The sequence below is a fragment of the Trichocoleus sp. FACHB-6 genome, from assembly GCF_014695815.1.
Classification (GTDB): domain Bacteria; phylum Cyanobacteriota; class Cyanobacteriia; order Cyanobacteriales; family FACHB-T130; genus Funiculus; species Funiculus sociatus.
This window is the reverse complement of record NZ_JACJOY010000026.1, coordinates 1-57671: the sequence shown is the minus strand read 5'-3', so window position 1 is coordinate 57671 and position 57671 is coordinate 1. Positions and strand designations below refer to the sequence as shown.

Here is a 57671-nt window from a genome sequence, read left to right as displayed (position 1 = left end):
TACGTTGAGTCATTAGTTATTGATCGTTAGTCGTTAGCCATTGGTTAAGGCTAAGGACACAAGCGGGATGCCTGTGTTATGAACTAAGGACTAATGACAACTGACAACAAGCTCTTGAGAGCTAAGAATCAGCCGTATCCTCAGTCGTCGCTGAATCTGAAACTGTTGTTCCCGCTTCGGTTTGGGGAAGTGTCCGTTTGAGAGCTTTGGCAAGACGGGATTTTTTCCGAGAGCCGTTGTTGGTATGCAACACTCCCCGCTTTACCGCTTTGTCAATTTTGCTGTAAGCCGCTGACATCCGGTTCTCAACCTCTTGCAGTAATTCCGGAGACGGATTAGCTGCGTAGGTTTGAACGGCACTCATGTAATTCTTCATCAGCGTCTTCACAGCTGATTTGTAGGTCTTATTACGCACACGGTTGCGTTCGGCTATTTGGACTCGCTTGAGAGCTGACTTAGTATTGGCCACAGTCTTGAGGGAAATTTTAGTACAGGTAAGAAAGATAACTAGATAGATTAATATAGCATCTCTCTAAATAGTATAGCGATCCCTGGAAAAATCCAGTTAAGCTATAGAAACGAGTAAAGGCGAATCGCTGGATCGTCTGAACTGATGAGAATGCTGTTTGACCTAAACTCGTGCGGGTAATTCCTAGATGGTGATTCCGACTCCATGCTGCGAATCATTACTCAGGTAGCTGAGGCAAAAACTGAACTGCGGCGTATTTGCGATCGCACACACGACGATCAGATTGTCCACAAAGAGGCAACTGTTCGGGAAGTCTTACAGGCTGTGAAACGGCAAGGCGACAAAGCCCTGCTGCACTACACGGCTGAATTTGACGGGCAAATTTTTACGGCTGAACAACTGCGCGTCAGTGGCTCAGAACTGGATGCTGCCTATCAGCAGGTGTCCAAGGAGTTACTAGACGCGATTGGGCTGGCACGTCAACAGATAGAAGCGTTCCACCGACAGCGCATCCCGAAATCTTGGGTGCAATTCGGGGAGGATGAAATAGTCCTAGGGAAGCGCTACACGCCGGTAGACAAAGCCGGACTTTACGTTCCTGGTGGTAGGGCAAGCTATCCCAGTACGGTGTTGATGAACGCCATTCCAGCCAAGGTAGCTGGTGTCCCTCGAATTGTGATGGTGACACCACCAGGGCAAGGGAAAACCATTAACGCGGCGGTGCTGGTGGCTGCTCAGGAAGCAGGCGTACAGGAAATTTATCGGGTAGGGGGCGCACAAGCGATCGCGGCGTTGGCTTATGGAACTGAAACTATCCCAAAGGTAGATGTCATTACAGGGCCCGGTAATATATACGTCACCTTGGCGAAAAAACTCGTGTATGGCGCAGTGGGGATTGACTCCCTGGCTGGCCCTTCGGAGGTGCTGGTGATTGCTGATGCGGCCGCCAACCCGGTATACGTAGCGGCTGATATGTTGGCACAGGCAGAACACGACCCGATGGCCGCGGCAATTCTGCTGACAACGGATGCAGGGCTCGCGAAGAAAGTACAGTTAGAGGTAGAGCGACAGTTGGAGAATCACCCGCGACGGCTACTGACAGAGAAAGCGATCGCGCACTACGGCTTAATTGTTGTAGTTGACTCCTTGAATGTTGCCGCAGAACTCTCCAATGAGTTCGCCCCAGAACACCTAGAGCTTGAGGTGCAAGAACCTTGGGAAATACTCGAAAAAATTCGCCACGCTGGTGCTATATTCCTGGGTAACTCAACGCCGGAAGCCGTAGGAGATTATTTGGCAGGGCCTAATCACACCTTGCCCACCTCTGGCGCCGCCCGATACGCCTCAGCGCTGGGAGTAGAAACCTTTATGAAACACTCCAGCCTGATACAATACTCTCCTACAGCGCTCCAGAAGGTTAGCAACGCTATTCAGATTCTCGCTCAAGCTGAGGGTCTGCCTTCCCACGCTGACTCGGTGCGACTGCGAACAGAGAAGCCGACTGATGAGTAAGGAGATTTTTGGGTGCTAAAAACTATTCTGGTGGCTTTGGATGGTTCAGAACTTTCGGAGCGAGTGATTGAGTCTTTGAAAGAACTGCAAATACAGCCAGCAACCAAAATCATCCTCTCTCATGTCATTCCTTCGTCTGAGTCTGAGGTAGAAATTGCCGTTGACCGTCCGCAGACGTCTTCTGAGGATTTACCCTATCGGCAGATTGAAAAGCAGCTGCAATCTTATCAGGTTGACCTAAACTGCGACAGCGAGCTAGAAATTGTCACTGGCGATCCCCCTGAAGAAATTATTCGCCTTGCTAATATCTATCAGGTTGATTTGATTGTGATTGGCAGTCGTGGTTTAACTGGGTTACAGCGAATTTTAGAAGGTTCGGTTAGTAGCCAAGTTGTTACAGATGCTCCATGTTCTGTGCTGGTGGTAAAGCCGGGATAACAGTTAAAAGAAGCCCTGGCGACTTTAGTCGCGGCTACACAGACAAAACCTGCGTAGGCAGGTTTTACAACAATTGTTGATTACTCTTAGCGTGGTAGGGGCGGGTTTGAAACCCGTCCCAACGTTTTTTAATCGTGAATTGTATTCGCAGGGTATATTAGACGCAGATTAGGAAAAAGATTCAGGATCAGGCTCTAGATTTTGAAACTCCGAATGGTTCTTGATGTCAGTCTTACTTTCTAGTTTTTCGTCAGTTGAATTTGAGTTATTCCGTTCTATTTCCGCTGGGAAGAATTGCTCTAAGCCAGGGATTATATACTGAAAGCAGTCCATAAATTGGCCTCTTTAACTTAGTTTGGAGTGCTGGATTTAACATTAAATTCATGCTAAGAGGAACCTTTTCTAATTCCTAGTCCCTAATAACTTCTAGTAAAGTAGAAGAATTCTTCTAGTTGAGATTGGCGGAGTAATAGGTTAAGTTCGTAATCAAGAAGCTGAGAACCTGTCGAGGTTGCGATCGCGTGATGAAATTATGGGATGGGTGGGATGATTTTCTAAAACTGATAGCCTCTGACCACAACCTGACTGTGGAGCAAAAAGCGGTTTTCTTGGTCAGATTTGCTCGGCAGAACATCGATACGAAAAATCAGGATATTGCAGATGAAGTTATAGGAGGTGAACCTGAGAAAGCTCTTCTTGCCTATAACAAGCGCATGAAGGAGATATTCGGTAAGCTTTCAGAGAGTTTTCCTGAAGTTAGCTCTGAGGACAAAGGCAAGGTTAAGAGAGTGCAAGCTTGCCTGGAAAAAGTGTATTTAGAACAACAGCAACACAAAGATTCTGAGACTGGTAGCGCGATCGCGTCTCATGACTGGACACAAATTTGCCGCGATATGCTGGAGTCTCAGAAACTAAACATCAGACGACAAGCTACCGAGGTAGTTTCTAAAGCATTTTATGTAGAGCTGGGATTAGTCGAGCGCAAACACCAACCCAGACGTAGCAGCGACTTCTCTGTTTCACCAGAGCAAGGGTCGGGTTTTTTCCAGCTACATGAGGAAGAAATTACCCAAACTTATGAGCATAACGAGTTTCTAGAGCAGGTCATTAAGCAGGGACAAAGCAAAAAGAGCCAAGGGAGGCGCATCGCCATCATTGGCGAACCGGGAGCCGGGAAAACTACTCTGCTAGAAGCGATCGCATTCTCTCCAAAAACACCAGGTTTCCCAATTTGGGTGTCTCTGGGTAGTTTAAGAGATAAAAGCTTAGAAGAATACCTGCGTGAGAAGTGGCTAAAAGACGCGCTTAAAACTTCAGATGTCTCGGAACAGCAGAAAGAACTAGAAAATCTGTTTAAAAGTGGTGAAGTGTTGCTGCTGTTGGATGGAGTGGACGAAATGCCAGCATCTTCACCCGTCGAAGCTTTAGCCAAACTCAGGGAAGAACTCACAGGCTGGGTTGCTGATGCGCGAACTGTGCTGACTTGTCGGCAAAATGTCTGGGATGCAAGTGTTAATGCTTTACCGGGTTTTGATACTTATCGCACCTTGGACTTTAGCTATGGGGAAAGCAATAAACCAAATCAGGTGAGACAGTTTATCTGCGAGTGGTTTTCCAAAGCTGAAAAACCAGAACTAGGGGAACCGTTACGGGAAAAGCTAGACGAAGACAGACATCAGCGCATCCGAGATTTAGTCAAAAACCCCCTCCGGTTATCGTTACTGTGCCAAAGTTGGTATTTCCGCCAAGGCGATTTACCAAAAACTAAAGCCGCGCTTTACGAGCAATTTACACGAGCTTTCTATGATTGGAAACAAGAACTATTCCCCACAGTTCCGACAGAGCGGCAGGAGTTAAACACGGCGCTGGGACTGCTGGCACGGGAAGCAATTGATAAAGAAAAATCCCGGTTTGCAATACGAGAGAGTTTTGCGATCGATGTCATGGGGGAAGACTTGTTTAAGTTAGCAACTGAAAAGTTGCATTGGCTGAATTTTGTCTACAAAGATGCAGAAACCGATGAAAAGGTATATGCCTTTTTCCATCCCACATTTCAGGAATATTTTGCCGCTTGTGCGATTGATGATTGGGATTATTTCCTAAACCACAACAACGATAACCCTAACCCATTCTTACAATATAAGAATAAAGATTGTGTTTACCGCGTTTTTGAGCCTCAGTGGAAAGAAGTAATTTTACTGTGGATTGGAATAGAAAGAGATGAAGAATTTAGAAAGCATAAGGATAATTTTATTAAAGCCTTAGTACGCTTTTGGGATGGTTGCAAGAACTTATATGGGTATCGAACGTGTTTTCTTGCGGCAACAGGTATAGCAGAATTCAGAGATAGCAAGTTGGCTGATTTAATTATTCTGCTAATTTTTTATTGGGGTTTTGAAAAGTGGGAAGAATCGAATTTTGATCCGATAGCCGAAGCTGCTAGGGAGATAATTCCAGAAATAGATCATCCTAGGGCAATCAATCAACTGATTTACTATAGAGACAATAGCCAGAATAGAGATATTAGCGAGGAAGCTACTTACATTTTGGAAAAAATGGGAATACGCAATCAACGATTACACACGATTTCTGAGTTGCCTCCACTAACTGAAGAGGAAAAAGATGAGCTTAAAAAGTTGGAAAGTATAATAGAACAAGCCTTGAATGAGAAATCGAGAATAATTAAAGAAAGGCTCGCTGGAATACAGGCAGAACCTGAAGCCATGATAAATCGTCTAATCCAGCTCATGGAGAAAAATATAAATAATGAATTTATTGCCGAGGTTTTAAAAAAAGTATTAGGATATGAACATTTGCGCTTAATTGTAAAGAAAATCAAGGAATACGTAGATATTAATATTGAGGAAAACGAGTATTTCGACTATTTATATGATGTTATTTGGCACTGTACCCAAAATATGACTTACCCAGAGTTTTATCAGGCTTGGCATGGTGAACCTTGCTCAGTTCAAGCCATAGAAAACTAACTCACTAATATTTCGGAACAAGTAGAGCCTACTGACAAAACCTATCCCATTGCCATCGACACTCAATCGCTGAAAATTGAGGAAAACACAAGTGCGATCGCGCATAATTTTTGCGCCAAAATTTACCGTAATGGGAATGAGTAAAGTAAAGCGCGATCGCATCCTTTACCAGAATCCTTACCTTTCTTGATATTCCTGTAACCAATCCTCTAAATCGGTAGCATCGGCGAAATCTAACAACGCCTCATTCAAATCTTCCAGTTGAGTAACGGATAGCGCCTCAATGCGTCTTTGCAGATTGGAGTCAAGTGTACCGCACAGGCGGGTAAGCGATCGCATAACCATCCTTAGCGCCTCTTCCTGCTTTCCTTCTTCCCGTCCTTCTTCCCGTCCCTTTTGGATAATATCTTGGTAAATTACAGATTCACGCATAACGTCCTCTCTAAACAAACTTTGAATTAAATTCTGGTTAAACCGTAAACCCGCTAATAGCTGAGTACAAGTCGAAATCTCTTTAAAACGGTTGCAGACGGAAGGAGAAATGGAGTCCACTGTCTTGCAGAGAGCCGCCTTGATTGTCGATGGAGGTGAGGGGAATTCCCCAATCTAAACGGGCTAAAAAATATGGGGAAAGTTCCCAGCGCAATCCTAAACCAACGCTAGAAAGAGTTTGGGGAGTTGCGATTTCACTATTGTTGTTCCAAACGGTTCCGATATCAAAAAATGGAGCTATTTGGATAATTCCAATTCCATCGGGTTCGCGGATGAGGGGAAAGCGCACTTCTACCGATCCCAGAAAGCCATTATCTGCAACTCTTTGATTTTGTCGGTAGCCGCGCACTGTATCAACGCCACCAATACTAAATTGTTCTAGGGAAAGTAGCGTGTCGTTGGAAAGCTGGATACCTGTACGGGCGATTAAAACAACGTTGCGTCCGAGAGCCTGAACGTACTGAAATTGTCCTACCCAACTGAAAAATTGCCCATCGGCTGCGGCTTCGTTGATGGTGGCGTTTAAAGCGTTCACGCCTACGCTAAATTGCGATCGCGCTGCAAAAACTCTGTTAGATGAGCGATTTGTCCACTCTTGACTAAAGCGCAAAGCGGTAACTGTGGACAAGCCATTTTCTGGCCCTTCGGAAAAAGAAAAGGGTATCTCACCTAATATATAAGTCTGGCTTTGTCGCCAATCAGCTGATACTGCAACTGCAAATTCTGTGCTAGGTGTGCGGATAATTGGTTGACGGAACGAGAGTGATACAGTTTGCGCTTCACCTTCAATATTTAGCGGCGCAAAGGGTTCCTCAATAATATTGCTGCTGTTGTTCCCATAGCGCAGGCTGAGGGTGCCATCCAGGGAATTTACGGGAATGTCATAGCTTAAGCTGTAACTTACGATACCTTCAGTTAGTCCATATTCGGCAGCGAAGCGATCGCCATATCCCAGTAAATTATTGTGACTGGCGGCAACTGTTCCTCTGATTTCCCCAACGCTGGGAGACTCTCGATTTTCTAGCAGGAAGGCGGTGGTAATGGGCGGCGTTTCCTTGAGCGAGAGCGTTAATACACTTAGTCCGGGAGCAGTTCCGGCTGTCAGTTCTGCTTGTACTGAACTTAAAAGCGGATTCAGTTGTAATAATTGCAACGCTTCTTCCAGACGTTGCAGATTAACTGGAGGTCGGGAGGCACGTTCGATGCGCGATCGCACATAATTTTCTCTGAGCCTATTTAACCCCTGAATTTCAACTTTTTCTATCGCTCCCTCTATTACCTGAATTGTAATCTCACCACTGGTTACATCTTGGGGCGGCAAAAATGCGCCGGAGGTAGTGTAGCGATCGCGAGTGTATAAATTTGTAATCGCAGTGCGAATCTCTAACAGTTGTTCAAAAGTTGCTTCCTTACCAATAAAAGGTTGTACAATTTCCTGTAATTTTTCTGGCGAAAAGACGGTACTCCCCAAAACCTTAATGCTCTTGATTTTGACTCTCACTCCTTCACCCGATGGAGTTTCAGTTGGTTCTGGCTCTGGTGTTTGGAGGAAAGGTTCCGGTATTGGTGTCTCCTGGGGTGTGGGCAAAGGTTCCAGATTAGAGCCTGGGGGTTCCACAGTTCCGGGCGGGATTTGAGGCGGTGTCTGTGGTAATTGTGCAACTGTGCAATCCTGCTCGTCAGATTTGCTACACTCTGGATTTTCTGCTTCTTTGCTGTCTCCTTGGGGAATCAATTCCTCGTCTAATAGCCCTCCGTTAAAACGGAGTGAATTTGAGCTGTGAGATTTTAATTGCTGGCTGTCTGAGCCGACTATTTCACCTTTGGAAAAATTTTGGTAATGGTCAAGACTAGACGGTGAGGCTGCGATGGTACTACAGCCCTTTTCGGGTGAGTGAGGTACACAGATCCCTAACTTCTTGGAGAAGTCGGGTATCTCTCCACATAGCGTGTACTTCATCCGACTGCAAGCTGCTGTATCCTGTTGCATCAGCGTATTTTCTGGATTTCCAGCCCAAGCTGGCGATCGCGTAAGAGCCAGGAAACTCCAGCTGAGGCATAACAACCCTGTATTGATCGCAAACAGCTTAGAATTCATGGCTTTTATCAGTAAATCTACGGTTCGTCAATGATTCTGTAAAACTATTGAGTTGAGGTGTAGAAAGTTGTACGAATCACCAAATCCTTATAACTCATAGTTTTACACCCGTAAATCTACGGTTTGGTTCGGTAAGATTCCGTAAAACTACTCAAATAGTTCAGTGGAGATACAGACAATTGAAAGTATCTCCACTAAAATAACAATAATCTACCTAATGATACATGACTGAACTATATATAATATGCAAGCGTTGGTATCGCTTCAGCCTTTTATTTTTGTCAGGGTTTATTCTTTGTTTTGCGCTCAACACTTTGCCGATCAAGTCAGCAGAGGTGTCGGTAGCGACTCAACCTTTTTCGGATAAGGCAGACCTAACCCCCCAAGGCCCTTCCCTATCAGGGAAGGGGGAGAAATTGCACACTCCTGTCCTTGTAGGGGAGAGGTTAACCGAAAAGTATTGGGTAGCGACTCACCAGACAAGCGTTATCGCTTCTACTTCCTCTGTGGCGCTGGTGCAACAGGGGATTGAACGCTATCAAGTAGGAAATTTTACAGAAGCGATCGCGCTTTGGCAACAAGCACTGGCGCAAACTAAACAAGCAAAAGATCGGGCTGTTATTCACACTAACCTGGCAGTAGCTTATCGGCAAACTGGCAAAATAGATCGAGCGATCGCTTCCTGGGAGCAAGCGATTCAAATTTACGCCAAAGATGGCAAGTCGGATCGCCAAATAGCGAAATTGTTGACAGAACAAGCGCAAGCTTACAGCGATTTAGGACAGTATCGAAAAGCGATCGCACTTTTACAGCCTGCTATTAAAATTTCCGACAAGTCTACGCAAGCCGCAGCCCAAGGAGCTTTGGGAAACGCTTACTGGGCATTAGGCGACTACGATCAAGCATTAGCAGCTCACGACGCTAGCCTGAAAATTGCCCGCGAACTGCAATCTAATAATCTCCAAAGCACTGCTCTAAATAATCGTGGCAATGTTTATCTGAGTCGAGCTGAGCGATATCGCTACCAGGCAACTTTGGCTCGTCTAGAAGGAGATCCGCAGTTCAAAGAGTTGACAAAACTGGCAGAAAATGATGTTGATTCTGCTCAGTCGTCTTTTCAGGAAAGTGTAGAAGTGGGGGGAAGCGGAGCGGCTATACAAGCTTTGCTGAATTTGAACCGCCTGTTAGAGCGATCGCCTTCGCCCAATTTGGCAGAAATTGCCAATAACCGCAACTCTGCACTCGCCTTAATAGAACAAGCGCCAGATTCGCGAGATAAAGCATACGCCTTAATTAATATTGCTGACAGTTTAAAGCGTCAGAATTCCACAGAAGAAGCGGCGAATCGTATTTCAGAATTTCCAGTTTGGATATTAGAAAAAGCCCTCACAATTGCTAAAAATATTGGCGATAGCCGCGCCGAATCTTTTGCTCTTGGTAGCTTAGGGAATTTGTACGAAGTTTCTAGGGAATATGAAAAAGCGCTCTTGTTGACAGGTGAAGCTCAATTAGCTGCACAAAAAGTTAACGCTGCTGATAGTTTGTATCGTTGGCAATGGCAGGCGGGGCGGATTTATAAAGCCATCGATAAACAAAGTCAAGCGATCGCATCTTTTAAGGGCGCGATCGCTACTCTCCAAAGTATTCGCGGCGACATCGTTGTAGCTAACAAAGAGTTGCAATTTAACTTCCGCGACGACGTGGAGCCAGTTTACCGAGGACTGATGGAGTTATTGTTAGCAACCGAGAATCAACTTTACGGGCGAAGCATTGCAGCAGAAGATTCAAAGCTTGTAGCTCAAGATAATAGCCGCAATGCTTCCCCCCAACTAAAAGACAATTCTCTCAAAACTGTTATCGGCACCTTAGAATCCCTTAAACTAGCAGAATTGCAAAATTTCTTTGGCGATGATTGTGTGCAAGTAGCACTAAATAATAATCAGAGAAATGGAGCTATTTCTGACGCCAATGCAGCGGCAATTTACTCAGTCATTTTGGACGACCGCACCGAAATGATTTTTCAACGTCCCGATGGGACAATGAGCAGCTATAAGGTAGAAATTGGCAAACAGCAACTAGAAAAAGAAATCGAGCTGTTACGCAATTTGTTGGAAAACCGGGGAAGCGAAGAATATCTCATCCAAGCCCAAAAAGTTTACAACTTGCTAATTCGCCCGATGGAGGCAGATTTAGCTGCATCCAAACTGCGTACCTTAGTCTTCATTAATGATGGGGTAATGCGACAGATACCGATGTCAGCGCTGCATGATGGCAAAGAATTTTTAATTCAGAAATATGCGATCGCTACCACACCCAGCATCAACCTTACTAACAGTCAATCCCAAGACAGGCGCAAGCTGAAGGCTTTAATTATGGGCTTAACTGTCGAAAAACCCCCATTTGCGCCGCTAATGAATGTTGAAGCCGAGGTGAAAGCCGTCAAACAAATTCTTGGCGGTACTCCCCTAGTAGACAATGCCTTCACCCTGGAAAACTTGCAAACCCAACTCCAGCAAGATAGCTACCCGGTAGTTCACATGGCGACACACGGCAAATTTGGAGTAGATGCCGAGAACACCTTTTTATTAGGGTATGACGAGCAAATTAGTATCGAGCAAATTGATAACTTATTGCGATCGCGTCCTGGTAAACCAGCAGTCAAACTCTTAACCTTGAGTGCTTGTCAAACCGCCGCTGGTGACAATCGTTCCGCCTTAGGAATTGCTGGCGTAGCAGTTCGCGCCGGAGTGGAAAGCGCAGTTGCTACTCTGTGGTTTATCAATGACGAAGCTACAGTTCCGCTAATTGAAGAATTTTATAGGCAACTAAGCCAACCAGGAATTACCAAAGTAGAAGCACTTCAAAAAGCTCAACTTAAAATGATCGCCAATTTCGACTACAACCATCCTGCTCTTTGGTCGCCTTTTATCCTCATTGGAAATTGGCTGTAAAAATCCTTGTTCCTAAGCTGCGGACTGAGAAAGAAAAAATCAATTACCAATTACCTCCCAAATGAATAATTACCCATCTCTTGCTTTTTCCCTTTTACCTTTTGCCTTGTGCCTTTTTCTCCCCATTCCTGCCATTGCTCAAATCTCTTCTGATGGCAGTGTCCCTACTACAGTTACACCTGGCAACAACTTTACGATTAATGGAGGACTCAGAACTGGAAGCAACTTATTTCACAGTTTTTCAGAATTTTCTGTACCTAACGGCGGTAGCGCCTATTTCAACAACGCCTTTGACGTTCAGAACATTATTAATCGCGTCACAGGTACATCTATCTCAAATATTGATGGGTTGCTCAGAGCAAACGGGACAGCTAACTTATTTCTAATCAATCCCAACGGCATTATCTTTGGGGAAAATTCTTCGCTCAATATTGGTGGTTCATTCGTAGCAACAACTGCCAATGCTCTCCGGTTAGCTAATGGCGATGTTTTCAGTAGCGATCGCGCTCAACCACTACCATCACAAATACTAAATGTAGCTCCTTCTGCCCTGTTGTTTAATCAAATTGCCGCAGGAAATATCATCAATCGCTCCATAACTCCAACTCCAAATCCGATAAATCCCGGCTCCCTGAACGGTTTGCGAGTAAATGATGGTAATAGTATCTTGCTTGTAGGTGGCAATGTAACAGTAGATGGCGGTGTATTAACTTCCCTAAGCGGTATTATCGAGTTAACGGGATTAGCCGGAGCAGGAGAACTAGGGTTAAAGTTTTTTGGCAGCGTTCCCTTTGTAGATTTTGCTCAAGCCGATGCCCAAGGAGTGCAAAATGCAGATGTATTAATTACCAATGGCTCAAGAATTAATACAAGTGCTGCAATCGGTAACAAATTTAATGCTGGCGGTATTTTCATTAGAGGCAAAACAGTTTCTATAGAAAATGAAGCGGAACTAGCTACCAGTATCTATGAACCAGAAAATGCTGGTTTAGTATTAATTGCCGCTACAGAAAACGTTTCAATCACAGGCGAAAGTAAAATTTTCAGCACTGTGGAATCTCAGGGAGTAGGCAAGGCTGGGGGTATTATTATCAACGCTCCTTCAATTTCAGTAAAAGATGGCGCTCAATTACAAACTCTAGTGCGTGGAGGTGGTATTGGAAATGCCGGAGTAATATCTTTACAAGCTACAAACAATGTCTCTCTTACAGGCGATGGAAGTGGTATTTTCAGCACTGTGGAATCCACAGGTATCGGCAATGCTGGTGGTATTGTTATTAACTCTCCTTCAATTTCCCTACAAGACGGCGCTCAGCTGCAAACTCTGGTGCGGGAAAATGGTTTAGGAAATGCAGGATTGATATTTTTACAAGCTACAGACTCGGTTTCTTTAGAAGGTAATGGTACTGCAATTCTTAGCACTATACAACCCGGAGCTGTGGGTAATCTTGATACTCTTGCTGGGAATATTTTTGGCGATTCACTAGCCACAGGTGGGGATCTCATTGCTTCTATTGGTATCGAAACTGGAACGCTTACCATAAAAAACGGCGCTCAAATTAATACCAGTACTGGAGGAATAGGAAATGCTGGCGCTGTATTTGTGTTAGCAAAAGATTCGGTTTCTATAGAAAATGGCATCGGCATATTAAGTGGTGTAGCAAAAGAAGCAACAGGATCGGGCGGCGGTATCATTATGGTTAGTAAGTCTTTTTCTGCTACTAATGGCGGTGGATTAACAACTGAAACTCAAGGACAAGGCAACGCTGGCGTTATACTTTTGGTAGTTGAAGATTCTATTTCTCTTAAAGGTAATAACGCACCACCAACATCATTACAAACTGGCATTGCTAGTACGGCGAGCCTGGGAAGCAGCGGCAAAGGCGGCGGGATTATTCTTAATTCTCGGTCGCTTTCGATAGCTGATGGCGCTGGAGTTAGCGTCAGCAGTGCAGCAACAGGCAGCGCCGGCGACATTATTATGACGATGAGCCAAGGCATAACGATGGACGGCGGGAGCATTACAGCCGAGTCTTTGCAAACTGGCGGTGGTAATATCGTGATTTCTGCCAAAGATATCAGCCTGCGTAATAGTAGCCTGATTAGCACCAGCGTTTTTAATGGCGACGGTGGCGGCGGCGATGTCTTTCTCGTGGGAACTAACCCAGAATCTTCACAATTCATTGCTCTGGAAGATAGCGACCTTCTGGCGGCTGCTGAAAATGGCCCAGGAGGAAACATCACGGGTAGAGATATCCCTGCTTTTATCTATGACAAATATGCTCCGGTTCGCAAAGACTTTGTTGATGCCAGGATATTTCGCAATAACGGTCGCGTTGATATTTCAGCTTCCTCTAGATTTGGCACCAATGGTGTAGTCGATGTGCCAGATTTCACCTTTTTACAAAATTCGATTTCGCCATTAGCAGCTAATTTTGTTAGTCCCGATCAAGTGGTGGCTGGTAGTTGCCTGGCGCGGCGCAATGTGGAACGGGGAAGTTTCACAGTCACGGGTACGGATGGTTTACAGCCGACTCCGTATGATGCACAAAGCGATCGCTACCGTCTCGTAGATGTCCAACCCCTTGAGGAAGAGGGGGAGAGAGGTAGACAGGGAGAGGGGGAAACAGAAAATAATCAATCCCCAATCCAAAATTCGACCCCCCCTACCCCCCTTCAAAAGGGGGGAGATGAAATCCAAAATTGGAAACTGGGCGATCGCGTTGTTGAAGCCCAAGCAATGACCGCTACCGCAGATGGACGCATTCTCGTCGCCACAGCTGCTCAAAAGGTGGAACCTGTCAGTGCTAAGGATTTAATTTGCCATCCCGACACTGAGCCGGAAAAACCTGAGTAATACTAAATCATTAGTTATGCGTTAAAAATTTAGCATTGTTTACAAACTTCCCAAGGCAGGGATAGCAGTCCTAAATGATTCGTGAAGGCGAGATACCCGACTTCTCAAAGAAGTCGGGTATCTGAAGGGCTGGCTCACAACTCAAATAGCATTGCTATATATCAGGTTTTGCTTGAGTAAGATTATTCTCGTTCCCAGCCAGAGACTCGAAGGAATCCGGGAAAAAGTCAGAAATATGGAAAATGCGATCGCCAACGTGTAGTAAAAAAAACTACGGGCATCACAACATCTGTGTATATCTATGGCTATTTCCCGTCAATTCGCTACTACAGTAACCGGAACTGCATCAATTATTTTGATCCAGTTCTTCGGCTTAATCGATACCCCCCTCAATTCGATATTCAATCGTGTATCTAGCGATCTAGGGTTTAACTCGATGGCTTACGCAGATGTTGTGCTGAAAGCTCAAGCTGATTCTAGGTTTGAGCCTGGTGACGTAGGTGCGCCGAGAGACACCAAAGGCACTGGCACCCAAGTGCGCTATCAGCCACCCAAGGATCTCGATGCTCCCAGCGGCACCAGAGGCACTGGCTCGCGAGGCTCATGCGGTGAAGCTGCCTCTGTATCTCTAACTTTGCTAGTTCCTAAGAATCACACCGGATTGACTGCATCAGGTCATCCCACCTTTTTCTGGTATCTGTCAGCTGACCCTGGAGTACCGATAAACTTTACACTGGTGGAACCAGGAGTACCCAAACCAATCATTCAGCAACAGATAGACAAACCCAAGGCTGGAATTAATCAGCTCCAAATGCCCAAAGACCTGCCTGAACTGGTTCCGGGACGGCAATACCGCTGGACAGTGACACTGCTTTGCAATCCCGATCGACCCTCTGTTAATCCTATAGCTCAGGCAAGGATTAAGCGCGTACAAGCATCACCCGCTCTGTTGGAACAACTCGCGGCGGCTAATTCAGACTTTGACAAGGCAGCAATCTATGCTGGTGCCAGTTTATGGTATGACACTCTAGCAGCAATTTCAGCAGCCCGTACTGCTAACCCCAACGATCAGTTTATCCGCAATGATTTTCTGTTGCTCTTAGAAACAGTTGGACTCAAGGAAGTGATAGATATGGAGCGGCAACAACTGGTGAAGCAGTAAACTGGGGACTAGGGTAACGTCTTCTCAATCGCCTCCTAACCAATCCCTAGTAATACAAAATTAAGTTTGTCTCCGCTAGAATAAAAGGCAGTTTTCAAGAAGAAAACTGCCTTTTTCTTATCAAATTAGTTCACTTAAAAATAGTTGTAGTTGTATAGCAATCCTAAATGATTCGTGAACTTCTGTAGGGACACGGCAGTGCCGTGTCCCTACACCAGGGCGAATACTCGTTCACAACTTAAATAGGATTGCTATAGGTTAGATTTTTAGGTTTAAGTGAACCGTATTAATTTATCAGATGCCTCGGCATCTGGATGTACATCTAATTTTCAATTTAGTTGAAGAGCTGTTAGTCATTAACTATAATGACTAACAGCGAAATTTTGCGCGATCGCTTCCTGAATCCCCTAATTCCCAGTCTCTGACTAGGAACTAAAAAAGGAGGCAGAGCCTCCTATAATATCGCCTGAGGCATAGCCTCACAACTTACATTTCCAGTCCGCAACTGGGAACGAGAATGTTAATTTTTAGATTGGGATGCCAGAAATTGCTTCAGCTGAAGCAAACTTAAGGACTGCCCTACATTCAGCGGTAGCAGAGATATCCCTTCCAAACGCGACTGCACCCAATTTTCTCCCCAGTACCACTCGTGATAACCATCAATTCCTTGGCTCAGAATCAGGCGCAGACAGTGAGGCTGGGCTATTTCCACCTTGTGTTCTATCGCTACGAGTCCCGCCCAACTCGTGTAGGTTAATCCTTCATGCAGCTGTTCCGGTAGTCCAGCGGGAAAGCGCTGCGACCACAGCCACTGGCGCAACAGGTTTGTACGCAGCAGGCTGTCGCCGATGGCTGCTGCTGGGGAATTTACTTCAATTCTGAGATGGCTTTGTTGAAAGGTTCCTAGCATAAGGAGTTTTTTGTTGTTAGTTGTTACTGGTACAAAAATTTCTATCTACCTATCCTAACTAATTGTATTGAATACAGCTAATTTGATATGTTTTTTTTACTCTGTTCTATAAAAAAAGTTTTTGATTTTGTACAATTATAGTTATTTTTATATCCTAAAAATAACTATAATTGTTTATTTCTAAAAAGCAGATCCAGGGGCGATTCAAGTGATAAGAAACAAGAGATGCCCCATCACTCGTGCCGCCATGCTTACAATAAAAATAGAGTCTGTTAAGAAATGTAAGGTTTTTTCATGGCTGATCAGTTAATTCGGGCTACAGCGGCAGAGGGTGGAATTCGCGCCGTTGGTGTCATCACAACACGCCTTGCACAAGAAGCTAAACAGCGGCACAACCTCTCCTACGTAGCGAGTGCGGCGCTGGGACGCGCTATGTCATCGGGACTATTACTTGCCTCTAGCATGAAGCGTGAGGGGTCAAGGGTCAACATCCGCATCAAGGGCAATGGGCCGCTAGGTGGGCTGCTGGTAGACGCGGGATTAGACGGAACAGTGCGGGGTTATGTAGAAAACCCAACTGTGGAACTGCCTCCGAATGCCAAAGGCAAACTTGATGTAGGCGGTGCTATAGGTCGGGAAGGATACCTCTACGTGGTGCGCGATGTTGGATACGGCTACCCGTATTCCAGTACCGTTGAGCTGGTTTCGGGCGAAATTGGGGATGATGTCGCTCATTACCTGGTGACATCCGAACAGACACCCTCAGCGCTAGTGGTGGGTGTATTTCTGGAGGCTGGCAAAGTAACCGCGTCTGGCGGGTTACTGTTGCAAATCATGCCCAAGGCGGAGCGAGACGAGCAACTGGTGCAAACTTTAGAATCTCGAATGCAATCACTGGCGGGTTTTACCCCTTTGTTACAGGCTGGTAAGACGCTGCCGGAAATTTTTGAACAGCTACTGGGAGACATGGGTCTGGTAATATTACCAGAAGTCCAAATAGTACGTTTTCACTGTGGTTGCTCCATGCGTCGGGTTTTGGGTGCATTAAAGATGCTGGGTGAAGCAGAACTGCAAGACATGATTGAAAAAGATGATGGAGCAGAAGCTACTTGTCATTTTTGCGGAGAAGTTTACCAAGCGAGTAGTGACGAATTGGCGGCACTGATTGAAGATTTACGAGCAGGGTCTGTTTAGCTGTAAATGGCTAAGGCGAAGATGGCTAAATGAACAATTAGCAATTAGAAAACAACTCCGGATAGAGGTAGCTTTTTCTGGCTTATAGGAGTAGCATTGCAACTACTGTATGTGCTAGAAAAGCATTCGTCCGAGGCGAAGCGTATTGTGGTGTGAGTAAGCTATGACCAGAAATCCGGAAATTCCAGAGCGCGGGCGTTTAGGCAAGTCTTCCAATCGCGGTTGGTCAGGAGATAAGAAATCGCCTGCCTCTGGGAGTCCGAGCGATCGCGTCTCCCCAAAGGCACCCGCTCGTAAACGCTCATCTCCACAAGATAGTCGTCCTAGCCGTTCGGCGGTTAATAGTTCTCTACAAGGGCTTGAGCCTAATCCATCTTTACAGCCCCAGTCACCGACAGAAGAACCCCAGAAACCTAAGAAAAAGAGGGGTTTGCGCTTGCCGACAAGCTGGGCGTTTTGGGGGGCGTTGGTCGTCCTGCTCTCTGGTGGGATGGGATTTATGGCGGTGGCGCTGTTGTTTAAGCTGCCAGCTTTGCCTAATTGCCCAGCGATTTTTTGGCCTACTGCTAGTGCTTCGCTACGCCTAACCTGCGCTCAGATAGCGGCTTCTAAGCAGACGGCGGACAATTTGCTTTCAGCGATCGCGTTGGTGAATTCTCTGCCAAAAGATCACCCCCTGCGTCCAGAAATTGACCGCAATTTGGAAGAGTGGTCACTGGATATCTTGAAATTAGGCGAGGAATCTTTCCAAGCGGGAAAATTGGAGGAAGCGATCGCAGTGGCGAGGAAAATTCCCACTGGCGTTCCTGCTTACAAGTTAGTAGATGAGCGCGTAACTCGCTGGCAGTCTATTTGGTCAAAGGCAGAAGGATATTATCAAAAAGCCACTGATGAAGTGCGCGAGTCTAACTGGACTCAGGCTTTTCGGGAAGCAGTGCAACTGGTTTATTTAGGAAATAACTACTGGGCTACTACCAAGTACGATGAACTGGTTAATTTGATTCAGGCGGCGCGGGAAGAAAGCGCCAAGTTAGATAAAGCGTTCCAGCTGGCAAGAAGCGGGGGATTAAATAATCTCTTGGAGGCGATCAAACTAGCGCAGGCAATTCCTGCAAACAGTTTGGCATATAAGGAAGCTCAAGGCGCGGTGACAGACTTTGGGCGGAAATTAATTGATATGGCTCAAGAGGCGCTAGATAGAAAAGACTGGCAAACGGTAATTTTAATCACGAATAAAATTCCCCAAAGTCTCAATCTACAAGTAGAGGCTCAAGATTTAAACGATTTGGCTAATGCTCAGTCTCGCGCCGCACAAGGAACTGTAACAGATTTGGAAGAAGCGATCGCGCTTGCCCAAAAGCTAGATTTAGGGCGACCACTATACGATAAAGCCCAGGAATTAATAACTCGTTGGCAGCGAGAAATTGAAGATGTGGCGCATCTGGAACGGGCGGGAGAATTGGCAAAAGGTGGAACTGTAGGCGATTTATCAGCAGCGATCGCGGAAGCGCAGCTGATTCCCAGCACTAATCCCCGTTACTCGCAAGCAAGAGCGCAAATTAGTAACTGGACAAGTCAAATTGAAACTATAGAAGACCGTCCCTATCTCGACAGCGCCGAACAATACGCGAATTATGGCGATGCTGGTTCCCTCTCTGAAGCCATTAACCAAGCTAGTCAAATTCGCCAAGGACGCGCCCTATATAGCGAGGCTAGGGGCAAAATCCGCCAGTGGACTGAAAGAATTGAGCGTCAGCAAGACCAGCCTTACATGGATCAAGCGAAAGCCTTGGCTGATGCAGGCGATTTATCCGGCGCTATTGCTACAGCGGAGCAGATTCAGCCAGGACGGGCGTTGTATCAAGAGGCTCAAAGGCAAATCGGCCGCTGGACTAACCGAATCCAACGGATAGAGGATCAGCCTTACCTCGACCAAGCAAGAGCTTTGGCGGTTTCTGGCAATCTTCCTGGCGCTATTAACTCCGCTGGACAAGTTAAAGCGGGAAGGGCGCTTTACGGTGAAGCTCAGGAAAAAATTAAAGGCTGGCGTCGGGAACTGCGATCTACTGAGATTTTGCAATCAGCTTATCAGTTAGCGAGTCCAGGGACACCGGATGCGATCGCCCAAGCCGTGCAAACAGCCCAAGAGGTGCGTAACTCGGCGCGAGTCGGTTCCCAAGCTAGAGAAGCCATTAATCGCTGGAGTTACCAACTTTTATCGATGGCGCAGGATCAGTCTAGGAACGACTTGCGAAGAGCGATCGCGATCGCCCAAAATATCCCCAGCGGTACATCCGCCTACTCTGATGCTCAAGCTTCAATTGAGGCTTGGAAAAAAAGCATAGAGCCTCCAGCTTCCCTCGAAACAACGCCGAATTAGGGACTGGGGGCTGGGGACTGGGTAAGATTCTTCCCAATTCCCAATCCCCAATTCCCAATTCCCAATCCGATCCTATTACGGGCTGATTGTAGTAGGTATCTGCACAGTAAATGTAGTCCAACCATCGGAGCTTTTTACCTGAATAATTCCTTCTAGTTTTTCCACTAACTGATGCACCAGAGCCAAACCTAATCCGCTTCCACCTTGTTTCCAAAAATCAGCATCAGGAACCCGATAAAATTTATCAAATACTTTAGGTAAATACGCCGCCGCTATTTCGGCTTGATTAGCAATCTTAAAAATAACTGTTGTCGTTGAGTTGCTTTCTCTAGCAGAATCATTCAACTCGACGCTGATGGAAATTTCTCCATATTTTGGCGTATATTTACACGCATTATTGACCAGTTCTCTCAATATCTGTTCCAGACACGCGCGGTCTGAGGTAATTGGGGGAAGGTGGGGAGGAAGATTAACTTTGAGGATTTGCTGACGCTGTTCTATACGTATTTGAAAACGCTCAATTATATTAGATAACCAATATTGTAAAATTAAAGTTTCTAAGGATATTTCCTGTATTTCAGATTCTAATCTTTGCCAATCCAAGATATTATTAACCATATCCATCTCTCGGACACATTCGGCTTCTAATAGCTTCCTGTAGTGCTGTTTTCGTTCTTCGTTAGGGATAACTTCTAACATTTGGATCATCATCTTCATATTTGCCAGAGGCGCACGCAGTTCGTGGGAGACTGTAGCCAGCAAATCATCTTTCTTAACATTTAACTCTTGGAGTTCTTGGATTTTATTTTGCAGATTGGTAACGGCTTCTTGTTTTTTCAGACGAATAGCGATCGCTTCTAACAATTCCGCCCTGGTAAATGGCTTAGTCAGATAATCATCAGCCCCCAACTGCATCCCTTGGCGCAAGTCTGCTCTATCCGCTTTAGCTGTGAGAAAAATGAAGGGAATCATTGCCGTAGTCTTATCTTGGCGCAATGTATTTAGCACAGCGTAACCATCAAAATCTGGCATCATAATGTCGCAGATAATCAAATCGGGTTTGTGAACGGTGGCAAATTTCACGCCCACATCACCGTTTTCTGCCCCGATAAACTCAAACCCTTCAGCCTTCAACAGAAGGCGCAGGTTGTTTCTAACTGCTGGCTCGTCTTCAATCACCAGAATCTTCTTCACAGGTCTAACTCCTCAGTTGGTTATGCACCGGAAGACAGACTCTAAAAGTTGTGCCAACTCCAACTTGACTGGCTAACATAATCCTACCCTGATGTAAATCTACGCACCTTTTGACAATTGTTAACCCTAAACCCGTACCAGTAATATTAGTAACATTGGTGGCCCGATGGAAAGGCTCAAACAATCTGCTTTGATCTTCTACCGGAATGCCGCAGCCTTCGTCTTGAATTTGAAAAGTAGCCTCTTCATTATGGTAAGCGAGTTCAAAACGAATAGCTCTCCCCTGGGCTGAATACCTAATAGCATTCGAGAGCAAATTGCTCAGGATTTGCCGCAACAGTTTTTTATCTATGCAAGCCATGAGGACAGGATATTGGCTGACAAAGACAATTGTATGTCCAGCATCTGTAAGTTGGATCTCGGCGACTAAGGCGCGGCAGAACTCTACTAGCTCCAGGGGTGCCGGATTAAACTCTAGTCTACCTGCTTCTGCCTTACCTATCGTTAGCACATCGTTTAACAACTGGTTCATGTGCTGCACAGAAGATTGAATCAAATGCAGTTGTTGTAGTCTTTCCTCTGGACTCCATTGTTCGCCGTAATATTCAAGTAGTTCGGCGGAAGACAAAATCACGCTCAACGGTGTGCGGAACTCGTGAGAAGTTATGGAGACAAAGCGAGATTTAAGTTCGCTGAGTTCTTTTTCTTTGTTTAAAGCATTAATAATTTCTTCTTCTGCCCGTTTGCGCTCGGTTATGTCTATGCACGATCCGATGTAACCAGCAAAGCTACCATCGGGTGTATTGCGTGGGATACCCATATCAATAACCCAACGATAATTACCATCAGCACGCCTGAGGCGGTATTCCGCCTGCACTTGTTTGCGGTCATGGAAGGCTGAATAATAGGTGTCTATAAAACTATATAAATCATCAGGATGTATGCTTTCCATCCAACCGTTGTTTAATTCTTGTTCGAGGCTGCGTCCAGTAAAATCTAGCCAAGCTTTGTTAAAAAATGTACTAACACCGTTAACCTCTGCCACCCAAATCATTGCAGGTACGGTATCAGCCATAGTCCGGAAGCGTTGTTCACTCTCGCGCAAAGCTTCTTCCATCTTTTTGCGCTCAGTCACATCGAGAACTAGGGACAGCAGTGATACTAATTTGCCTGATTCATCTAATAGCGCTGAATTGTACCATTCGCAATAAACAACTGAGCCATCCTTGGTGTAATTGCGATTTCGCGATACATTACGTTGTTCGCTGCTGTCGATTAAGCGCGCCATCGTGCTATTAACAGCTTTTATATCAGAGGCAAAGATAAACTGCCATTTATTCGGACTTAATCCCAGAACTTCGTCGCTATGCCAGCCGAAAACTTTTTCGGCTTCCGGCGACCAACGGGACACACGAAAGTTTGAATCCCATTCTATGACTGCTAAGGGCGAATTTTCAAAATGAAAGTTCAGTCTTTGGAGTGCATCACGCAGCGCTTGTTCGGTCTGTTTTTGAGTTGTGATGTCACGAGAAACAGCTAATACTGACTCGACTGAACTATCACGATTAAATTCAGGAACGAAACGAGATTGATAGTATTTATAACCGTATTGTATCGGGAAATTCCATTCAATAATACATTCTTCTTTGGTGTCTAAAACGTGTTGAATACTCTGTTGAAAGTAAGTGGAAGTTTCTGGGGGTAATTCTAACTCTGAAGGCTTTTGACCGATAGTTGTTTGTGGCGAGATTCCCATTGACCGTTCTACAGCTGAGTTGATGTAAAGATGGCGAAATTCACGGTCAAATCGGGCAATGATGTCAGGAGAATTTTCAGCTAATGCTTTGAATTCTTGTTCGCGGCGGTGTAGTTCTGCTTCGGCAAGTTTGCGTAGCGTAGTTTGCCGTAGGCTTTCGCTTATATCTTCTACTGTGCCAACATGACCGATGAGTTCGTCTTGATCTGAAAACATGGGGGATGAGCGAACGTGAACCCAACGCACGATTCCCTCTTTTACAAGCAGGCGAAACTCTGATGCGTATTCTCTGCCTTCACGAGTATATGCTAACCAGTCGGAGAAAACGCGATCGCGTTCTTCCGGATGAACAAAGTCCAACCATCCTTGTGCTAAACTCTCCTCAAAAGTGCAGCCACAGATAGCTTGATAACAGGGGTTGGTGTAGGTACAGTTACCGTAGATATCTGTTAAAAAAATCCCCACAGGCGAACAAGCACTCAAACAGCGAAACCGTTCTTCACTTTCTCGCAACGCATCCTCTAATAGCTTGTGTTCTGTAATATCGCGGCTGAAGCACCGTGTATGAATAAATTTCCCGTCTTCCCATAACACATTTGAGTCAATAAGAACATACTTAATTGAGCCATCTTTACAACGAAGTTGAGCTTGATAGTTATGCAGCGTTTCATTTCTATTTAACCGTTGCAGAATGTCATTAATTACTTCAGGATCTACGTGGAACTCGCTAATATGGTGTCCTAAATATTCCTCCCGCGTGTATCCTAGAAGGTTTAGTTCAGCTTGATTCACCCGCAGAATGTTCCCATTTGCTCCTACCCAGTGCAAACTCACAGTAGCATTCTCGAAGAAATCAGAAAGTTGCTGTTCGCTACGGCATAGTGCTGACTCCGCCTGCTGGCGTTCCATAATTTCTTGTCGCAGTTGATTGTTAGCTTCTCTTAATGCAGCAGTACGTTTTTCAACTCTAATTTCTAGATTTTCATTAGCTTGCTTGAGTGCAGCTTCAGCAGCTTTGCGTTCTGTGATATCGCGGGAATTGACAACAATGCCGGCGACAAATGGGTTAGTCAGCAAATTGCTAGCAGTTGACTCAAGCGCACACCAAGATCCGTCTTGATGTCGCCAACGGTACTCTACCGTTAAGGTCATCCCTGGATTTTCAATGAACTCATGGAAAATTTTAATTATATTACTAACATCTTCTAAATGAATTAAATCAAAACAATTTTGACCTATCAAATCTTTTGGTTTATATCCTAAAATTTTTTCAATCGAGTCGCTTTCATATTGAATGACTCCATCTCTATCAAGAATCGTGATAATATCCGAACTATTTTGAATCAGGGAACGGAATTTAGCTTCACTTGCAGCCAGTGCTTCCTCAGCCAACTTACGCTCAGTAATCTCTGCGGAAATACCAAGAATGCCGATAAATTTCCCTTCCGCATCGTGAATAGGCGCGTTATTAACCATCACTGGGAAGCAAGAGCCGTCTCGACGTTGAATTAGAAATTCTCCTGACCAACTCTCAGCAAGCTGTAAGCGGGACATAATCTCAAATGCTTGCTCTTTTGAGACCTGCGCCGGAGTAATGTTGATAATATTTTGTCCTAATACTTCCGCTGCTAACCAACCGTATAATGTCTCAGCATATCGGTTCCAATAGATGATTGTGCCATCTAAATTAGTTGCGATAACTGCTTGTCCAACTGCATCTAATAGACGCGATTGAAAGTATATTTCTCTTTCAGCAGCTTTGGAAGCCGGAATCTCTTGCCCAATTACAATGACTCCAGAAGGTACACCTTCGGTATTCATTAAACGGGTAATGTTGCAATTTAATATGCGTTTACGTCCATCACGACTCAAAATTACATTTTCAAAATCTTTGGAGGGTTCTCCTACTAGTACCTTATTTATATTGGCAATGACGGTAACCCGAACCGTTTCAGGTAAGAATAAATCAACATAGTTTTTCCCTATAACTTCTTCCCTTTTCCAGCCATAAATACATTCGGCTTGAAGATTCCACTCGACAATTTGATAGCTGAGTGACAGGCAAATAATTACGCTTCCAGCAGTCTGAATCAGAGAACGAAACCTTGCCTCGCTTTCACGCAGAGCATCAGATGCTCGCTGATACTCATCGAGTTCAGTTTGCGCCTGTTGAAGTTGTTGTTGAAGTTGCAAGAGTGCAGCGTTTAAGGAAGTGATAACTGCCCTCTGTTCTACTGTGCGTTCCCGTACCTGTTTTTCTAGTTCAGTATTGTAGTAATGCAGTAGTTTAGCTTTTTCGGCTTTTAGCTGACGGATTAATTGTGGCGTTAGCGCAGCCTGTACAGAGCGTATTTGCCTTCTCAATCTAGCCATATTTTTATGAGTTTTTTTATCTACATTGTGTCAAAGTTAGCCTTGTGACGACCGGAGAAGCAAGAATAGACTTCTTGCAATCAGCCCTGAACTAAAGTACTCTTCGAGAAGCCGCTTCGTGTCTACGGGCTGAAAACTTAAGTCCCTTAAAACCAACTGAAATGCTTGCTTTATATGCGATCGCGCAAGCTGGGTTCAGAGTGACTTTCAGAGGCTTATCAGTTTTTGGTATTTTCGATTTGCCTTACCACAGTAAGGGCTGAATAACTAACGCCTGCTGTACCTTCGCCGGGATGGGTGGAGTCTCCCACTAGCCACAGATGATTGACAGGTGTACGATTGGCAAAGCCAAAGGGGCCGAAGGTGGAAACTCTTTGACCAATACCGCCAACAATACCGCGATCGCGACCTGTGAAATTGGCAAAGGTGCGGGGTGTAGCGGCTTCTTGATGCACAATAGTTTCCGGTTTCAGGTGGAAGAATTGCCCAAGGTGTGCGATCGCATCCTCAGTATACTTTCGCTTCAGTTCTTCATAATCCTCGCATTGCCACCAATTTCGGGTATCAACGAAGGAAGACGCGATGATAGTTGCTTTCCCCTCTGGTGCGCGACCATCGAATGGGTGGCTAACTGAAACAAATAAAGAGTTATTCTCCCCAATCGGGCCATCATAGTCATAAAGAAACTGCAAGTGAGGCGGACATCCTGGGGGAATAGCGCTCTCATCTACACCGAGATACACCACAAACGCTCCCGATGAGGGGGGAAGTTTATCTACTCGACGACGATATCGATTTTGGATTTTGGACGAATCGATCGGATTTTGGATTTTGGATTGGGGAAATGCTTCTTGTGTTTCTGTGTCCAACAGCTGCATCAGATTTTGCACAGTGACATTTGCTACAACGTGGTCGGCGGGTTCTGTCCAAACTTCCTGGGTTTTTTGATTGCGAATGACGACAGCAGTAGCTTTACCATTTGTGGTGTGAATGCGTTCTACTGTGTGGCGCATCAACAGTTTGCCACCGTCTCGCTCTAAAGAGGAGACTAAGCGATCGCTCAAAACCTGCATACTACCCTTTAGATGAAATAATCCCTGCGGTTCTTGGGAAACACTCAAAGCTGTTGCTGCGTATAACAAAGCTGTACTTTGAGCATCCACCTGGGAATAAAGCTTTAGCTGCAAATCCAGAAACGTCCTCAAACGTTGATTATCGGCCAGCCCGTATAGCCGCAGCGCATCCCCCACCGTCAACAAAGTGTAAGGCAGAGTAATCAAAGTACCCGGACGAACTGCTCTTGCCAGTTGCCACAAATCCCACAAATTTCGCGGCGGTAGTACCGGATCGCGAGATTGAAACGCCCAACTTGCTTTAAAAAGAGTTGCCAACAGTTGCCAAAATGGTTCGCTTCCCGGAAACTGCCGGGTTCGCTCAAGTTTCCACTTATCGGGGTTTCGCCACACATTAATCGGTGAGGTTTCCCCCGGTAGATACACTGCACAAGCTGGATCGCAAGGTGTCGCCGCTGGTAGTTCAATCTCTAACTCATTAAAAATCCGGTGATGAATTCCCCCCGGTTCCAGTCCAGCAACTTGCGTAGCTCCCACATCAAAGGTAAATCCTTTGCGTTTAAATGTGGAAGCACATCCCCCAGGCACCAGAGCTTGATCCAAAACTAATACTTGGTAGCCTCGACGAGCAAGTAACGCCGCAGCTGTCAAACCACCAATTCCCGCACCGATAACGACAATGCGATCGCTTGCCATAACATTATCTTTTACATTTCTTCATACTACTTAATCATATGAGCAAATCTGGGTAATTTCCATAACCTTATCTTTACCCAAACTTTATATTAACTTCCCTATTTTTCTCAGTAGTCGCTTCTAAAAATTAGTTAAATCAGTAACTTCAGCGATTACTTACTCAGTATGATTCCTTAACCTAATATATTTTTTTGGTGAAGTATATATCTATACACTGGCGACTATCACTACTATCGCCGGAGCCGCGTTTATTACCTTGGGAACATTGGCGGCAACTGCTGCTTAACCAGCCACCCTCACTTATAATTTCGTTGACAGCGATACCAATACCACTGGTAGCTTTACCATAAATAACCAGATTGCTGACTCCAATTTTGACCCTTTCGTGGGGATTTATGAAGGAGCCATCTCCAGCTTTACATTGACCAGCTGCGCTTTTTCTCGGACGGTGACTCAATTTATCGAAAACAAAATCACTCTCAATGTTGCAACCGGATTCGCTGATTTAACGGGAGCAGGAAATACTTTCGGAATTCCAGGGGGTAAGTTTCGTTTCTCTATCAATCTATTTAGTGATATCCTCCCTTTAACCGACCGCTTAGTTGATTTTTACCCTACTTCTCCACTTTTCTCCAGGAAAACTGTCAGGAGCCAGGTTTTCTTCGCAGATGGTAGCGTAGCGGTTGACCAATTGAGAGAAATCGATGAAATTACTGCTGTTCCCGAACCCGAATCTTCGTTTGCTCTGGCTTTAATTGGCGTTTTTGGCGCTTTCTTAGTTAAACGAAAAATAGCTTGGGAACCCGCTTAAGCGAAAAACCGGGTTCCTCACACCATTTCGCTTTATGTTGGCAATAGATGGCTCTGTTCCCCCTCTAAAAGGAAGTTGGGAAGAGCTGATGTGTAGCCTGACAAAAGTGAAATGGTATAAGTTATTAGCGATCTCGCATCCAACAAACCCAGATCAACTTAATAGTAAATTACATTAAGTTTAGTTTTCCTGCTAGCGAAGCTACCTACCTTTACTCTGGTTAATCGGGATTTCAATCCAGAACTCAGTTCCTTCTCCTACTTCCGAGAAACACTTAAGGACTCCACCGTGCTTCTCAACCACAATTTGATAGCTGATAGATAAGCCCAATCCTGCCCCTTTGCCAACAGGTTTAGTAGTAAAGAAGGGGTCAAACAGCTTAGGCTTCACTTCTGGGGGGATACCTGGGCCGTTGTCTCGAATCCGAATCAGTACACGAGGGTTGCCGTCATTTGCTAAAACCTCAGTGCGAATCTTAATAGAAATTGGGGGTTCGGTGCTAAAAATTGGAGGTTTTTGGTATCCCTGTACAAAACTCGGCTGCAAATTTTCTATAGTCCTAATAGCTAAATTCTGATAGCTGTACTCCTCCAGCGCATCAATTGCATTGGCGATGATATTCATAAATACCTGATTTATCTGCCCACCATAACAGTGCACGAGGGGCAAATCTCCGTACTCTTTAATCAGCTCAATTCCCGGATTTCCCAGCTTTGCTTTCAGTCGATGCTGTAAAATCAGCAGCGTACTATCTAACCCTTCATGAATATTAAGTTGCTTACTTTCAGCTTGATCGCTGCGAGAGAAGTTCTGCAAGCTAAGGACAATTTGGCGAATGCGGTCTGCTCCCAGTTTCATCGACGACAGCATTTTAGATAAGTCTTCTCGCACGAAATCTAGGTCAATACTTTCCTGTTGAACTTGGATTTCTGGTACTGGCTGAGGATAATAATGCTGGTATAGGTGTAGCAAATACAGCAAATCTTGAGTATATTGATCTGCATAAGTCAAATTGCCGTAAATGAAGCTGACTGGGTTATTAATTTCGTGAGCAACACCTGCAACTAATTGCCCCAAACTAGACATTTTTTCACTTTGAACCATTTGGGATTGAGTGTTTTGCAGCTTTTGCATTGCTGTTTCCAACTCAGTCGTTTGTTGTCGTAAAAAAGCAATTAATTGCTTTTGTGCAGCTTCCGATTGCCGCAACGCCTCAATAGCTTGCTTGCGCTCCGTAATATCTTCGGAAATGCCTAGTAAATATCGCGGCCTTCCTAATTCGTCGAGAAGCGGTATTTTCCTAGTGAGAAATATTCTTAAACCTCTATGTTTGGTCTGGATTTGTTGTTCGGAAATATCCAAAAGTTTTTGCTTTCCCAGCACTGTGCGCTCGTGAGCTGTTAACAAATCAGCTTGTTTTTCTGCAAATAAGTCGTAGTCATTCTTGCCGATCACATCTTCTTTCAAATAGCCAGTAATTTCTTCGCTGGCTTTGTTGCAGTAGAGAAAGCGCAGGTCATTAGCTTCTTTGATGAAAACCCCAATTGGCAGGTTTTCTACTACAGAATTAAGGAAATTTTGGAGATGCCGCGTTTCTTCTTCTGCCTGCTTGCGCTCTCTAATTTCACTTTCTAATTTTTGATTGGTCTGCAATAGCTCTTCGGTGCGCTTTGCTACCAAAGATTCCAAGTTTGCGTTTACTTTGAAAAGATCAGCATTCGCCTGCTCTAGCTGGTTTTGGGTATCGGCGAGGAGCAAGGGGTCTTCGCCGAAGATGGAGTAGTAACGCCTTAGAGCAATTAAGGTTCCAGCGGCTAGAACAGTTATTAGGTCAATGCTTGCTTGAATTGCAAAAATGGTTGAGGCGCTTTCATGTCCGCCTACAGCTAGGGCGACGTGGGCTGAATGTCCAACGCCGCTGAAGAAAACTGCGATAGTTGCCAGTACAAGAGGATTGCTGAGTAGATGCTGCCTTCGTATAAGACCCTGAAATATTAAGAAGGCAATTGTATAATAACACGCGGCAATGAAAGTATTTGTACTTAGATAAAGTACACTCAGCATCAGTAAAACTTACTCCTGTGAGGATAAATTCTAGTTTCAATCTAACTAACTAGCAAGAGTATCTGTCTAGAGGTTGAGAAAAACGTTAAAGTTTTTGGTTAATTTAAAGGGGCATTAAAAAAAAGTAGTTAAAAGATAGGAAATTTCATATTTTTAAAGTAGGCAAAGATACGATAAGTGACAAATTTATTTAAAATTTTGTGAAAAATAAAATAATAATTATTTATTTTGAGTAGCTTGACGAATTGAATCAGAAGAGAAATATGCTTGCCTTGCAGAAGCGATCGCTATCCCAAAAGCTGAGATAGTTGGCACGGGGACGCTGCCCCAGACTAGTTAAAATAAAAAAAGAAACAGTAGAACAACACATGACCTCAACTCTGTTCAAAATCGCACCTGCCCCCGCTCCCACCCTGCACAAATTGCCCAACGGTCTAACGATTGTGGCTCAGCAGATGCCTCTTGAGGCTGTGAATCTCAACATTTGGCTAAACGTCGGCTCATGTGTTGAGTCAGATCCCATCAACGGAATGGCTCACTTTTTGGAACACATGGTTTTTAAAGGGACACCGCAGCTAAAAAGTGGGGAATTTGAGCTACTGATTGAACAGCGGGGTGCGGTGACAAACGCAGCTACCAGCCAAGATTACACTCACTACTACATTACCTCTGCCCCTAAAGATTTTGCCCAGTTGGCACCATTGCAGCTGGATGTGGTACTGAATCCCAGCATTCCAGATGATGCCTTTGAAAGAGAGCGATTGGTAGTTTTAGAAGAAATTCGCCGTTCGGAAGATAATCCCCGTCGCCGTACTTTCCAACAAGCGATGGAGGTGGCATTTGAACAGTTGCCTTACCGCCGTCCGGTACTGGGGCCAGCATCGGTAATTGAGCAGTTGACGGCGCAGCAGATGCGCGATTTCCACGCCAGCAACTATCAACCCCAGGCGATGACAGCGGCAGTAGTGGGCAATTTGCCTGTAGAAGAATTAATTGAAATAGTGGCAGAGGGATTTTCCACACTCGGTAGTCAAACAACAAACAACAAACAACAAACAACAAGCAACCCTGAAGCAGCTTTTAAAGAAATTGTGCGGCGCGAGTATGTTGACGAAAGTGTACAGCAGGCGCGGCTGGTGATGGTTTGGCGAGTGCCAGGATTAAAGCAACTGTCCGAAACTTACCCCCTGGATGTGTTGGCGGTGATTTTGGGACAAGGCCGGATGTCGCGACTGTTTAGGGATTTGCGCGAAGATAGACACCTGGTATCGCATATTGGGGTAAGCAATATGAGCCAGCAGCTTCAGGGAGTATTTTATATTGGGGCGCAGTTACCTGTGGAGAATGTGGCAGAGGTAGAAGCAGCGATCGCGCAGCACATCCGTACCTTACAATCTGAGCTAGTAACCCAAGCTGAGATGTCCCGCGTCCGGACACAAGTGGCAAATCGGTTTATTTTTGGGAATGAATCCCCAAGCGATCGCGCTAACTTGTACGGTTATTATCATTCTCTAATGGGTGACTTAGAGCCAGCCCTAACTTACCCGGCGCGAATTCAAAGCCTTGATGCTGAAGACCTCCGCATAGCTGCTCAACAGCATCTCTCCCCAGATGCTTACGGTGTGGTTGTCGTTAAGCCAGCATAATTTTTTTTAACCGAAAAGAAGAAACCCTCTTTGCGTAGCTAGAGGGTTTCTTCTTTATGTAACGGTAAATCGTAGTGAAGTGTTACAGCAGTCGCCAAGGCGATTACAACAAAGCCAAATACTGAAACCTTTACCTGTCAATATTTTTCCTTCTGCACTCTGCCTTTTGCTATACAGAATCGGTGACGCCATCTATCGACGTAAAGAGGCATAGCAACCAGAGTTGTCTTTTTCATTAGTCAGACCTCGGCGTGAAATGCTTGCTGTGCCAAGACTATACTTTCTTTGGCTCTTAGTTTCCCTTTAAGTCTTGTTAGCCAATTACTGAAACTCAAATCGGCTGTTTTTCAAGTAGTGACGTATACACTTGATTGTTGCTATAAGTCCCTCTAAAGAATTTCTTATAGATTCTTCTGAAGACAGAGAATAGCAGCTACCAAGGCAAATACTATGAATGTGTACCGAGTGATTGGTGAAGGGAGACACAGAATTTAAAAGACGCGATCGCAGCCGACAAAAAACAGTCTTGAATTGTAGTTAAAGATACAGCCAGCCCGCAATTAAATCTATGGTGAAAGGGGAAACTTTCAACCTATCACTCAAAAATACAGACAGACTGAGATTTGAGTGTAGGCAGCCCTTTTTTACCACTATCAATGCGCCTCTGGCTTTTTTCGGTTGTTCAATTGGGCTTTCATTTGCATCAATTACAATTACTTTCCCAGCTTAGCTGTCGTAATGTAATTGGTTTTTTTTCGGCAGATTGAAGACTCCTAAGAGAACCCTCGTCTCTAATTTTCGCATCTTTATAAAACAGACAGTGGATGAATCACGAGCTTCCCAAGGTTGAACAAGGTGGAAGGATGTGGGGTACTCTCGTGCCTTACTCCAGGTTAGTGACAACTTGATCTTTGATACTTAATTGATTAAGTTTACCTGATTTCTTCTTTCTCTGTTCTACGTGTCATATCCTACTTACCCTGTGGCTAAACGTTTCCTTGTGATGCCACAGAGTCTGCCTGAAATCGCACTTTGAGAAATTTTTTTTGCTGTTTGTAGGTCATGAGCTATACGCAGAGTGATCTACTTCTTTTACCCCATTATCACACTTATTTAAGAAGTCTCATGGTTAACTTACTAAAGCCCCCCAGTGTTCCAAGTTCTCGCCTCGCTACTGTAACGGGTTTGTGGAGGCAACACTCTCTTTACGACAGGAGGGCGCTTAAGACTGGTATCGTCCATTTCGGGCCTGGTCGTTTTTTTAGGGGCCACCTCGCCTACATAATACATAACTATCTTGCACAGAAGGATTCCCAAGAGCAGAGATGGGGGATTTGTGGGGTTAGCCTGAAGAGTCAACAGACCATTACTAGGTTGAAACCGCAGAGATTCCTTTACACTTTGACCAAACATTCTAGTTGCGCTCAAAATCGTGAGGAAGCGCAAGTTATCGGTTCTATCAGGGAAATAGTTAATGGTAGAGACAAGTGCGAGTATGTGCTTGAAAAGATGGCGTCTTCTTCTGTGCATCTGGTGACTCTGACAATTACTCAAGGAGGCTACCATCTAGACAAGAATTTTAATCTCGACACAGCGAATGAAGACATCGCGCACGATCTGCAAAATCCTTCCATTCCAACTACTGCAATTGGCTTTATCGTAGAGGCGCTACGCCGACGACGCGATCGCTCAATGACTCCCTTCACCACACTTTCTTGCGACAACCTCCCAAGAAACGGGGATATCCTGCAAAAAGCAGTGCTAGCTTACGCTGAGCTGATCGATCCTCAACTTGCAGAATACATCAGGGATAATGCGACGTTTCCTAATACAGTTGTAGACAGGATTGTGCCTCAAGAGCAAGAATCCGACTCTAACTACCCCAACCGACTGTTGCAAGTTCGCGATCGCGCACCCATTGTAACCGAACCATTTTGGCAGTTTGTCGTGGAAGACAAATTCACAGGCGATCGCCCCAAGTGGGAAGATACGGGGGTCACTATGACTAGCGACATCACTCCCTTCCTGTATATGAAGTCGAGATTCTTGAATGCAGTACACTCCTTTATAGCCTGTTTAGCTGTGAGAGCAGGTATAGAGTATATGCACGAGGCGATAACGCTACCGGAATTCAACTTGTTTACTCGGCTTCTCATGGACGATATCGCAGCAGCAACACCAGTGCCTCGCGAGATGTGTGAACAATATATGGAGCAGGTGTTACTAAGGCTCAGTAACGAAGCTCTTCCCGATACTACTGAGAGAATCTCTTCAGAAACAGCGAGGAAAGTAGGCAAGTATATATTTCCGATACTTCAGGATGCCTATAGCCGAAAAGTCAGCATGAAGCGTATTATACTTCCTGTTGCAGCGTGGCTTCTTGCAGTCAGAGAGGAGGCGAGCGAGTCTGGTCAGCCCTATCATGCCAAGGATACCCAAAGTGCAATTACAGCGATTCAAGAAGGCGCGGTAATTAGTGGGATTCTGGGATTGGAGAATTGCGAACAGACAGAAGTCGTAGATAATGAATGCCAACAAGCTTTGCGAGATATCCAGACCCACGGACTATTGACTACGCTTAAAAATTACAGTGAGGGAGGTCTTTTGAATGAAACCGTTTCAGCATGATTGGGTGGTGCTTTTCGATCATGACGGAACTGTCGTTGATAGTGAAACCATAGCCCTTGAGAGCGCGTGGAGGCTCACAAAGGAAGTGGCTCGTGAGTTCCCTGGCGCTCAACACTATGAGCTTGATGAGTTTGTTAAAACCTTCGCAGGAAAACCTTACAGGGAGATACTCAAGAAAATCTATGCAGACTCATTAACCAGTCTTAATGAGCGCGATATTGACAGGCTAGTGGCTGAAGAAGAAAAGAGAGCGATTGAACGGCTTACTGTAGAGGCAAAAGCGACTCAAGGAACGCCGGAAGTGCTGTCTTACTTGCGTGATGACGGATTCAAATATGCCCTAGTGAGTAACAGTAGCTTACAGAGGCTGAGTGCTTGCCTTACTTCTGCTGCCCTGACCGACTATTTCCCAAGCGAGCAAATATTTAGCGCTCACGACTCTCTCCCCGTTCCGCGTCCCAAGCCGCTTCCTGACATCTACCTATATGCAGTGAAGTGTCTGGACGCTGAAGTTTCGGATTGCGTGGCAATTGAAGATTCTCTCAGTGGGGTAAGGGCTGCCGTTGCCGCTGGAATTGGGTACATTATCGGTTATGTAGGGGGAACTCATATCAGCGAGGATGAACGAAGCAGTCGTGCGGATGCTCTTCAGTCGGCTGGTGCCCAGCAAGTTATCGAGCGGATGTACGATCTTATCGGCCTATTATCAGCAACCCCAGTCTAAAGACACGGGGCATCAGGCGATCGCTTGATGCCCTTAGTAGGATGTGTGAAAAGTCAGATTTTGCCAAGAATAGCTTGGGCGACAACTTCATCGGCGATCGGTTCCCCAATCAACTTGCCATGCACAGCCGCCAAAATTGACTCCATCTTTTTCACCTCCTCCTGCAATACCGATAATAAGCCGTCATCACAAGGTCATAAATTAAGATGAACAGCAATACCAGCACAAACTCAGCAATCAAGCTGAATGAGGCATCCCTGTCTCGCTTACCTGGAAACGTGCGTGTACCCAAGTACGATCGCCATCAAATCACTAATGGAATTGTGCATATTGGGGTGGGTGGATTTCATAAATCGCACCAAGCACTCTATCTTGATAATTATTTCCATCAGCATCCTGGTAGTGATTGGGGAATCTGTGGTGTGGGATTGCTGGACTATGACTATGACAGGCGAATGCGGAATGCGCTTCTGTCCCAAGATTGTTTGTATACCTTAGTTGAAAGATCGCCTGAGTGCGATCGCGCTCGCATCATCGGTTCAATCGCTCGATACTTGTTTGCACCAGACAATCGTCAAGCAGTTATTGAAGCATTAGCAGATCCCAAATGCCGAATTGTTACTCTAACTATCACTGAAAGCGGCTACTACTACATTGAAGGTAGTGGCGAATTCAATGTGAACCACCCGACAATTCAGCACGATTTGCAACATCCTGACCAACCAATTGGGACATACGGTTTTTTGAGTGCCGCACTCGAAAAGCGCCGTCAACAGGGGTTAGCGCCCTTTACAGTCTTGTCCTGCGACAATATCCAGGGCAACGGCAACATGGTGCGGAAAATGCTAACGACATTTGCCCAAATGCGCGATCCAGAGTTAGGAAGTTGGATTGCTGAACAGGTTGCGTTTCCCAACTGCATGGTCGATCGCATTACTCCGCTGACAACCCCAGCAGATATCGAAATGGTGGCCCAACAGTTTGGTATTGATGATGCGTTTCCAGGCGTGACGGAGCCTTTCATCCAGTGGGTAATCGAAGATACCTTTTGTGCAGGCAGACCTGATTGGGAATCTGTTGGTGTACAGATGACTAAGGATGTTCATCCCTACGAGATGATGAAAATTCGGCTGCTCAACGCCAGTCATATGCTGATTGGCTATCTTGGCTCTCTGGCAGGTTATACCTACGTTTATGAAGTCATGGCTGATCCCTTGTTTGAGCAAGCAGTCGCTAAGTTGATGGACGAGGTAACACCAACGCTCCAACCCGTTCCGGGGATTGATTTAGATGATTATAAAAAAACTTTAATTGAACGGTTTTCAAATCCCAAAATTCGCGATCAGCTTCCACGCCTTTGCCTGAGTGGATCAGCAAAAATTCCTAAATTTGTTTTGGGATCGCTCCGCGATAAATTACAACTTGGAGGTGCGATCGATTACCTAAGTTTAACGATTGCTGCTTGGTGTCACTATCTCAATGGTTATGACGACCAGAACCGTCCTATCCCCATTGATGACCCCTTAGCTGATATCCTCACTGAACAAGCCCGCTCAGGTAAAACAGATCCCAGACCCTTGCTCGGCATATTTGAGATTTTTGGAGATTTAGGACAGTCGCCACGTTTCGTCGAGACTGTTGCTGACAAGTTGCGTAGTTTACATGAGTTTGGTGCTAAAGGAACGCTAGCCCGATTGTCGTAGGCACCATCCGCATCCGTGAGGAAACTTATTTGACACTGCCACGGCTGCACTACGTTAAAGCCGTGGGATTCTCCCGTCTAGCCCAGCTCTATGTCTACGAGTGCAAAGGGAAATTCAGCAGCCACTACAGCGCAATATTTATTGAGGTCATTCTTTTCTATCTTCCCTCTCACCAAAGCATCAGTCTTAAGGCGGATTCTCCTCAGGGAGTAACTCGGCTTGAATGGAAAAGACCGTGTATGCATACGGATGACTCTTTATGAAGCGCGACGCCACAGGCAAGTTTGTTAGCAATTGGAACTCGGAGACGAAACAACGAGTTAGCGTATCTCTGACTAATACAGCATGGCGATCGCTTGATCAAGAGGCTCATAAACGAGGAATCTCTCGCTCTGAAGTCATTGAACGCTTTGCCCGCACTCTTGAAAGCGAACAGTTGTTCCCTGCCCAAGAAACTGAGGGCAAGGTAGCAACGATTCTTGAAAGCATTACGGATGCTTTTGTCGCCTTCGATCGCAACTGGCGCTACACCTACGTGAATCGGGCGGCGGCTAAAATCCTGCACAAAACGCCAGAAGAGCTAGTGGGAAAGCACGTTTGGAACGAGGTTTTTCCTGAGTTGGTCGGTGGAATTGCCTATCGGGAACTAAATCGGGCAGTGATGGAACAGGTTCCTGTTTCCTGGGAAGAATTTGGGGAGCCGGTTCAGCGTTGGTTAGAGGCGAATGCCTATCCCTCTGCGGAGGGTGTAGCGGTTTATTTTCGGGATGTGAGCGATCGCAAGCAAGCGGAGGCAGAACGAGAACAATTGTTGCACGAGCTTGAAATTGAACGCGCCCGATTTGAAGCCGTTTTGCGACAAATGCCTGCTGGAGTCATGATTGCCGATGCGGCATCCGGTAAATTAGTTCTGGCGAACGAACAAACCAAGCAAATTGTTGGGTATGGCTACGAACAATTGCTTGAGATTGAGGACTATGCACCCCTTATTCCATCTGAAATCTCTCGCTTAGATGGTCAACTCTATGCCCCTCATGAGTATCCATTGGTGCGATCGCTAAAAACAGGTGAAGTCGTTACCAACGAAGAGATAGCAATTCATCGAGATGATGGTAACTGCATTTTCGTTAACGTCAACTCAGCACCAATTTTAGATAACCAGGGGCAGATTGTTGCAGCTGTTGCTATCTTCCAAGACGTGAGCGAACAGCAAGCTGCGCTACGCGAACGCAAACGTGTAGAGCAAGCCTTACGCGAGAGCGAATCGCGGCTACGAGGATTATTGGAGGCGAATCTCATTGGCATTATTATTGGCGACTTTCAAGGCACTATTCTGGAAGTCAACGACGCTTGGTTAGCAACTTTAGGTTACACGCGAGAAGAAGTTTTATCGGGAGAGGTAAACTTCCTGGAGATTACTCCACCGGAGTTTCGGCATTTAGACGAGCAAGCAATGGCACAGATGAAACAAGTTGGTCGCCATGCGCCGTTTGAGAAAGAATACATTCGTAAAGATGGTCGCCGGGTTCCCGTTTTAATTGGGACTGCCTATTTAGGAGAACCCAACAATTTAGGTGTAGGCTTCTTAATCGACTTAACAGAGCGCAAACGCTTGGAATCAGAACTGCGGCAGCGAGAGCAACAGTTCAAAATGGTGGCTGAAAATGCCCCGGATATTATTAGCCGAATTGATGCAGAGTTTCGCCACCTTTATGTCAGCCCTTCTATAGAACTGGCAACAGGTATTCCATCAGAGCAATTTCTTGGCAAGACTGATGCCGAGCTAGGAATGCCGGAAGAAATCTATGGTGTCTGGTATGACAGTTGGCGGCAAGTCTTTGCAACAGGCTCCGAACAGACGATTGAATTTAAGTTTCCGACTTCTTATGGTGGTCGATGGTATCAGTCGCGTATTGTCCCTGAATTTGCTCCTGATGGCTCCGTGGAAACAGTACTGAGTATTGCTCGTGATGTGACGGATTACAAACAGGTTGAACAGGCATTACGAGAGAGCGAAGAACGCCTGCGGTTAGCACTTGCAGCAGCGCAGATGTTTGTCTGGGATATGGATTTAAAAACCAATCGAGTGGTGTGTTCTGCTAATGCGCTAGAAGTTTGGGGTGTTCACGAAGGCCCAGGAGAAGATTTTTTTGCACTCATTCATCCAGAGGATAGACAACGGGTGCTCCAAGCGGCGGCAGGGGCAATGGCTGGAGAGCAGTCCTACGCACCGGAGTATCGGGTAATCTGTCCAGACGGCGTTGTGCGCTGGCTCAACAGTCAGGGGCAAGTCTATCGGGATGAGACGGGGCAAGGAGTTCGCATGATTGGCGTTTCGGTTGATATTACAGAACGCAAACAGATCGAAGCAGAACGCGATCGCCTTTTAAAACGAGAACAATCTGCCCGACTCGAAGCCGAAACCGAACGCAAGCGGTTGCATGACATCCTGATGCAATTGCCTGCCATGATTGCCATTGTTAAAGGTGCCGATCTTGTGTATGAATTTGCCAATCCCACCTACCTGCAAGGGACTGGACGCACTCCAGGCATTATTGGGAAATCAATACGGGATGTTTTCCCAGAGATAGAGGGGCAAATTTACTTTGAAGCGTTTGAACAGGTTCACCGGACGGGAGAAACATTTATTCGGGAGGAGTCACCTACTTACTGGGATCGCAATGGCGATGGGGTGTTGGAAGAGGCATTTTTCAACTGTATCTTTCCGGCTTGGCGGGATGCTGAGGGAACCATTCAGGGCGTCTTGATTTATAACATCGAAGTGACAGCCCAGGTGCGGGCAAGGCAACAGATTGAGGAATTACTGGCAGAACTTCAGGACAAGGAGAGACAGCAGCAATTCCTGATCGAATTGAATGACGCGATTCGTGCCATTCAAGACCCCAAGGAAATTATGTGGAAAGTGGTTTGTTCGACAGGGCAACACTTCCAAGTTACTCGTTGTACCTACGGTGAAATTGATTCTACTCAAGAATATGTCATCGTCGATCGCGACTATTGCAATGGTGTCATCAGCATTGTGGGTAGCCATCCTATGGATTCATTTGGCCCTGAACTTATTGCTGAATTAAAACAGGGCAAAACTATTGTCGTCGATGATGTCGATGCCGATCCTCGGACTGCCGGATCGGGGAGTGCTGCCTTTGACGCAATTCAAACCAAATCTCTCCTATGTGTTCCCTTGGTGAAAGAAGGGCGATTTGTTGCAGTGTTAGTGTTGCACCATGCCTCTGTTCGCCACTGGACGGAGGAAGATGTGGTGCTGATGGAGCGAATTGCTCAAAAAACCTGGCTAGCCGTGGAGCGATCGCGCTCAGAAGAGGAATTGCGAGAAAGTGAAGCTCACCTGCAACTCGCTCTGAAGGTTGGACGCATGGGAACGTGGGACTGGGACATGCAGACCGATGCCTTGCTTTGGTCAGAAGGTCACTTCACGATACTAGGGCTAAAACCGAATGAGTGCGAACCGGGCTATAAGGTTTGGGCAAGTCGGGTTCATCCTGATGACCTAGCAGAAGCTGAGGCAAAACTTCAGCAAGCCATAGCTGACAAGAAAGAGTATCACCATGAATATCGCCTGCGTTGGTCAGATGGCTCCATTCACTGGGTCGAAGCGAGAGGGCAGCTTACTTATGATAGTCAGGGAAATCCCAAGCATTCGATCGGAGCCGTCATTGATATCACAGAACGCAAGCAAGCGGAACAGGAACGAGAACAACTACTAGAGCGCGAACGCATTGCCCGTTCTCAGGCAGAAGCCGCACAGCACCAATTGGCAACTATTTTTAATACATCCCCGATTGGACTTGCCCTGTTAGATGCCGAGCAGCGATTTATTGCCATCAACGAAGCCTTAGCAGAAATTAATGGATTAACCCGCGAACAACACTTAGGACAATCCATTGCAGAACTTTTTGGCCAGTCCGATCCTCAATTAGTTGAAGTCTTTCATCAGATCTACACCACAGCAAATCCTTTCATTTCACCAAACTTTGCGGTGAATGTTCCCGGACGCAGCGATCGCCGTCCCGGTTACTACAACGTTTACTATCTTCCGACTGTTAACTCAAATGGTCAGGTAGAAGGGGTTTTAGTCTATGTAGTCGATGTGACTGAGCGCGTCAGATTAGAGCTTGCCCAACACTTTCTCTCTGAGGCAAGTGCCGTGCTTGCATCCTCCCTGGATTATCAAACCACTCTAGAGCGAGTCGCGCAGCTTACAGTGCCGGAATTAGCGGACTGGTGTACGGTTCACATGATAGAAGAGGATGGTGCGATCGAGCAGATTGCGGTTGCTCACATCGACCCTGCCAAGCTGGAATGGGCACATCAGATTAGAGATAAGTATCCACTAAATCCCGATGACCCTCGTGGTGCTGCATATACATTGCGAACTGGACAACCTGATTTGGTGCCAGAGATTCCCGATGAACTTTTGGTACAGGCAGCGCGTGACTCAGAGCATTTAGAGATTCTACGGCAGGTTGGATTCAGATCTGTAATGACCGTGCCACTACGAACTCAGGCACGAATTCTAGGGGTCATCTCCTTTATTTGTGCCGAATCTGAACGACAGTACACCTCGGCAGATTTGCAACTAGCAGAGGAATTGGCTCGTCGTGCTTCCTTGGCGATCGACAATGCTCAGTTGTACCGGGTGGCTCAACGCGATCGCGCCAAAGCAGAAGCCGCTAACCGGATTAAAGATGAATTTTTAGCCGTGTTATCCCACGAATTGCGATCGCCCCTCAATCCGATTCTGGGCTGGACGAAATTGCTCCGAACTGGGCGACTCGATACCACAAAAACCCAGCAAGCCCTGGAAACGATCGAACGCAACGCCAAGCTGCAAGCGCAATTAATTGAGGACTTGTTGGATGTCTCGCGCATTCTGCAAGGAAAAATGACGTTAAACGTTGCTCCTGTGAATCTAGCGGCAACGATTGAAGCCGCCCTGGAAACGGTACGACTAGCAGCCGAAGCCAAGCACATTCAAATCCAGACTACATTTAATCCGATTTCAGGAACGGTTTCAGGTGATACAAATCGCCTCCAACAAGTAGTCTGGAACCTCCTCTCCAATGCCGTGAAGTTCACCCCAACCGGAGGACGCATCGAGGTGCAACTAGAGCAAGTCGGTACATATGCTCAGATTCAAGTCAAAGATACTGGAAAAGGCATCAGTCCAGACTTCTTACCCTATGTGTTTGACTACTTCCGTCAAGAAGATGGCACAACAACCCGACAATTTGGCGGATTAGGATTGGGACTGGCGATCGTCCGCCATTTTACCGAACTGCATGGAGGAACCGTTCAAGCAGACAGCCGAGGACAGAACTTAGGGGCTACATTTACCATCGGGCTCCCGTTAAACATCGTTGAGCCGGAACCCTCTTCTGATGACAGACATCCAGAAAGTGCGACAGACTTAGCAGGTGTTCATGTCTTGGTTGTGGACGACGATGCAGATATGCGGGAGTTGGCAGCATTCACCTTAACGCAATCTGGCGCACAAGTTACGACAGCCGCTTCGGCTACACAGGCGTTGACTCTCCTGAATCAATCTGTCCCCGATTTGCTGTTATGTGACATTGGGATGCCAGAGATGGATGGCTATTCCCTGATTCGGCACATTAGAAAGTGGTCCCCTGAAAAGGGAGGTATGATTCCTGCGATCGCACTTACTGCCTATGCTGGAGAGATCAATCAGCAGCAAGCCTTAGCTGCCGGATTTGGGATGCATATCTCCAAGCCTGTTGAACCAGAGGAATTGGTAAAAGCGATCGCCCGTTTGCTTAAACACTGAAGGACTTAGATTTTAGGCAGGTTGTATCTTGATTCCCTCAAAATAACTGACACAATAGGTAAGTAGGCAGGACTCACCACAATGAAAGTTGATCGTACAAACTCCTTGAATCATCGACAAGAGCTTACCATAAATTTTACTCAGGAGTTTTGTGCGGACTGCCAAGTGAGCGGAGCACGATTTGCGGCGATCGTAGATCATATGGCTGAGGCATTCATTTCCATTAATTCACAGTGGCACTGCACCTATGTCAACCGTAAAGCAGAACAGCTTTTAAATAGGAAGCGGCAAGACCTAATCGGCAAAAATATATGGGCAGTATTTTCGGTCGATCCTACCTCTGAGCTATATCAGCATTGTCATCGAGTAATCGTAACGCAAACTGCAATCGAGTTTGAAGAACACTATCCCTCACTCAACAAGTGGTTGAGAATTCGCGCAATCAAGAGTGAAGATAGCTTACTCCTTTACTTCCAAGAAACCACCGAAACATCTCAAGCCGAGCAACAATTGAAAGCCGAAATCGCCAAGTGCCAGCAGGTGGAAGCCACTCTTCAGAAAGAACAGGACTTTTTGAAGGCAATTCTAAATAACGTTCAAGCTGGCATTGTGGCTTGCGATGCCGATGGCATATTGACGGTATTTAACCAAGCCGCTAAGGATTTTCATGGATTGCCTCAACAGCCAGTTCCACCGGAGCAATGGGCTGAGTATTATAACTTGTATTTGTCCGACGGCAAAACACCCATGAATACAGAGGATATTCCCCTGTTCCAAGCCTTGCAAGGACAGAACGTTCGTGATGTGGAAATGATGATTGTTCCGCAGCAGGGAACTGCCCGAACGCTGTTAGCAACTGGACAGGCGATTATTGCCGCCAACGGCGAAAAACAGGGTGCTGTTGTCGTGATGCACGACATTACACAACGCAAGCAGGCAGAAACTGCTCTGCGCGAGCGTGAAGCGCAATTATCGAGCATCTTCCAAACTATTCCTGATGGCATCACCATTCTAGATTCTACCGGACAGATTATTGCGGCAAATAGGGCAGCAGAGAGGATTTTAAGATTGACTCGCAGTGACATTGTGGAGCGAGACTATAACGATCCATCCTGGTTCATTACAACCGTGGATGGTCATCCTTTCCCAGAAGATGAACTGCCGTTCGCGCGGGTGATGCAAACAGGTCAGGCTATTTATGGTATTGAACATGCCATTAACCATGCCGATGGCACCCGCACGATTCTCTCGATCAATGCTTCCCCTTTGTTAGACGAAGAAGGGCAAATTATCAATGTCATTGCTGCTTTAAGCGACATTACTGAGCGCAAGCAAACCGAAGAAGAACGAGTACAGCTTGTTCAAGAACAGGCAGCCCGTGCCGTAGCAGAGAATTCTCAGCAAAAATCAGCATTTTTAGCCCAAGTGAGTGCTGTTCTTTCTTCTTCACTGGAGTATGAACAAACCCTCCAAAGCGTTGCAAAGCTGGCAGTTCCTTATTTTGCAGATTGGTGTAGTGTCGATCTGCTGAATGACGATCGCACAATCAGTCGTGTTGCAGTTGCTCATTCAGATCCCGAAAAAGTGAAGTTGGGCTGGGAATTGGCTCAACGCTTTCCCAGACATCTCGATGATGGGTATGGCATTACTAAAGTCATGCAAACAGGACAGGTTGAAATTGGGAGCGAGATTAAAGATGAACAGTTAGTTGCCACAGTGCCGAATGCTGAATACCTGGAAATCTTACGTGGAGTTGGGTTAAAGTCCTGCATCATTGCACCGCTACAGGCACGCGGGCGCGTGTTGGGTAGCATTACCTTTGTGTTTACTGAATCCGATCGCCGCTATCGCCTGGAAGACATTGGTCTGGCTGAAGATTTGGCTCAGCGAGCAGCGATCGCCATTGATAATGCTCGTCTCTATAAGGAAACACAACAAGCGAAATTAGCCGCCGAACTCGCTGCTAACCGGACGGCTCGACTGCTGGCGGTGATGACGGCTTTGTCTGAATCGCTAACCTCGGCTCAAGTGGCTCAGGTGATTATTGAACAGGGAATGTCCGCACTGGGAGCGAGTTCTGGTTTGGTTGCGGTATTAAACCAGGATGCGAGCGAACTGGAGATTATTCAAGCGATCGGGTATGAGCACGTAGGAGACTTTCTGCGTAGTTTTTCAATTCATGCACCCTATCCTCTCGCAGAAGCTGTGCGAAGTGGGCAACCTGTTTGGGTAGAAACTATTGAAAACCGAATTGCCCGTTATCCTCATTTAGCCGAAGCTTATGCCAAGGCGGGTTCAGAAGCCTGGATTTCAGTGCCATTGTTGATTGAAGGACAAGCCGTTGGTGGGCTATCGCTGAGTTTTTCGACTGTTCCCCGACTTTCCGAGAGCGATCGCGCTTTCGTTTTGGCACTGGCACAGCAGTCGGCGCAGTCGATCGACCGAGCACGGCTCTACGAATCAGAACGGCAAGCACGGGCACAAGCAGAAGCAGCTAACCGAATTAAAGATGAGTTCTTAGCTGTCTTGTCGCACGAATTGCGAACTCCGTTGAATCCGATTCTGGGTTGGACTCGACTGCTGCGAAGGGGAACCCTCGATTCCAGCAAGACGGCGGCAGCTCTCGAAACGATTGAACGCAATGCTGAGCTACAAGTTCAACTGATTGAGGACTTGCTGGATATTTCTCGTATTCTGCAAGGCAAGCTGAGTTTGGACTCTACTCCAATTAATTTAAAAACAACTGTTACAGCCGCGATCGAAACAGTGCGTCTAGCCGCCGAAGCGAAGAACATTCAAATTCAAACTCAGCTTGAATCGACTGGGGGAGAGGCGTTAGGAGATGCTGCCCGATTGCAACAGGTTGTCTGGAACCTGCTCACCAATGCCATTAAGTTCACCCCAACTGGAGGTCGAGTTGAAGTTGAGCTAAAAACGATTGATTCCTATGCTCAAATTCAAGTCAGGGATACGGGGAAAGGGATTAAGCCAGAGTTTATTCCCTATGTCTTTGACACGTTTCGACAAGCCGATAGCAGTATTACTAGAACATTTGGTGGGTTAGGGCTGGGATTAGCGATCGTGCGTCGCCTCGTTGAGCTACATGGTGGCACTGCCAAAGCCGAAAGTTCTGGAGAAGGACAGGGAGCAACATTTACTGTCACACTTCCGTTGTTAGCCAGGAGAAATCATGCAAACAGTGACCAGAAAGACAATCTATCACTCAATGCTCACACTTCACCCTTGGCTAGATTATGTATCCTGGCAGTCGATGACGAAGTAGACAATTTAGAGTTAGTTCAATTTATCTTGGAGGGAGCGGGAGCCACCGTGATCTGTGCATCTTCAGCAACAGAGGCGCTACAACAACTTGATAAATCTAAGCCAGATGTTTTGATTGCTGATATTGGAATGCCACAAATTGATGGGTATATGTTGATTCGTCAAGTCAGACAACTATCCACACACGAGGGAGGAGAGATTCCCGCGATCGCACTTACTGCCTATGCTGGAGAAATCAATCAGCAGCAAGCCCTAGATGCCGGATTTCACAGGCATCTTTCCAAGCCGGTTGAACCGGAAATGTTAGTGCAGACAATTGAGCAATTGCTTCATCGAATTGGGTAAGGGAGAGTATTAGACATCTGCGGGAAATTAAGATTCAGCTACCTCGCTACAACAATCTCAGGTTAATTATCGAAGATGTCTTTTGAGTATAGTGTGGGAGGATGTCACGTCTTGAGGACTAGCCTAATGCTGCTTGGCATAGATTTAGGAACAGGCTCTGCTAAGGCATTGCTCCTAGCGACAGACGGAACCACTATAGGTGAAGCATCAAGCTCCTATCCCGTTCATGCACCCTACCCTGGATGGGCTGAATCGGAGCCAGGGGATTGGTGGTCAGCTGTTGGCGAGGCTGTTAGAAAGGCAGTGGGAAATCACACTGACCAAGTACAGGCGATCGCACTTTCAGGACAAATGCACGGTGTTGTCCTAGCTTCGGAGTCAGGTCAACCCCTGCGTCCTGCTATCCTTTGGGCAGATACTCGTAGTGCCACGCTTAACGCTTATCATTCGCTCGATTCCGCTATTCTAGAGCGCTTGGGCAACCCGATTACGGCTGGAATGGCGGGTCCAACCTTGCTGTGGCTACGAGAATACGAGCCTACTGTCTACACCGAAGCGCGTTGGGCACTCCAGCCAAAAGATTGGCTACGGTTACGGCTGACTGGAGAAGTTGCAACCGAACCATCTGACGCTAGTGGTACTTTGCTTTACGATGTTGTGTCGGACAACTGGGCAAGGGATGCAATCTCAGCCCTGAATCTACGTTGTGATTGGTTACCCAAAATTATCCCTTCTAGTGCGATCGCAGGTTACCTAACAACTGATGCTTCAGAGCATCTTGGCTTAAGAGTTGGCTTACCTGTTATCGCTGGTGCTGCGGATACGGCAGCAGCAGCACTGGGTAACGGACTACTAGAACCTGGATTAGTTCAACTAACCATCGGCACAGGCGCTCAAATCATTACACCTCGCTCCCAACCCATTATCGATCCTCATGGTCGTACACATCTCTATCGAGCCGCCGTACCTAACCAGTGGTACACCCTTGCCGCAATGCAAAATGCGGGGTTAGCACTTGAGTGGGTACGAGGTATCCTGGGCTTGAGTTGGCAGGAAGTCTATACTAAAGCGTTTTCTGTTCCCCCAGGATGTGAAGGGTTAACATTTTTGCCATACCTCACAGGTGAGCGAACTCCACACCTTGACCCATATATACGTGGGGCATGGGTAGGACTGGGACTTCATCACACACAGGCGCACATGATGCGGGCAGCTTTAGAGGGAGTTGCTTTTGCCTTGCGACAAGGTTTTGAGGCTCTTGAGGCAACAAATTTTCAAGCGACACAAGTGCGTTTAGCAGGCGGTGGAACGGCAGAAATGCCTTGGAAACAATTACTGGCTGATGTATTGAGAATACCCCTCTATGCAACAACAGTTACGGCTGCTTCCGCGCGTGGTGCTGCTCTACTGGCGGGTATCGGAATTGGCATATACGCAGATGCTAATGACACCATCAAACTGGCAGTTACACCAACGCTTGCTGCAACTCCCCACTCAGTTGATTCAGCCCTAGAAGAGGCTTGGATGCGATATCAATCCCTTTATCCACGACTTAAAAAACTCTGATAAAAGTTATGCCTCGCGGGGGAATCACCAGAACGTATTTATTAATACATTATTAAAATAAGGCTGTTTAAGATCAGTCAATCAAAGAAGTTAGTTTACTAAGAGAATCAATAGATATTACATGAACATAGTAGGTGGAATAAACCTTCCCAAATCAGCCGATACTTCTGATTTATACATCCAGTGTAATGAATCTGCATCTATCAACTACCAGGAAGATGACAAAAAAGTTGTTTTAAGTCAGGGTGGTATTGTCTCCTCAAATTCTTACTTTAATTCATTTTACGAAAGATTTTATACTAAATATATAACTCTTAGCTCTATCTACTATTTGCTGAAACTTGAAGGAGATTTTCAAGTTTCTGTTTACAGAGAAGTTAATGGAGAAAACAACAGAGAAATTATTTCTGAGCAAAACTTTGAGAAATGTCAATTTTCAGATCCTGTAAAAATCTTACCAATAAATCTTCTTCAAGATGAAAAAGCTGGCAGAATATATTTTGAAATAACCTGTTCTAGTGAACAGGGTGCCTTTAAAGAGGCGTGGATAGCAACAGATGAAAATAAAACTACAGATGTATCATTAGGAATTGTCATTTGCACCTTCAAAAAAGAGGATTATATAAAAAATACCTTAGCTACGATTTTTCAAGATGAATTACTAGAAACTAAGGACTTCAAAATATTTGTGGTTGATAATGGTAGAACTTTAGACAAAGCTGATTTTACAGAGGCAAAGCTGAAACTGGTTCCCAATATAAATGCGGGTGGAAGTGGTGGTTTTACTAGAGGGTTAATTGAAGCTTTAGAGGAGAACACCTACTCTCATTTTTTGCTTATGGATGATGATATAGAGTTAGAAAGTCAATGTATTTATAGGTTATTTTCTTTACATGAGTACGCCAAGACTGATTTTGCCGTAGCTGGAGGACTGCTAAATCTACAGAAAAAGCATATGTTGTATGAAGCAGGAGCAACGTACAACGAAGATTCTAAAACTAGAGGATTTGCGCCTGGGTCATTAACCGCCGCAAATCATAATATTGATCTACGAAGTTCTAGTTCTCTCAACAGGTTACTGCTGGAAGAACATATAGATTATGGGGGATTTTGGTTTTTCTCTTTTTCTAAAGAAGTTGTTGAAAAAATAAAATTGCCGCTGCCTTTATTTATCAAGATAGATGATATAGAGTTTTGTTTAAGAATTAATGAGTTGGGTAACAAAATAGTAGCTTTTCCCTCCATAGCTGTGTGGCATCAACCTGCTTCTGCAAAAAAAATAAATTGGGAAACTTATTATTATATTCGCAATGATTTAATAACTTATGCCATCCATTATTCGATAGGATATATGGATACAGTTCAGCATTTTACAAAAGTAATACTTCAGTCTTTATCAAGCTTTGATTATAATCATACAGAAATGGTTATAAAATCTTTTGAAGACTATATAAAAGGGCCAGATTTTATTAAAAACTCTGAGCCGGAAGTCTTGCATTTAAACATTTTAAAGCTTAGTAAAAGCTATAATGACCAAAATGAGATAGATGAATTAGCTGGTATTAAGCTTTTGACTAGGTGGTTTAAAGTTGCTGCTGAAAGTAGTATTGAATGGTCATCCGTAAGTAGAGGATGGAAAAGTGCTTCAAAGGAGATGACATCTACTATATTTTGGCGGCAATACCTTGGGCTAAAGAACTAAAACTGAGATGATACTACTGAAGGTATGAAACGCTCAGATGATGGCAACCACTCCAACTATTTCAGGAGTGTTGACATACACCAAAAACAACTGCAACAGATGCAACGACAACACGGCAATCTTCTGGTCTTTGAGTCGGTTAGTGGCAAGGGCAGTGATTTTTTCACTAAATTACTACTACCCTTCTTTGCGTAGCGAGAGCGCTTCCCTTGGCGTTACGATAGCGTTAAAATTATTTCCATGATGTGGACACAAATAGATGCTCGTATTACTCAGCTGACTGGCGAAAAGTTTCTTTCGTCACAGCAGCGTTCGGTTAGCGGTGGCTGTATCAATCAAGGTTATGCCATCAGCGATGGGCAGCGTACTTATTTTGTTAAACTCAACCAAGCTTCTCTGGTTCATATGTTTGAAGCAGAAGCGTTGGGTTTACAGCAAATGCTGGAAACTAACAGCATCCGCGTCCCGAAACCGATTTGCTGGGGTACTGAAGGCAATTCTGCCTATCTAGTTCTGGAGTGGTTGGAACTAGGACGTGGCAATACCCAATCTTGGGAGAAAATGGGACAGCAATTGGCAGGAATGCACCAATGGGTGGGAAAAGATGCTTTCGGCTGGGACAGAAATAATACGATTGGTTCTACGCCGCAAATCAACACCTGGAAAGCAACTTGGAGAGAATTTTACGTTGAACATCGGCTGGGTTATCAATTTGGGCTGGCGAAGCGTCGCGGCGGTCATTTTCCCAATCAGGAACGGTTACTAGAGGCAATTCCTGAACTATTGGCAGATCGTCAGCCTCAACCATCGCTGGTTCACGGCGATTTGTGGGGGGGAAATGTGAGTTGTACTGTGGAAGGGGAACCTGTGATTTTTGACCCGGCGGCGTATTATGGCGATCGCGAGGTTGATATTGCGATGACGGAACTTTTTGGCGGTTTCCCAACAGCCTTTTATCGCGGCTATAACGAAGTTTTTCCTTTAGATCCAGGCTACGAGCGGCGGAAACCTCTGTATAATCTGTATCATATTTTGAATCATTTTAATCTTTTTGGCGGCGGTTATGAGTCGCAAGCGTCGGGGATGATTGAACAGATATTGCGTTCAATTTGATGTTGAGCTTAACACTCTATCCTGGCAGGAATAATTTGCTTATGGGAGATTGTCAGGGTCAACGCCAAGCGATCGCAAGTACGCAGCCAACTGTTCAGCCCGAAGACGTTCTTGTTCAGCCCGAAGACGTTCTTGCTGTAGCAACAACTGGGCCTGTTCTACCTGTTGCTGTAGTTCGACTGAAGTTAAAAATCTCTGCCCATCTGGACGATAAATTACCAACTCTCCCTGTCCAGTTGCAAACCGAATTCTTAAGCGGGGACTCGTCCAGCCATCCATTTGCCAAAGTTTTGTCAGATGTTGATCTTGCCGCAACCATCCTTCTAATTCATAGCTTTCTGGGTCATACAGGTAGTATTCTTCGACACCGTAAGTATCGTAAAACTCCAGCTTGCGATCCATCTCTTCTTGATTGTTGCTGAGAGAAAGTATCTCAAAAACAACTTGGGGCGGGATATTATCTTCTTGCCACTGACGATAAGAACGACGTTTCCCCTTGTGTCTGCCGAATACAACCATGACATCGGGTGCAGTCGGAGAAACTATCTTGGATTTGACAGGATACCACAGCAAATCTGCCGCAATAAAAACATCGTTAATGGCGGCGAACAAAATCTCTAAATTCTCTTTTATAATGACTATCCAACGATACTGTTCCGTATCGTCTGCCATTGGTTTGCCGTCACTGTCGGGATAGAGTAGATCGGAGTCAAGTTGCGAAAAGATAGTCATTGGATTTTAGCTTGCTCTCGCGCAATAAATTACGACAAAATTTTAAATAGGGTGGAAATAGCGATCGCTATTTTCCAGACTCATGATTTTTGTCTCTTTTTACCATTTTAAAAATTAATTCTAGACAGAAATTCTGGCACACCCTGAATACCAAGATTAAGGTGAAACACCGCCCCAGCTCCTGCGCCTTCCTCATCGCGGTTGTCACCGCCTGCCGTAGTAACGTAAATATCAGTGTAATCTGGGCCGCCAAACGTGACGCTTGTCACCTTTTTTGCTGGGAAAGGAATGCGTAAAACTTCTGTACCATCGGGAGTGTAGCGAAACAAATGTCCCCCATCCCAACGCGCCGACCAAATATAACCTTCGGCATCAACAGTCATCCCATCGGGGACACCTTCATCTTCTGGCGTGGTGATGTGAACGCGCTGATTGGTAATATTGCCGCTAAATTGGTCGTAGTCGAACTTATAAATTTCCCGTTTATCGGAGTCCGTGTGGTAAAGCTGCTTGTGGTCGGGGGTGAATCCCATGCCGTTAGAGACACCCAGACCGTCAAGTATTTTAGTGAGAGAACCGTCTGTATCCAGGCGGTAGAGGCGACCGAGACGATTAGGTGCTGGCATCGTCCCACAAAAAACCCGCCCTGCGGGGTCAGCAATTACATCATTAAAGCGGGTTTCGCGTTCGTCGGGAATTTCGGGAATCAGGGTGGTAATTTTCCCCTCTTCCCAGCGCTCAATGGCTCCACGAGCTTTAAATAGAAGTAGTGAACCGTCTTGTTGAATAGTGAAACCGCCGACAGCTTCCCCAGAGTAAATTTGCTCGTGGGTTTTGCTGGCATAATCGTAGCGGAACAAGCGACCTGTGGTGATGTCACTCCAGTAGAGGCGCTTCTCAAGTGGGTGCCACAGGGGGCCTTCGGCATTGTGGCATTGGTAGTCTGCGAGGATAGATGGTGTTGCCATTCTTTGAGTATAGGATCAATAAAAAAGTGCAGTTGCAATTTTAGAGCATCGCTAGTCAGTAGCGATCGCAATCTTAATTGCTTAATGTTAAGTAGTTAATAGTCCAGACAATGAGGAAAAGAATTTTAGAAACAATTATTGCGACCTTACAGCCAAAAGATTTTATCTTAGCTTTATGGCAGGGAGGTTCCGCAGCCCACGGTTATACAGATGAGTGGTCAGACATCGACATTGTAGCAATTGTTGAGGACAATTATGTTGAAGAAACATTTAACCTCCTTGAAAAATCTCTCTTAACAATATCGGAAATTAAGTTTAATTTCCGAGTCCCTGAACCAACATGGCACGGTCATTCGCAGTGCTTTTATCAGTTAGAAGCTGCAAGTTCCTTCTTATTGATAGATTTTGCAGTGATGAAGCGCAGTAGTCCCAATCATTTTTTAGAGATGGAGCGACATGGAGAAATAATAGTTGCCTTCGACAAAGCCAATCTCTTAGTTGTACCTCCTTTGAATTTAAGCGAACATTTCTCCAAAATGAAAGCCAGATTCTATCATCTTCAAAATACTTTTGATTTTTTGCAAATATTTGTTAAAAAAGAGATAAATCGCGGACGTTTAGTAGAGGCTATTGCTAACTACCACTCTTACACTCTTCCACCCTTAGTAGAACTTATGGGAATGGTTTATCGACCTTATAGATACGATTTTCAGACAAAGTATTTTAGCCGAGACTTTCCCCCAGAGGTCATTGCTCGTATGGAACCCCTTTATTGTGTTAGGGATCTTGCCGATTTAACAAAAAAACAGCAACTTGCCGAATTGATTTTTGCGGAAACTTTACCTCGTGCAGAAGAGGTTATAACTAGAGCAAACCTAACTCATTTATGAATTTGTCTTCCTATCTTGCTTTAGCGCTATGCAGCGTCTTTGCGGTTTGTTTAGAAAGCTATCTTCACGAATCAAGTACAATTTCTATAAATTTAACTAAATTTTTCGGGAGCAGGCATGACAGAAATTAAAAATGTCAGCGGAACAGCTTTTATCATCGCTGAGCTTAGAGTTGAAGGAAGTGAGGAAAACAATCCTCTTTACACCGATGAAATCGTTAAACTTTTTCTTAATGATGAAACAAAAAAAGTTGCTAAGGAGATAGTTAAAACCTTTCCTCCGGCAAAAGATATGGTAAAAATACGGACAAAATATTTTGATGATGTATTATCAACTCAAATTTCCCTTGGTTATCAGCAAGTGGTTATTTTAGGCTCTGGTTTAGATACCCGTGCTGTCAGGAAAGGTACGGAAAAAGTAGTTTTTTTTGAAATAGATAATCAAAATACTCTTCTATTAAAAGAAGAAAGTTTAAAACAAAACAAAATTTCAGCAAATGTGAAATATATTCCGGGGGACTATGTAAAAGACGATTTAATTGCTTTGCTTGCTAAGAACAACTTTGATTTTAATCTGCCGACATATTTTTTATGGGAAGGGAATATTACGTATCTAACTAAGGATGAAATAATTTTTGTACTAAAACAGATTCGGGACAATGTGAAAAACTTCAAGTTATCCTTAGATTATTTTACTGAAGGAGTAATTTTAAGGACAACTGGTTATCAGGAGATTAATGATTACAGAGATGAGTTGGAAAAGATGGGCGCACCGTGGCTGACTGGCTTTGAAAATATTGATAACTTTGCTGAAGAGTTAAACCTAAAAGTTAGCGAAAACTTTTCAACAGCCGATTTATACAAAAGATATCGTCCTCATAGTTCACTAGAATCTAATATTTTCAATTTTTACTTTGTATGTACTTTAGAAGGTTAAAATAGGTTGGCTTAATGGATGTGTTCCGGGCTTTTGATTAGTTCCGTGAAAGGCGCGGCTTAAGAGTGCTACCTTGGTTTTGGGAGAATGGAGTTTGAAGGGTAAAGATGCGATCGCTCCAATTGAAAGGCTATAGAATTAAGTCAATCTTATGATAATGAGCGATTGGAGCGATGAAAACGTTAGCAAAATGGTCTGTGGATGATTATCACCGCATGATCGAAGCGGGGATTTTGCGCGATCGCCGTGTGGAGTTGCTCAAAGGAGAAATTGTAGAGATGTCACCGGAAGGTGAACCGCACGCTTATTTCAGTAGTGAAGCAGGGGAATATCTGACTCGATTGTTGGGCGATTGCGCTATGATTCGCCAAAGCAAGCCGATTACACTTCCGAATGACTCTGAACCTGAGCCTGACATTGCCATTGTGCAACGGTTGGGGCGTGAGTACCTAGAGCATCACCCTTATCCTGAAAATATTTTCTGGTTGATTGAATACTCAGATTCAACCTTAGATAAAGATTTACAGACAAAAAGTAAAGTCTATGCTGAAGTAAAAATCCCTGAATACTGGGTGGTCAACCTTAAGAGAAGACAGCTTGTAATATTTCGCGACCCCCAAGATGGGGAGTATGCTTCAAAGTTCACGCTATCTGGAGGGACAATTTACCCATTAACGTTTCCAGAGGTAGCTATATCGATAGATTCGATTGTTAGCAATTAGACGAGTAGAGGATTTCGAGAACCCAAAATGGTCACTACGTTATAGAAAAACGCGATCGCATCTCGTCCTGCCTTGGTTTTGGGAGAGTGAAGTCTCAGGGGTAAAGACGCGATTGCGCCGTTGGCATTTCCAGACATCCAGGTATCTGTTGAGAGACTTTTTGGTTGAGCCTTTTGTGTCAGTCTACCCGTTGTAAGAGTTGGAGGTTGATATGACGGATATAATCAAGTTGTTAGATGTAGTTGCTCTTACAGTCAATTTGCCTGAGTTAAATCTCTGGCGTGGGCAAGTGGGTACAGTTGTTGAAATCCTCGCCGATGATAGGGCGTTTGAAGTTGAATTTAGCGATCGCAGTGGGCGAACTTACGAGTCTCTTGGTCTACGTCCAGATCAGATTATGGTGCTACACTTTGAGCCAGTATCTGGTGATGTTGCAGCTTAATAAGGTTAACAGATGCGATCGCTTCTCGTGCTGTCTCGGCTTTGGGTGAGTGGAGTTAAGAGGGAAAGGGGCGATCGCGAAGCGCGATAGCTACTGTTGAGGGTTAGGATGAATCTCCGTTGCCTTCATTTGCTATAAATTGTGTTACCGATAAACACTTAACAGAAATATGGAACTTCAGGATCGCGAAGTAACGCTCAAAATAAAATCACGCCCCTTACGTTGTGCATATCTAGTCCGTAACAGAGATGAGTTACTCGACGCAATAGCTTTATATACACATATGTGGGGAGGTGCTGCAAATGCAATCCTACCACTACCTGAGAATGATGAAGAACTAAATAGCTTTACATCTACTCTTGAGTGGATGAATCCGGATTACATTTTTATTCCTAGAGAAGAACGGTCTTTACCAGTATCTCAGGTGTTGGAAAAGCTACCAATTTTAGCTAGACCTATCTCAAAAGTTGAGATTCAACGCCATATTGATATTGCTAGCAGGGATTTACTTCACTTAGCTGCTGGTTCGCTATCTCATATTAGTAAAGTTCTCTCAGCAATATATCAAAACGGAACAGAAGATATTGGTATTCGTCTGCTCGCTACAAACAATCCCTTTAATTTAGAAAGTGCTTTACACGCAGGACTGCCAACAAAATCATATTGTGATTACTTAGTTCAATATCTAGGAGCTAGTACGTTTTCTCATTTAGAAAATATAAACTTTTTATTTAGAGCATTGCTAACAATAACAAAGTTTAAAAGTCCTTATGATTTAACTTTAGTTAAAACTGGAAAAAGTTATGATTTTAATAGTTATATCATGGAAACAAATGACGAAGAAACTCTTTGCATATTTCTAGATGATGGCAGCGATCTCGGTATTGCAACTGCATTTTGGAATTGTCGGTGGATGTTTCCATACAATAAAATTTTCTTTTCTAGAAAAAAATTTTTGGAAAATATTAAAACTTATGCCTTGCAGATTATTAAGTTCATGCCCTATATTCGAGCAATCCATATTACAACACCTTTTAGTCGTGAAAAAGCATTAGAATTGTGTAGGTTTTTAAAGAACATTTTTCTAGAGGGTGGCAAAGAAGTTTTAGTAAAAATAACCTATCAAGATTTTCGTTTCGATTGGGTTCCTGGTACCTTATCCTCAGGTAAGGCTATCGAAATCACAAGAACAGTTACATCAGAAGGTTGTGTTCGCTTTGACTTAAGTACTCCAGTTGGGCATGAAAATACAAACTTTACTTTTGGTTATGATGCAGAGGTAAAATTTAGATCTGGTAGGAAATTCTTCTGCCCTCATACTTTAGGAAATTCACATTTACTTACTAATGAGCTGTGGAGACTTGACTATTCAGAAACTAATAGAGAGAATTTTGGGAAACATTGGTTACGGCAAGATTTACCTATTCGGGCGGCAGTTAAAGGAATTGCAGGATTAGCATTACCTGGTAAAGAATGTTTTTTCTTTATACATCCAGATAATGTCATTATTACTCGACTGCTTAAAGAACTTGGATTTGAAGTTAAAGCTAATGAACACACTCGCTATGCTCAAGGTTTAGTTAAGCGATTAGGTGGAATTGGAGAAGTAACAAGCCTTATTAATGACGGAGGGGTAGATATTATATCCGTCCTTAGCGCTGATAGAGGAGATCGAGAAGGTCTGAATAGGAGCAAGATTCTCTCTGCTCTCATCAAAAAACGTAGCTTTAATCAAGAAGAGGCCAACAAAATAATTAATCAAAAACTTAAGCCACTATTGGCAAGTGACTTATTGCGTCGTGGTTATTCTCATAGATGTCAGAATTGCAATCTAAAAACTTGGTTTTCTATAGAAGAAATTAGAGAATTCATTGAGTGCAAAGGCTGCTATGAAAGAGAACAGCTACCCTTAGATGATTTAGAATTTACGTATAAGCCTAACGAGCTTGCAGCTCAGCTAATACGAGAGGGAGGCTTAGCAGTTTTAATGACAGCAGCTACACTTATAAGGATTCCATCTTCAAGTTCTAGCCTTATTCAGTTTGGTGGAGATTTCTTTAATGTTGAAAATAAAACTAAATTTGCTGAAGTCGATTTATTCTGCCTAACAGAAGAGGCGTTAATAATTTCAGAGTGCAAGTCCCTTTTCACTAAAAAAGAAGCTGACGAGAAGGAAATAGAAAATAGCATAAAAGAACAAATTGAGCGTACTAGAGAATCTTTAAAGAAGAACTTAGATGTAGCAAAGCGTATAGGCGCAAGTGCAATTGTTCTGGGTGTGTTTACAAATGTATCTAACATATCTAATTTACTTAACATCATAGCTGATTTAAAGGATATGGCTAGAGGTCAAAGTATTGGTTTGCATCTTGCATTAAATGGAAGAATACATCTGTGGGGAAACTCAGACGGTATTGAACCAAGAAAAATAAATCTAGGCGATCTATTAGTTGAGGAACAAGCTTTGTCAAATGAATGGACTGTAGGCGAATCACCTAGTCACTATGGTGGTGCAGTTGGCTCAAAGGGTCTTTTCGACAAAGAGATTTTAAAGCAATGGGAATCAGAGTTAAAAGCGTGAGATCAACTTCATGCGAATTGTGGTACTTGCAAACTAACGCTGCATTTGAGCAGACGGGCGAAAGTCCATAGTGTGGTAGTAAAAAAGAGCTGCTGTCGCTCAATTTAGCCATTAGGTTTCGTAGTCTGCTTATCGCGAACAACGTCTCGCTCGTCAAGTGATGAAATTTAAAGTTAACCCTCTTGCAAAACACCAATCTTAGGTAACTTCTTCCACTCCGACTCAAGCGGTGAATAAAGGCAATAACACACCACAATCTCGTAATACTCAGCTGAGTCAACCGACTTGAACCGCTCAACTCGGCTCGCTTCCCAGTCAGATTAAGGAACATGGGCTGATTGACTGACAAAACTAAGAAGCGGGAATGTGGCTAAGAACGGTGAATTCGCGCTTTAGGGACTCATTAGATTGTCGCTGGCAAGCAACGGCAGGCTGAGGGTCAGGGAC

General features: G+C 44.9%; 36 protein-coding genes (1 of these 36 running past the window's edge). 23 read left to right on the top strand and 13 right to left on the bottom strand.

Annotated elements, in window-relative coordinates; translation table 11 throughout:
- Both H6F66_RS05105 and rpsT read right to left on the bottom strand, forming a co-directional pair.
- Position 1 carries a 1-nt sliver of a TatD family hydrolase gene (locus H6F66_RS05105; protein WP_190419041.1) on the bottom strand. 791 nt of this gene lie to the left of the window's left edge, so only 1 of the gene's 792 nt is visible here; its start codon straddles the left edge of the window (only 1 of its three bases is visible, at position 1); the stop codon falls past the left edge of the window.
- A 120-nt stretch (positions 2-121) separates the two neighbouring features.
- Entirely contained in the window at positions 122-469 is a 348-nt protein-coding gene (gene rpsT, locus H6F66_RS05100) for a 30S ribosomal protein S20 (protein ID WP_190418867.1), read from the bottom strand.
- 204 nt (positions 470-673) lie between these two features.
- Between rpsT and hisD the strand changes: the two genes are divergently transcribed.
- The 3 genes from hisD (at position 674) to H6F66_RS05085 (ending at position 5406) form a co-directional block, all read left to right on the top strand.
- Complete coding sequence (gene hisD / locus H6F66_RS05095) at positions 674-1981, top strand: histidinol dehydrogenase (RefSeq protein ID WP_190418866.1); 1308 nt, start codon at positions 674-676, stop codon at positions 1979-1981.
- Between the two features lie 12 nt (positions 1982-1993).
- Positions 1994-2419, top strand: coding sequence for a universal stress protein (locus H6F66_RS05090; RefSeq protein WP_190418865.1), 426 nt, complete (start codon positions 1994-1996; stop codon positions 2417-2419).
- 524 nt (positions 2420-2943) lie between these two features.
- Entirely contained in the window at positions 2944-5406 is a 2463-nt protein-coding gene (locus tag H6F66_RS05085; protein ID WP_190418864.1) for an NACHT domain-containing protein, read from the top strand.
- On the opposite strand, the gene H6F66_RS05080 is transcribed toward H6F66_RS05085, so the two are convergent.
- The 3 genes from H6F66_RS05080 to H6F66_RS05070 all read right to left on the bottom strand — a co-directional run bounded on the left by H6F66_RS05080 (position 5383) and on the right by H6F66_RS05070 (position 7996).
- Positions 5383-5568, bottom strand: a complete 186-nt coding sequence (locus H6F66_RS05080) for a hypothetical protein (protein WP_190418863.1) — start codon at positions 5566-5568, stop codon at positions 5383-5385. The genes H6F66_RS05085 and H6F66_RS05080 overlap by 24 nt on opposite strands.
- 15 nt (positions 5569-5583) lie before the next feature.
- Complete coding sequence (locus H6F66_RS05075; RefSeq protein ID WP_190418862.1) at positions 5584-5838, bottom strand: DUF4351 domain-containing protein; 255 nt, start codon at positions 5836-5838, stop codon at positions 5584-5586.
- 82 nt (positions 5839-5920) lie between these two features.
- Positions 5921-7996: a ShlB/FhaC/HecB family hemolysin secretion/activation protein gene (locus H6F66_RS05070; RefSeq protein ID WP_199295439.1), complete on the bottom strand. Its 2076-nt coding sequence runs from the start codon at positions 7994-7996 to the stop codon at positions 5921-5923.
- 314 nt (positions 7997-8310) lie between these two features.
- Here H6F66_RS05070 and H6F66_RS05065 point away from each other — a divergent pair, with 314 nt between their 5' ends.
- From H6F66_RS05065 to H6F66_RS05055, 3 genes are all read left to right on the top strand, one after another.
- Positions 8311-10947 carry a CHAT domain-containing protein gene (locus H6F66_RS05065; protein ID WP_199295440.1) on the top strand — a complete coding sequence of 879 codons (2637 nt, stop codon included), beginning with the start codon at positions 8311-8313 and terminating at the stop codon, positions 10945-10947.
- A 61-nt stretch (positions 10948-11008) separates the two neighbouring features.
- The gene (locus H6F66_RS05060) at positions 11009-13804 is read left to right on the top strand and encodes a filamentous hemagglutinin N-terminal domain-containing protein (RefSeq protein WP_190418860.1); all 2796 of its coding nucleotides are present in this window, start codon (positions 11009-11011) and stop codon (positions 13802-13804) included.
- 301 nt (positions 13805-14105) lie between these two features.
- Positions 14106-14966: a DUF928 domain-containing protein gene (locus tag H6F66_RS05055; protein ID WP_190418859.1), complete on the top strand. Its 861-nt coding sequence runs from the start codon at positions 14106-14108 to the stop codon at positions 14964-14966.
- Positions 14967-15486: 520 nt separating this feature from the next.
- On the opposite strand, the gene H6F66_RS05050 is transcribed toward H6F66_RS05055, so the two are convergent.
- Positions 15487-15876: a hypothetical protein gene (locus tag H6F66_RS05050; protein WP_190418858.1), complete on the bottom strand. Its 390-nt coding sequence runs from the start codon at positions 15874-15876 to the stop codon at positions 15487-15489.
- Positions 15877-16170: 294 nt separating this feature from the next.
- On the opposite strand from H6F66_RS05050, the gene hslO reads away from it, so the two are divergent.
- Complete coding sequence (gene hslO, locus H6F66_RS05045) at positions 16171-17070, top strand: Hsp33 family molecular chaperone HslO (RefSeq protein WP_190418857.1); 900 nt, start codon at positions 16171-16173, stop codon at positions 17068-17070.
- Positions 17071-17233: 163 nt separating this feature from the next.
- Positions 17234-19450 carry a chromosome segregation ATPase gene (locus H6F66_RS05040; protein ID WP_190418856.1) on the top strand — a complete coding sequence of 739 codons (2217 nt, stop codon included), beginning with the start codon at positions 17234-17236 and terminating at the stop codon, positions 19448-19450.
- A gap of 75 nt (positions 19451-19525) precedes the next feature.
- Here the strand turns inward: H6F66_RS05040 and H6F66_RS05035 are convergent, their stop codons facing one another.
- The 3 genes from H6F66_RS05035 to crtD all read right to left on the bottom strand — a co-directional run bounded on the left by H6F66_RS05035 (position 19526) and on the right by crtD (position 26542).
- Positions 19526-20644 carry a response regulator gene (locus tag H6F66_RS05035; RefSeq protein WP_190418855.1) on the bottom strand — a complete coding sequence of 373 codons (1119 nt, stop codon included), beginning with the start codon at positions 20642-20644 and terminating at the stop codon, positions 19526-19528.
- A 4-nt stretch (positions 20645-20648) separates the two neighbouring features.
- Positions 20649-24773, bottom strand: coding sequence for a PAS domain S-box protein (locus H6F66_RS05030; RefSeq protein WP_190418854.1), 4125 nt, complete (start codon positions 24771-24773; stop codon positions 20649-20651).
- Positions 24774-24991: 218 nt separating this feature from the next.
- Entirely contained in the window at positions 24992-26542 is a 1551-nt protein-coding gene (gene crtD / locus H6F66_RS05025) for a C-3',4' desaturase CrtD (RefSeq protein ID WP_190418852.1), read from the bottom strand.
- A 385-nt stretch (positions 26543-26927) separates the two neighbouring features.
- Between crtD and H6F66_RS29210 the strand changes: the two genes are divergently transcribed.
- Positions 26928-27353 (top strand): PEP-CTERM sorting domain-containing protein, encoded by a 426-nt coding sequence (locus H6F66_RS29210; protein ID WP_190418850.1) that lies wholly within the window; start codon positions 26928-26930, stop codon positions 27351-27353.
- A gap of 201 nt (positions 27354-27554) precedes the next feature.
- On the opposite strand, the gene H6F66_RS05015 is transcribed toward H6F66_RS29210, so the two are convergent.
- Positions 27555-29417: an ATP-binding protein gene (locus H6F66_RS05015; RefSeq protein WP_190418848.1), complete on the bottom strand. Its 1863-nt coding sequence runs from the start codon at positions 29415-29417 to the stop codon at positions 27555-27557.
- 368 nt (positions 29418-29785) lie between these two features.
- Here H6F66_RS05015 and H6F66_RS05010 point away from each other — a divergent pair, with 368 nt between their 5' ends.
- The 9 genes from H6F66_RS05010 (at position 29786) to H6F66_RS04970 (ending at position 49953) form a co-directional block, all read left to right on the top strand.
- Positions 29786-31063, top strand: a complete 1278-nt coding sequence (locus tag H6F66_RS05010) for a pitrilysin family protein (RefSeq protein ID WP_190418845.1) — start codon at positions 29786-29788, stop codon at positions 31061-31063.
- Between the two features lie 1125 nt (positions 31064-32188).
- Positions 32189-33691, top strand: coding sequence for a mannitol dehydrogenase family protein (locus tag H6F66_RS05005; RefSeq protein WP_190418843.1), 1503 nt, complete (start codon positions 32189-32191; stop codon positions 33689-33691).
- Positions 33672-34415: an HAD family phosphatase gene (locus H6F66_RS05000; protein ID WP_190418841.1), complete on the top strand. Its 744-nt coding sequence runs from the start codon at positions 33672-33674 to the stop codon at positions 34413-34415. The genes H6F66_RS05005 and H6F66_RS05000 overlap by 20 nt, the downstream gene beginning before the upstream one ends.
- 206 nt (positions 34416-34621) lie before the next feature.
- Entirely contained in the window at positions 34622-36118 is a 1497-nt protein-coding gene (locus tag H6F66_RS04995; RefSeq protein WP_190418839.1) for a mannitol dehydrogenase family protein, read from the top strand.
- Positions 36119-36377: 259 nt separating this feature from the next.
- Complete coding sequence (locus tag H6F66_RS04990) at positions 36378-41945, top strand: PAS domain S-box protein (protein ID WP_190418837.1); 5568 nt, start codon at positions 36378-36380, stop codon at positions 41943-41945.
- Positions 41946-42026: 81 nt separating this feature from the next.
- Positions 42027-45572, top strand: coding sequence for a PAS domain S-box protein (locus H6F66_RS04985; protein ID WP_190418834.1), 3546 nt, complete (start codon positions 42027-42029; stop codon positions 45570-45572).
- A gap of 126 nt (positions 45573-45698) precedes the next feature.
- Complete coding sequence (gene xylB, locus H6F66_RS04980) at positions 45699-47138, top strand: xylulokinase (RefSeq protein WP_190418832.1); 1440 nt, start codon at positions 45699-45701, stop codon at positions 47136-47138.
- A gap of 121 nt (positions 47139-47259) precedes the next feature.
- Positions 47260-48840 carry a glycosyltransferase gene (locus H6F66_RS04975; protein ID WP_190418830.1) on the top strand — a complete coding sequence of 527 codons (1581 nt, stop codon included), beginning with the start codon at positions 47260-47262 and terminating at the stop codon, positions 48838-48840.
- Positions 48841-49083: 243 nt separating this feature from the next.
- Positions 49084-49953, top strand: a complete 870-nt coding sequence (locus H6F66_RS04970; protein ID WP_190419037.1) for a fructosamine kinase family protein — start codon at positions 49084-49086, stop codon at positions 49951-49953.
- 39 nt (positions 49954-49992) lie between these two features.
- On the opposite strand, the gene H6F66_RS04965 is transcribed toward H6F66_RS04970, so the two are convergent.
- The gene (locus H6F66_RS04965; protein ID WP_190418828.1) at positions 49993-50685 is read right to left on the bottom strand and encodes a Uma2 family endonuclease; all 693 of its coding nucleotides are present in this window, start codon (positions 50683-50685) and stop codon (positions 49993-49995) included.
- A 107-nt stretch (positions 50686-50792) separates the two neighbouring features.
- Entirely contained in the window at positions 50793-51653 is an 861-nt protein-coding gene (locus H6F66_RS04960; RefSeq protein ID WP_190418826.1) for an SMP-30/gluconolactonase/LRE family protein, read from the bottom strand.
- Between the two features lie 110 nt (positions 51654-51763).
- On the opposite strand from H6F66_RS04960, the gene H6F66_RS04955 reads away from it, so the two are divergent.
- The 3 genes from H6F66_RS04955 to H6F66_RS04945 all read left to right on the top strand — a co-directional run bounded on the left by H6F66_RS04955 (position 51764) and on the right by H6F66_RS04945 (position 54201).
- A complete protein-coding gene (locus H6F66_RS04955) occupies positions 51764-52543 on the top strand; it encodes an aminoglycoside 6-adenylyltransferase (RefSeq protein WP_190418824.1) in 780 nt (259 codons plus the stop codon).
- Positions 52544-52660: 117 nt separating this feature from the next.
- Complete coding sequence (locus tag H6F66_RS04950; protein WP_190418822.1) at positions 52661-53479, top strand: SAM-dependent methyltransferase; 819 nt, start codon at positions 52661-52663, stop codon at positions 53477-53479.
- A 173-nt stretch (positions 53480-53652) separates the two neighbouring features.
- Positions 53653-54201 carry a Uma2 family endonuclease gene (locus H6F66_RS04945; RefSeq protein ID WP_190418819.1) on the top strand — a complete coding sequence of 183 codons (549 nt, stop codon included), beginning with the start codon at positions 53653-53655 and terminating at the stop codon, positions 54199-54201.
- Here H6F66_RS04945 and H6F66_RS04940 read toward each other — a convergent pair.
- Positions 54198-54338 carry a hypothetical protein gene (locus H6F66_RS04940; RefSeq protein WP_190418817.1) on the bottom strand — a complete coding sequence of 47 codons (141 nt, stop codon included), beginning with the start codon at positions 54336-54338 and terminating at the stop codon, positions 54198-54200. The genes H6F66_RS04945 and H6F66_RS04940 overlap by 4 nt on opposite strands.
- A gap of 74 nt (positions 54339-54412) precedes the next feature.
- On the opposite strand from H6F66_RS04940, the gene H6F66_RS04935 reads away from it, so the two are divergent.
- On the top strand, positions 54413-54643 hold the full coding sequence (locus tag H6F66_RS04935; protein WP_190418815.1) for a DUF4926 domain-containing protein: 231 nt from the start codon (positions 54413-54415) through the stop codon (positions 54641-54643).
- A gap of 169 nt (positions 54644-54812) precedes the next feature.
- Positions 54813-57224, top strand: coding sequence for a hypothetical protein (locus H6F66_RS04930; RefSeq protein ID WP_190418813.1), 2412 nt, complete (start codon positions 54813-54815; stop codon positions 57222-57224).
- Positions 57225-57671: the final 447 nt, after the last annotated feature.

Coding starts and splice junctions, on each gene's coding strand:
- H6F66_RS05055 (WP_190418859.1), top strand. CDS start 14,106: ATGGCTATTTCCCGTCAATTCGCTACTACAGTAACCGGAACTGCATCA.
- H6F66_RS04945 (WP_190418819.1), top strand. CDS start 53,653: ATGAAAACGTTAGCAAAATGGTCTGTGGATGATTATCACCGCATGATC.
- H6F66_RS05015 (WP_190418848.1), bottom strand. CDS start 29,417: ATGCTGAGTGTACTTTATCTAAGTACAAATACTTTCATTGCCGCGTGT.
- H6F66_RS04990 (WP_190418837.1), top strand. CDS start 36,378: ATGAAGCGCGACGCCACAGGCAAGTTTGTTAGCAATTGGAACTCGGAG.
- H6F66_RS04935 (WP_190418815.1), top strand. CDS start 54,413: ATGACGGATATAATCAAGTTGTTAGATGTAGTTGCTCTTACAGTCAAT.
- hslO (WP_190418857.1), top strand. CDS start 16,171: ATGGCTGATCAGTTAATTCGGGCTACAGCGGCAGAGGGTGGAATTCGC.
- H6F66_RS04960 (WP_190418826.1), bottom strand. CDS start 51,653: ATGGCAACACCATCTATCCTCGCAGACTACCAATGCCACAATGCCGAA.
- xylB (WP_190418832.1), top strand. CDS start 45,699: ATGCTGCTTGGCATAGATTTAGGAACAGGCTCTGCTAAGGCATTGCTC.
- H6F66_RS04970 (WP_190419037.1), top strand. CDS start 49,084: ATGTGGACACAAATAGATGCTCGTATTACTCAGCTGACTGGCGAAAAG.
- H6F66_RS04995 (WP_190418839.1), top strand. CDS start 34,622: ATGAACAGCAATACCAGCACAAACTCAGCAATCAAGCTGAATGAGGCA.
- crtD (WP_190418852.1), bottom strand. CDS start 26,542: ATGGCAAGCGATCGCATTGTCGTTATCGGTGCGGGAATTGGTGGTTTG.
- H6F66_RS05010 (WP_190418845.1), top strand. CDS start 29,786: ATGACCTCAACTCTGTTCAAAATCGCACCTGCCCCCGCTCCCACCCTG.
- H6F66_RS05050 (WP_190418858.1), bottom strand. CDS start 15,876: ATGCTAGGAACCTTTCAACAAAGCCATCTCAGAATTGAAGTAAATTCC.
- H6F66_RS04965 (WP_190418828.1), bottom strand. CDS start 50,685: ATGACTATCTTTTCGCAACTTGACTCCGATCTACTCTATCCCGACAGT.
- H6F66_RS05075 (WP_190418862.1), bottom strand. CDS start 5,838: ATGCGTGAATCTGTAATTTACCAAGATATTATCCAAAAGGGACGGGAA.
- H6F66_RS04985 (WP_190418834.1), top strand. CDS start 42,027: ATGAAAGTTGATCGTACAAACTCCTTGAATCATCGACAAGAGCTTACC.
- H6F66_RS05085 (WP_190418864.1), top strand. CDS start 2,944: ATGAAATTATGGGATGGGTGGGATGATTTTCTAAAACTGATAGCCTCT.
- H6F66_RS05060 (WP_190418860.1), top strand. CDS start 11,009: ATGAATAATTACCCATCTCTTGCTTTTTCCCTTTTACCTTTTGCCTTG.
- H6F66_RS04955 (WP_190418824.1), top strand. CDS start 51,764: ATGAGGAAAAGAATTTTAGAAACAATTATTGCGACCTTACAGCCAAAA.
- H6F66_RS05005 (WP_190418843.1), top strand. CDS start 32,189: ATGGTTAACTTACTAAAGCCCCCCAGTGTTCCAAGTTCTCGCCTCGCT.
- H6F66_RS04975 (WP_190418830.1), top strand. CDS start 47,260: ATGAACATAGTAGGTGGAATAAACCTTCCCAAATCAGCCGATACTTCT.
- hisD (WP_190418866.1), top strand. CDS start 674: ATGCTGCGAATCATTACTCAGGTAGCTGAGGCAAAAACTGAACTGCGG.
- H6F66_RS05030 (WP_190418854.1), bottom strand. CDS start 24,773: ATGGCTAGATTGAGAAGGCAAATACGCTCTGTACAGGCTGCGCTAACG.
- H6F66_RS05080 (WP_190418863.1), bottom strand. CDS start 5,568: ATGCGATCGCGCTTTACTTTACTCATTCCCATTACGGTAAATTTTGGC.
- H6F66_RS05040 (WP_190418856.1), top strand. CDS start 17,234: ATGACCAGAAATCCGGAAATTCCAGAGCGCGGGCGTTTAGGCAAGTCT.
- H6F66_RS04930 (WP_190418813.1), top strand. CDS start 54,813: ATGGAACTTCAGGATCGCGAAGTAACGCTCAAAATAAAATCACGCCCC.
- H6F66_RS05000 (WP_190418841.1), top strand. CDS start 33,672: ATGAAACCGTTTCAGCATGATTGGGTGGTGCTTTTCGATCATGACGGA.
- H6F66_RS05070 (WP_199295439.1), bottom strand. CDS start 7,996: ATGAATTCTAAGCTGTTTGCGATCAATACAGGGTTGTTATGCCTCAGC.
- H6F66_RS04950 (WP_190418822.1), top strand. CDS start 52,661: ATGACAGAAATTAAAAATGTCAGCGGAACAGCTTTTATCATCGCTGAG.
- H6F66_RS04940 (WP_190418817.1), bottom strand. CDS start 54,338: ATGTCTGGAAATGCCAACGGCGCAATCGCGTCTTTACCCCTGAGACTT.